The sequence below is a fragment of the Saccharothrix xinjiangensis genome (genome assembly GCF_039527585.1).
Taxonomy (GTDB): domain Bacteria; phylum Actinomycetota; class Actinomycetes; order Mycobacteriales; family Pseudonocardiaceae; genus Actinosynnema; species Actinosynnema xinjiangensis.
In genome coordinates, this window is the sequence record NZ_BAAAKE010000032.1 from 1 (window position 1) to 57,671 (window position 57,671).

Sequence of the window (57,671 nt, forward strand, 5' to 3'; positions counted from 1 at the left end):
TCCAGACCGAGATCGAGAAGTCGATCCCCTACATCCCGATCCTCACCGGCGGCACCACCAGCGAGTACAACGCCAAGAAGTTCACCGGCTGGCCCACCCGGGACGACCTGTACGCCTTCCCGGCCCTGTGGGCGCGCCCGGACGCTTCCGAGATCATCCTGAGGCTCAAGCCCACGGGCCGGTGACCGCGCTCCGGGCTGTGCCCGCCGCCGGTCGAGCACGCCACCCCCGTGGCCCTTGTCACACCCCGCGCGGGTTCCTATGCTCGGAAAGCGCTTACCTCATCCCTCGACGACGGGTGGACGATGGATATCGCTCACGGGCTCCGCATCGGCGCCCTCGGCGCTGCTGCGACGCTGCTGCTCTCCGGCTGCCTCGGCGGCCGGCCGGCGGAGGGAGGAGCCGGCGGTGACGGACCCATCCGCATCGGCGTCTCGTTACCGCTGACCGGCGACTTCTCCGAACCGGGCAAGGGCGTGCAGCGCGGCTACGAGGCGTGGGCCGAGCACGTCAACGCCAACGGCGGGCTGCTGGGCCGCGAGGTCGAGCTGATCGTCCTGGACGACCAGTCCAGCGCCGACCGGGTCGCCGCCGACTACGAGAAGCTCATCAACTCCGACGGCGTCGACCTCGTCTTCGGGCCGTTCTCCACCCGCCTGGTCATCCCGGCCGCCCAGGTGGCGCGCGACTACGGCATGCTGTTCGTGGAACCGGCGGGCGCCGCGCGCGAGGTGTTCGAGCAGGGCTTCGACAACCTGTTCTACGCCGCGCCGGCCGTCGCCCAGGACCACTACGACCACCTGGCCGAGGCGATCACCGCCATGCCCGAGGCCACCCGCCCGAAGACCGCCGCCTACGCGGTGATGGACGACCCGTTCGCCCAGGGCACCGCCAACGGCCTCAAGGACGAGCTGGCGGCCGCCGGCATCCGGACCGTGGTCGACGAGGTGTACCCGCCCAACACCACCGACTTCGGCTCCATCGCGGCCAAGATCGCCGACTCCCGCGCGGACGTCGTGGTCGGCGGCACGCAGTACCAGGACGCGGTGAACCTCATCGTGGCCCTGCGCCAGCTGGACTACCAGCCGAAGCTGGCCGCGTTCTCCACCGCGCCGACCAACCCCGAGTTCGCCGAGGCCATCGGCGCGCACACCGAGGGCATCCTGTCCCCGACCGGCTACACGCCCGAGGCGGACTACCCGTCCAACAGGGAGTTCGTGGACTTCTACACGCGCGAGACCGGCGCCCCGCCCACCGAGGACGAGGCCAACGCCTGGACCACCGGCCAGGTCGTCGCCGCCGCGGTCACCGCGGCCGGCTGCGCGGACCCCTCGCGGGAGTGCCAGCGCGAGCTGATCGACTGGTTGCACGCCAACGAGGTGCAGACCGTCGTCGGCCCCCTGCGGTGGGACTCGGCGGGTCGCCCGCAGGGCGCGCACCTGATCCAGCAGTACGTCGGCGGGAAGATCCGCATCGTGCTGCCCGCCGACGCGGCGGAAGCCGAGTTGGTCCACCCCAAGCCCGCGTGGTGAGCCCGGGTGCCCCTCGTCTTCCAGAGCCTCGTCCTCGGCGTCCTGATGGGCGGCCTCTACGCCCTGCTGGCCGCCGGTCTCACCCTCTACTTCGGCGTGATGCGCGTGGTGATGATCGCGCACTCCGCGTTCCTGGTGCTGGCCGCGTACCTGGCGTGGGCGTTCACCACCCGGACCGGGTTGGATCCGATGCTGTCGCTGCCGGTGACCGTGCCGCTGTTCTTCTTCCTGGGCGTGGCCGTGCAGCGACTGCTGGTCGCACGCCTGCGGCCGGCCACGCTCACCACGATGTCGGTGCTGCTGACCTTCGCGGTGGCGCTCGTCGTCGAGGGCGCGCTGGGGTTCGTCTTCACCGGCACCCACCGCCGCGTGCCGCTGCCCTACTCGGGCGCGCGGCTGGAGCTGTTCGGCGCCGGCGTCGCACTGGTCAAGCTGATCGCCTTCGGCCTGGCCGCGGTGACGCTGATCGGGCTGCACGTGCTGCTCAAAGTGACCAGGTTCGGCCAGGCGCTGAGGGCCACCATGCAGCACCGCGAGGCGGCCCGGCTGCTCGGCGTGGACACCGACCGGGTCGCCGGGTACGGCTTCGGGCTCGGCCTGGCCACCGCCGCGGTCGGCGGCACCGCCCTGGCGCTGGACTCCACCATCTACCCGTCGCTGCACTGGCACTGGGTCGGGCCGCTCATGGCGATCATCGTGGTCGGCGGGCTGGGCAGCGTCGCGGGCGCGGCCATCGCGGCGCTGCTGCTGGGTGTCGGGCAGAACCTGCTCCAGATCCCGCTCGGCACCACGTGGGCGCAGACGTTCTTCTACGCCGCCCTGTTCGCGACGCTGATCGTGCGCCCACACGGGTTCTTCGGAGGCCGCCTTGCGCAGCGGTTCTGAGAAGGCGCTGAAAGCGGTCGGCCTGGTTGCCCTGGCCGCCTTCCTGGTGGCGTTCCCCGGTCTGGCCGCGGACCCGTTCGTGCTGTCGGTCGGCGTGGTGATCATCAGCTACGCGGTGCTGGCCACGGCGTGGAACTTCGTCGGCGGGTTCACCGGCTACATCTCCCTGGGCCACGCCGCCTACTCCGGCCTCGGCGGGTACGCGACCGGGCTGCTGGTCCTGCGCGCGGACCTGAACCCGTGGGTCGCGCTGCTGCTCGGCGGGGTGGTGGTGGCGGTGCTCGCGGTGCCCGTCGGCATCGCCGCGCTGCGGGTGCGCGGCGCGTCGTTCGTGATCGTGTCCATCGCGGTGGTGCTGGTCCTGCTGCTGGTGTTCCAGAGCTGGGGATCGGTGACCGGCGGCTCCGACGGGCTGCGCGTGCCACGCCCGTTCGGCCCGGACGTGCTGCGACCCGAGCAGCACCAGCGGTTCTTCCACCTGCACGCCGTGCTGCTCGCGGTGGTGCTGCTGTGCTGGTGGCTGGTCGACCGCTCGCGGTTCGGCATGGGGCTCAAGGCGATCCGCGAGGACGAGGACAAGGCGCGGTCGCTCGGCGTGCCGACGGTGCGCTACAAGCTGGCGGCGTTCGTGGTCTCCGCGTTCTTCACCGCGCTGGCCGGGGGCCTCTACGCCCTGTGGTTCGGCTTCCTCGACCCCATCTTCCAGTTCTCCATCCTGGTCGGCGCCAACATGGTGCTGATGAGCCTGCTCGGCGGCGTGCGCAGCCTGTTCGGGCCGCTGGTCGGCGCGGTGGTCGTCGGCTACGCCACCGAGTTCTTCAAGGCCCGGTACGGCGACACGCAACTGCACCTGGTCGCCACGGGTGTGCTGCTCGCGGTGGTGGTGCTGTTCCTGCCCGACGGGATCATCCCCGCCCTGCGCGGGCTGGTGGACCGGCTGCGACCGGCACGGGCGTCGATCCGCGAGGTCACCCAGGAGGAACTGGCCGAGGAGGTGCGGCGGTGACCGCGGAGCGGGGACTGCGCGTCGAAGGGCTCACCAAGTCCTACGGCGGCGTGCGGGCGGTGGACGACGCGTCCGTCACCTTCCGGCACGGCCGGATCAACGCCCTGATCGGCCCGAACGGCTCGGGCAAGACGACGTTCTTCAACTGCGTCACCGGAATGGTCGAACCGGACGGGGGCACGGTCACCTACCACGGCCGCGACCTCACCGGGTGGCCCGCCCACCGGGTCGCGTACGCGGGCATCGGCCGCAGCTTCCAGCTGTGCCGCGTCTTCCCGCGCCTCACCGCCGTGGAGAACCTGCTGGTGGCGGTGCGGCCCGGGTCGGTGCTGCGCGCGTTGTCCCCGGCCCGCCGCAAGGCCGACGTGGACCGGGCGCTGGGTCTGCTGACCCGCGTCGGCATCGAGCACCTCGCCGACGTCGAGGCTCGCGACCTGTCCTACGGCCAGCAGAAGCTGCTGGAACTGGCGGGTGTGCTGATGGCCGACCCGGAGACGATCCTGCTGGACGAACCCGCCGGCGGCGTCAACCCGGCGCTGATCGACCGGATCGGCGCGCTGGTGCGCGAGCTCAACGCCGAGGGCCGGACCTTCCTGATCGTGGAGCACAACATGGACGTGGTGATGAGCCTGTCGGATCACGTGGTCGTGTTCGACCGGGGCCGCCCGATCGCCGAGGGCCCACCGGACGAGATCCGCGCCGACCCCCTCGTGCTGGCGGCCTACCTTGGCAACTGACCTGCTCGAACTCGTCGACGTCGAGGCCGGCTACGGGCGCGCGGCGCTGGTGCTGCGCGGGCTGACCGTGCGCGTGCCGCCCGCGTCGGTCGTCTGCCTCGTCGGACCCAACGGCGCGGGCAAGTCCACCGTGCTCAAGGTGGCCAGCGGGCTGCTCGCGCCGCGAGCCGGCCGCATCCTCCTGGACGGGCGCGACGTCACCGGGCACGGCCCGCAGGACCTGCTGGCGGCCGGCCTGTCGCACGTGCTGCAGGGGCACAGCGTCTTCCGCGAGATGACGGTGCGGGAGAACGTCCTGCTCGGCGCGCACACCGTGCGGGACGAGGTGCGGGTGGCCGAGCGGGTCGACTTCGTCCGGACGCTGTTCCCGGTGGTGGGCGAGCGGTGGGACGCGCTGGCGGGCGCGTTGTCGGGCGGGCAGCAGAAGCAGGTCGAGTTCGCCCGGTCGCTGATGGTCAGTCCTCGCGTGGTGCTGCTGGACGAGCCGTCGATGGGGTTGGACCCGAGGGCCACCGCGACGGTGTTCGAGCAGGTCGTGCGGATGCGCGACGCGGGCACGGCGGTGCTGCTGGTCGAGCAGAACGCCCGGCGCGCGCTGGAGGTGGCCGACCTGGGGTGCGTGCTGGACCTGGGCCGGGTGCACATCAGCGGCCCGGCGGGTGACCTGCTGGCCGATCCGCGGTTGGGGGAGCTGTACCTGGGCAGCGCGCCCCGCGGGCGGCCCGGAGGACCCTGAACCCGATTCTACCGAGCGGACCGGCGATCCCGGCCCTCCCGGGGAGGAGACAACGATGGGCAAGCGCAGCCGGCGAGCCACCTCGGTCGTCACCGCCTTGGTCACCGCCGCCTTGACGGCCGCCACGGTGGTCGCGACCCCGACCTGGGGCGCGCCCGACGAGCCCGTGGCCGGCCCGATAGCCGACCCGATCCCGCAAGACCCCGTCCGCTCCCGCCTCGGCCTCGTCCTGGCGGAAGTCGCGCGCTTGCCCGCCTCGGCCCCGACCCCGCCAACCGGTGACCACCGGCTCAACCGGCACAACCGGATCAACTTCCTCGGCGAGGTCCCCGACGGTTCCGGCCGGCGCTACGTCCCGGACCTCAACGGCCCCCTGTACCTGCTGGAGGGTGGCACACCGCACGTCTACCTCGACTTCGCCGCCCGCTTCCCGCACTTCTACTCCGGGCGGGGCATGGGCAGCGGCTTCGGCTTCGTCGCCTTCCACCCCGAGTTCGCCCGCAACGGCCGGCTCTACACCGTGCACACCGAGGGCCGGGGCGCGATCGACACCGAGACGCCGACCTACCCCAACCAGCCCAACGCCGTCGTGCAGAGCGTGGTGTCCGAGTGGACCGCCGACGACCCGTCCGCCGACGTCTTCGCCGGCTCCCGGCGCGAGCTGTTCCGCTACGGCTTCACCACCACCATCCACGCCGTGCAGCAGATCGACTTCAACCCGACCGCCCGCCCCGGCGACCCCGACCACGGCCTGCTGTACCTGGCCGTCGGCGACGGCGGCATCGGCGTCAGCTCCGACGTCCCCCAGGACCTCGGCACCCCGGCGGGCAAGATCCTGCGCATCGACCCGGCGGGCTCGAACGGCCCCGGCGGGCGGTACGGCATCCCGCCGGACAACCCGTTCGTCGGCCGGCCCGGGGCCCTGGGCGAGATCTACGCCTACGGGATGCGCGACCCGCACCGCTTCACCTGGGACCGAGGCGGCGACCACGCGCTCTACCTCGGGCACATCGGCCAGCACGCGATCGAGGCGGTCTACGAGGTCCGCGCGGGTGACAACCTCGGCTGGAGCGAGCGGGAGGGCGCGTTCACCTACCGCCGCGGCGACGAGTGCCACCTGTACCCGCTCCCGGCGGACGACGACCGGTACGGCTACACCTACCCGGTGGCGGCCTACGACCACGACCCGCCGGCGGGGTGGCCGTGCACGCAGGACAGCGGTCACGCCATCTCCGGTGGCCAGGTCTACCGCGGCCGCGCCGTGCCGTCGCTGCGCGGCAAGTACGTCTTCGGCGACCTGGTGGACGGCCGCGTCTTCTACACCGAGGTGTCCGAGATGCGGCGGGGCGGGGCCGCCGCGCCGCTGCGCGAGTTGGCGTTGTTCGACACCCGGGGCAACGAGCGGCGGATGTCCGACTTCGTCGGCGACGGGCGGGTGGACCTGCGGTTCGGCACGGACGCGGCCGGTGAGCTGTACCTGGTGACCAAGGCCGACGGCCGGCTCTGGAAGGTCGTCGGCACGCGGGAGGCCCCGCGGTCCGAGGTGGCTCCCGGCGTCGCCCCCCACCTGGTCGCGCACTACGACTTCGAGCACCCGTTCCCCGTCGACGACGCCCGCGAGCTCGACCTGGGCCGATCGCGCACCCTGCTCGGCCTCGTCAACGGCGGCGAGCGGATGCGCGTGGACGACAGCGCCTTCCGCGGTGGCGGCAAAGCGCTGGAACTGGGTCCGCGACCCGGTGCGAACGACGACTGGAAGGCCGGGGTGTGGGACCCGGGCGGCGCCGAGTCGCTGAGGGCGTTCAACGGCGTCGACGGGATCACCATCATGGGCTGGTTCAAGGCGACCGGCGCGAACCCCGTCCCGGGCCACGGCGCGGTCGGGTTGGCGGGCCTGCTGAGCGGCGACTCCGACGGGCACGCCGTCCGGGCGCTGATCGAGGCGTTCGAGGTGGACGGGGAACTGCGGCTGGTCGCCCTCGGGCGCCGGGTCGACGGCGGCGCGTCGCAGACCTACGCCGCCGACCTGGCCTGGCGGGAGGTGCTGCCGCCGAACCGCTGGGTGCACCTGGCCGCCACCTTCGACTTCACCACGGGCGCGATGGCGCTCTACCGCGACGGTCGGGCCCTGCCGGGGTCCTACACCGTGCCGGGGAACCCGTGGCAGGTCGACGGGACCGGGGCCTCGCGCACCGACCCCAGGGGCATCAAGATCGGCGGGAGCTTCCCGCAGGACACGGCGGAGCGCAACCCCTGCGCGTGCCGGGTGGACTCGCTGATGTTCCTCGACGTCGCCGCGCCCGCCGACCTGGTGGCCCAGCAGCACCGCCGGTTCACCCGCCGCTGACGCCGGTGGCCCGCGGGGCGCGCCGACCGGTCGTCAGGCGGGGTGGCCCGCGTGCAGCCGGGCGTAGGCGCCCCCGCCGCGCAGCAGTTCGTGGTGGGATCCGATCTCCCGGATCTCCCCGTCCTGCATGACGACGATGCGGTCGGCGTCGCGGGTGGTGGACAGGCGGTGGGCGACCACGAAGGTGGTCCGGCCGTGGACCAGCCTGGCCAACGCCTGGTGGACCAGGGCCTCGGACCGGGTGTCCAGGGCGGAGGTGGCCTCGTCGAGGATCAGCAGGCGGGGGTCGCGCAGCAGGGCGCGGGCGATGACCAGGCGTTGGCGCTGGCCCCCGGACAGGTGGGCGCCGCGGTCGGCGACCGGGGTGTCGAGCCCGTGGGGCAGGTCGTCGACGAAGTCCAGGGCGTTGGCGTCGCGCAGCGCCGCCCTGATCGCCGCTTCGTCGGCGTCGGGCATGCCGAAGGCGACGTTCTCGCGGACGGTGCCGTCGAACAGGATCGGCTCCTGCGGCACCACGGAGATGAAGCGCCGGTAGGTGCGCAGGTCGAGCCCGGCCATGTCGACGCCGTCGAGCAGGATCCGGCCCGAGGTGGGGCGGATGAAGCCGATGAGCAGGTTGAGCACCGTGGACTTGCCCGCTCCCGAGGGCCCGACCAGCGCGATCGTCTCGCCCGGGGTCACGGAGAGGGTGAAGTCCCGCACCGCCGGCCGGCCGATCTCGGCGTAGGCGTGGTCGACGGCCTGGAACTCCACCGCCCCGCGGACCCCCGTGACCCCGGCCTTGCCCTCGTTGTCCTCCAGGGCGGGCGCGCGCAGCACCTCGCCCGCGGAGCGGACGGACTCCAGCCCCTTGGAGATCACCGGCGCCAGGGCCATCAGCGTGGCCAGGGACGTGGTGGAGGTGGTCAGGAAGGCGCTGAGCATCACGACGTCGCCCGCCGTGATGCCCCAGGCCCCCTGATAGGCGACCAGCGCGGAGGCGGTCAGGAACAACACCCCGAGCACGTTGAGGAACACCCAGGACAGCGAGGCGACCCGGCCGTTGAGCAGGTCCAGCCGCAACCCCGACGCCAGGACCCGGCCCAGGGTGTGGTCCATCCGCCGCAGGACGTGGCGCTCCAGGCCGTGCGCGCGGGTGACGGGGATCAGCCGGGTCATCTCGTTCACCCGGGCGGCCAGGTGCTCCACGTCCTGGCGGAACACCTCGTTGTGGTCGCGCAGGCTCGACCGCAGGCGCAGCACCACCAGGGCGGCGAGCGGCACGATCAGCAGCAGCACCGGCAGGAAGTGCGGCGCCCGGAAGCCGACGATGGTCAAGCCGCCGACCAGGACGGTGAGCGCGCTCATCCCGGTGTCGGTCGTCTGCTGCGCCATCTGCTCGACGGTCTCCACGTCGCGGACGACCTTCGCCTGGAGCACGCCCGCGCTGGTCCGGTCGTGGTAACCGATGGACAGCTCCTGCAACCGGGTGCACAGGGCCGACCGCAACGCGGTGCCCGCACGGCGCACGCTGCCGTGCAGGAGGCGGACGTAGAGCAGGTGCAGCGGGTAGTTCACGACCAGGATCAGCATGATCACACCGACCGCGACCCCCATCCCGCCGAGCGGCAGGTGCAGCACCACGGTGTCGACGATGACGGCGGTGACCACCGGGAGCAGCCAGACCGGGCTGTGCTTGACGACGAAGACGGCCAGCGCCCCGCCCAGGCGCCCGCGGTGCGGGCGGAACAGGTGGCCGAGGGCGCGCAAGGGGCGCCGGTCGGGGTCGTGGTGCCCCAGCGGGGTGTCGGACGAGGTCACCGGAGGTGCTCCGTTCGTTGCTGGACTCGCCTCCGGATTGGAAAGCGCTTTCCGTCATTTTTCGGAGCGGCGTGGGCGCTGTCAAGCCGACCGCTGTCCTCGGTGCTCCGCCGGGGCCGAACCGGTGGCGCCGGCCGGCCGCGGGGATCGTGCTCGGCCGCGGCCGACCGGCGCCTCGCGTCACGTCGGGCGGTCGTCCGCCGGACCGCGCGCGCCTACCGCTCCTGGTAGGTGATGTTCGGCCGGGGCGGTGTGGCCATGCCGGCGCCGATGAAGTAGTCGACGTGGTGGGACTGGATGTAGCCCTTGAGGGTCATGGCGTTGCGGTAGGCGGGGTTGTGGGCGAGGGTGTAGAGCCTGGTGCTGCTGGGTCGGTCGGTGGTGAAGATGATGAGTTCGTTGAATGCGGCGTTGGTGTAGAGGACTTCCTCGCGCCAGTCGCCGAGGATGTCGCCCTGGAGGACGGGTGAGTTGCCCTGGGCGGCGTCGACCGCGCCGTACTGCGAGGTGGTGAGCAGGCGCGGGGTGCGGTTGGTGGGGGTGGGGTTGTTCGGGTCCCACTTCTCGAACTTGCCGTCGTTGAGCAGTTCCATGCCGGTGTCGCCGTCCCAGTGCAGGCCCAGTTGCGGCCAGGGCTGGAGCGAGGTGTCGGAGTGGGTCAGCCGGTTGGTGGCGGCGTTGTAGACGCCGGAGAACGCCCAGACTTCCATGCCGGGGTGGCGGGGGTCGATGTCGCCGGCCATGCCGCGGCCCACGTCGGCGGTGCCGGACGCGCTGTGCCGCCAGATGATGTTGCCGGTGGCGGCGTCGTAGTAGTAGTCGCGCAGGCCGCTGGGGTTGTTCTGCTGGACGCCGTAGCCCTCCAGGCCGGGGCGGTTGGGGTCGATGTCGGTGATGTGGAAGCGGTCGCCGTGCACGACACCTGCCGGGCCGAGGGTGTAGCGCAGGGTGCCGTCGCCGTTGAGGACGAAGCCGATCTCGGCGATCTCATCGCGGCCGTCGCCGTCGACGTCGACGATGCGGGTGTTGTGGCCGTCGGGGAGGTCCTGGTTGCCGCGCAGGAACTTCCATTGCAGGGTCAGGGCGCTGCCGGTGAAGCGCCAGGCGGTGAACATGAGGTTGAAGCCGCCGTCGCCGATGCGGTTCTTCATGAACGCCACGAGGCTGGGGTTGACGCCGTCGAGGTGGCCGACGCCGAAGCGGGCGTACATCGGGCCGTCGGCGAGGTAGTCGGTGGGCACGGGCGCGGTGGCGCGGGGCGCGCCGGTCAGGCCGTCGAGGACGGCGATGTGTTGCCGGGTGTTGTCGCTGTCGGTGAAGCGGACGCCGTTGCCGAAGGTGACGCCGTTGGCGATGCGGACGGCGACCTCGGCGCGGCCGTCGCCGTCGAGGTCCTGGACGGTGACGCCGTCGTTGTGCCCGACGTTGATCGTGGCGGAGCCGCCCTCGATGTTGTCCTGGTTGGTGCTGTTGGGGCCCATGTCGACCTGCCAGAGGAACCGGCCGTCGCGGCGGTAGGCCTCGATCTTCTGCGGTGAGGTCTGCCGGTCGAGCACGTAGTCGTACTCGCCGTCGCCGTCGAGGTCGCCGGCCCAGAGGAACTTCACCGCGCCGCCGGCGCGCAGCGGCACCCGGACCACGGGCTCGGTGGCGGCGTTGGCGCGCAGCGTGAACGCGCCGCTGGGCGCCTGCTCCACACCGCCCACGACCGGCCGGACGCGGTAGCTGTTGGCCTGCGACAGGTTCGCGGTCGAGTCGGTGTGGTTGGTGCCGCCGGTCAGGGCGGAGGAGTTGAGCTTGACCTCCGCGCCGCCGCCGGTGGAGCGGTAGACGTTGAACCCGATCCCGGCCGGGTCCAGGCCCAGCAGCCGCCAGGACACCAGCACCTGGCTGCCGCCCGAGCGCACGGCCACCACGCCGCGACCCAGGCTCTCCATCCGCCTGACCGCGGCGCCGCCGCTCGTGCTCACCTCCAGGTAGTCGATGTTGGCCAGCCCGGCCGCGGTGGTCGCGGAGAGCTGGACGGTGTTGTTGCCCGCGGTGAGCGGGGCGGTGAGGGTCTTGGTGGCCCAGGTGTTCCAGGCGCCGGTGTTGTCGAACGCGGCCCCGGTCTGCACCGCCGCGCCGTTGACGCCGATGGTCGCGGGCCTGCCGACGGCGTTGCCGTTGGCGTACCGGATGGACAGGGTCGCGACGCCCGCCGCGGCGGCGTCGACGGTGAACCGCGCGGTGGCGCCGGTGGCGCCGGTGGAGTCGCAGAACCCGCTCCCGGAGTAGCCGGAGTGGTTCGAGGTGATGGCGCCGTCACAGGTGGCCGGGGCGGTCTCCACCTCGTACCGGGTCGTCGCGGCGTGCACGGCGGGGGCGAACACCACCGCCGTCACCGCACCGGACAGGACGGTTGCCACGGCAACGACTACGGACGCCTTTGTCAGTCGTTTCATTGTTGTCCTTCGACGTGTCGGGGTGTTGGCCCACCTCGACGGCTCGATGTGGTCGAACAGCGGCGGCGGTGACCGGGTTCGGCGGTGCGCGGGGTCAGGTCAGGCGGTCGCCGACCAGCGCCAGGCACTGGATCGCGGCCAGGCCGTACTGGGAGCTGGCGTTGGTGGAGACGAAGCTCGCTTCGTCGACCGGTTTGAGCACGTTCGGGCCCTCCACCCGCGCGGACGTGAACTCCCGGGTGGCCGGGTAGCCGGCGTGACCGGTGTCGAACTCCTCCCACGCCCGCGCGGCCAGACCCGCGTCGCCGAGCTTGGCGGCGGCGTAGGCGGTGAGCCGGGAGTGGGCCTGGCGCAGGTTGAGGCTGCCCCAGGACTGGCCGGTCTCGGCCTGCTGCTCGGCGGCGGTGCCGTTGTAGAGGCGGCAGTACTGGAGCCACGCCCTGGTGAACGCCTCGTCCCCGGTGAGGTCGATCAGCTCGCTGCACACCTCGACCAGGCCGAACACCGCCCCGAGCGAGCCGACGTTCACCGCGGGCCGGGCGGGGGCGAACGCGCCGGTGTCGAGGTCGTACAGGCCGCTGCCCTGCGCGAACCCGTTGGGCATCGCGGCGATGGTGCGCATGCCGTTGAGCAGCTTCTCGCGGGCTCCCGGGTCGCCGCCGCGCTCCCACTCGGTCAGCCAGGCCAGTGCGAGGCCGCTCCAGTCGGTGCCGGTGCTGACGGCCAGGGCGTGCGGGTCCGGCTCGTAGGGCCCGGTGCGGATCTTGCGGAGGGGATCCAGGACCAGGAACGTCCTGTCGGCGTCGACGAGGTCGCGCATGAGGTCGCCGGTGCGCTCGTCGGCGGTGAGGAAGTAGTGGAAGCGGCGGTAGCCGGCGGTGCTGATGCGCAGCTGCTTGGCGCTGTCGGCCCAGTGCTGCACGCCGTGGCGCGTGCCGAGGTCCTGCCACTTGCCGAGGTGGTAGACGTCGACCTCGCCGGTGTGCCGCGTCATGGCCTCGGCGAAGCGGAACGCCTCGGCCTTGCCGGTGCGCAGGTAGTGGTACCACAGCCACAGGTCGGGGGAGAGCTCGGAGTTGGCCCAGGCGTAGCCGCCGACGTCGTAGCGCCACACGTGCCGGTCGGGGTCGTAGGTGTGCATGATGTCGCCGTAGTCCCAGAACCCGTACCAGGACCGCTGCTCCACCTGACCGCGGTGGTGCTCGAACAGGAAGTCCAGCCGGTCCTCGATGCGGGCCTTGGCCGGGGTGGAGCGGTCGACCGGGGACCAGTCGCCGAACACGCCGGCGGCGTGCAGGTGCGCGGGCGACGTGACGATCAACGGGGGAGTGCGCACCGCTCGGGCCATCTCCCCGACCCGGGCCGCGGCCGGTGTGGCGCCCAGTGCCCAGAACACCAGCTCGGTGGTCCGCGCGATCCCGTGCGGCGTGCCGAAACCCGGCTCGTGGTCCTCGTAGGTGATCTCCAGGCCTTCGAGCTGCTCGGGGTAGGTGTCCTGGCCCAGGCCGTCGTGGTAGAAGCGCAGGTCCATCGGCCCGGCCTCGGGCGACCACAACCACACCGTGACCTCGGCCGCCGCGCCCGCCGCGCCGCGGACGTCGAGCTGGGTGGGGTGCAGCTGCCAGAAGTCGCGCATGCCGAAGGCGAACCCGCCGCCGGGGCCGCCGACGTACCCGAGCCCGCCCGCCCGGCCGCCGGCGTCGACCGGGATCCACGCGTGCCCGGCCTTGGTCCGCTTGCGGATCTGGAAGCCGTCGGCGGTCAGCTGGCGCAGCGAGTAGTCGCCGAAGGCGGGGACGAGGTGCAGCCGGGAGCTGACGCGGGTGTCCCAGGTCGCGGTGGGCGGGGTGGCCTGCCCGGCGACCTGGGCCTGGCGGACCGCCGCGCCGGGGTCGCGGCGCAGGCCGGTGATGCCGCGCACCGCCTCCGACAGCACGCCGTCGCCCGGCCCGGCGAAGCGCACGTGCCGGTTGTGCGGCTCGTCGCGCATCGGCACCTCGAACCGGATGCCCAGGCCGCGGACGAAGTCCTTCTCCTCGTCGCCGTCGAACACGAAGGTGTGCACGGCGCGGATGCCGTCGCTGCCGGCGTAGAAGTACAGCCGCACGGTGAACGGCAGCCAGGACCGCCCGCCGTGCCGGTGCCTGCCCTCGACCTTCACCACGGCGCGGACCGGGCCCGACTGCTCGACCACCACCGCCTCCACCCGACCGGTGAACCGCTCCGACTTCACCGAGCCGCCCTCGTCGTCGCCGGGCTCCCCCTGCCGCAGGCACACCAACCGGCCGTTGCGCGCGATCTCGCGGTCACCCCGGACGAGGGTGCGGACCAGCCGGTCGCCCTTCTTCGGGATCGCACAGCGGATGACGCCCGTGCTCACCTCCACCTCGTCGCGACCGTCCCTGACCGCCACGGCCGCCACCGGCGCGGCGGGGGTCCCCGCGGCGAGCACGTACTGCTCGGCCGGCGGCACCTCCGCGCCCACGGCGTGCGCGGTCCACTTCAACGACCCGTCCGGCCAGTACGCGGTCGCCCACGACTGCACCGGCACCTGCCGCCCCGCGGCGGTGCGCAACGCGAACGACTGCCCCTCGGGCACGGTGCCCTTCGGCCACGGCACGCCCCACGTGGAGCCGGCGGCCAGCTGCCGGGGCGCGCCCCCTTCGAGCCAGCGGAGCTGGACGCCGTCCTCCAGCGCGCCGCTCGCCGTCGCCGGCCACGGGGTCGCGGCGGGGGAGGCATGCGCCGGTCCGGCGGCGCGGCCCACCTGCGCGGCGGTGCCGACCGCCGCCGCGGTGAGGATGAGGTTACGTCGGGAGATCATCGCCATGAGGGCTCCACGGTGAGCGGGGCAACGGTGAGAAGAAGGTAGTCGTGGAAACGTTTACAACGGCATAATGCCAGCATAAGCAGTATTACCTGTCAATGGTTACCGCTGATCGCCTTATACGGTTACCTGAGGATCGTGCTCCGGATGCCGTACCGGATCGAGGTTCGCCCGGTTCCCCGTGGGGAGGGGATTTGACATCGGGTCACCGGGTGGGAAACATCGTGTGTAAGCGTTTTACCAGTGAAGAGCGGCACCAGGTGGAGGCGACATGGTTCGGCGCGCGGCGCCCGACAACGGGGAGCGACGGCCGACGATCCGCGACGTGGCCGCGCACGCGGGCGTCTCCGTCGCCACGGTCTCCCGGATCCTGTCCGGCACCTACGCCAGCGCGCCCGCCACGCGCACCAGGGTGCTGAGGGCGGTGCGGGAGCTGGACTACGTGGCCAACGCCAACGCCCGCGGCCTGGCCGGCGCGAGCAGCCGCAGCGTCGCCATCATCGTCAACTCGGTCGTCTCGCCCCACTACGCCCACGTCGCCCAGGGCGTGCAGGACCAGGCCGCCGTCGAGGGCAAGCTGTGCATCGTCGGCACCACCGGCGGCGACCCCGAACGCGAACTGGCCACGGTGCAGCTCATGCGCGAGGAGCACGCCGAGTGCGTGATCCTCGTCGGCAACGTCGTGGCCGACGAGGCCTACCGCGAGCGCATGGCGGACTACGCCCGCGCCCTGGCGCTCGCCGGCTCGCAGCTGGTCCTGTGCGGACGCCCGGCGCTGGGGCCCGACGTGCCCGCCCTCGTCGTGGAGTACGACAACACCGCCGGCGCCCACGCCATCACCAGCCACCTGCTCTCGGCCGGTCACCGGCGCATCCTGTTCCTCGGCCGCCGCGACAACTACACCACCCCCGAGAGCCGCGTCGCCGGCTACCGCGAGGCCCTGGCCGACCACCGCGTCCCCCACGACCCCGACCTGGAGGTCGAGGGCACCATGGAGCGCGGCGAGGGCCACCGGATGATCCGCGAGCGGCTCGCCGCCGGACCGCGCGACTTCACCGCCGTCTTCGCCGGCAACGACCTCATCGCCGCCGGCGCCCGCCAAGCGCTGCGCGAACACGGGCTGCGCATCCCCGACGACGTCTCCCTGGTCGGCTTCGACGACCTGCCCCCGGCGGCCGACATCGACCTGACCACCGTCCACGTGCCCCACGAGGAACTCGGCCGCACCGCCGTGCGCATGGCCCTCCAACGCGCACGGGACAAATCCGGCCTGCCGGAGCGCGTCGTGCTCGGCACCCACATCGTCGTCCGCGACTCGGTCCGCCCCGTCGTGCCCCCCGACGACCCGGCCCGGTGACCCGGAGCCGATCGCCGACCCGGGCGCTCCCGCGGGTCGGCGATCGGCGGCGAAGAGGACCGGCTCACCGGTTGGCGGCGTGCTCCGCGGCCAGTTCCTCGGCGACCCGGTCGCCGCCGGCCTGGCGCCACTGCGCGACGACGTCCGGCCACGCCGACAGCGGTTTGCGGCCGAACACGACCGCCGTGATGCCGTCGCCCAGGACCTGGTTGAGCTGGGCGCTCCTGCTCGCCTCGGTGGCCGAGCGGAGCCCGGTGCCGGGGTTGCGCACGCTGCGGGGCAGCGTCGCCTTCTGCCAGTCGTGGACGGCCTTGGCCACGTCGGGGTGGCCGGGCAGGTAGAGGACGGAGGGCGCCACGCCGATGTACTTGGTCGGCAGCAGCGAGTTGTTCTCCTGGCCGTACAGGTCGGTGAGCTGGATGCCGCCGGCCTCCTTGGTGAAGTGCTCGCCCTCCACGCCGTAGTTGGCCAGCTCGTACTCCTCGGTGCCGAAGGGGGCGCTGAGGTAGTCGACGACGCGCAGCAGCAGCTTGACCCGGGCGGGGTCGGCCTTCTTCACGGTGACGTAGCCGAAGGTCCCGTTGCTCTGCCAGGGGGTGGCCTGCGGCCCGTACGGCCTGCCGAGGTCGGGGGCGAACCGGCCGTTGATCTTGTTCAGGAAGGACGGGTTCACCGAACCGAAGCCGTCGTTGATCGAGGCGACCGTGCCGTTGTGGAAGTGGCTCTGCATGTCGGTGGAGCTGGTGGTGAGGCTGTCGGGGTAGTGGGTGCCGGCCTCGACGAGCTCGCGCATGACCTCCAGGGCCTGCTGGAACTGCGGTGTGGTGGTGGTGTGGGTGAACGCGCCGTCCTCCACCGACCACGAGTTCGGCGCGCCCGTCGAGCCCGCGTGGTAGGTCACCGCGCCCAACCCGCCGAACAGCGTCTTGAACCAGCCCACGCCCCACCTGCGGTCGCCGGTCAGCTCCTTCATGGCGTCGAGGTACTGCTCGGTCGTCCAGTCCTTCGGGATGCCCGCGGCGTCCATGGCGGTGCGGTTGACGAACAGGCTGTTGGCGGGCGTCGGCCGTTCCAGCGGGATGCCGTGGAGCCTGCCGCCGATGCGGCCCATGCCCTGCCAGGCGTGGGTGGGGATGTTGGCCAGGTTGGGGAACTCCTTGACCGCGTCGCCGCCGACGAACTCCGACAGGTCGGCGCAGCGGGCCTGGACGAACTCGGCGGCGTGGGGCAGCGCCAGGTTGGTGAACATGATCATGTCCGGCAGGTCGTCGCCCGACGCCATGAGGGTGGCCATCTTCTGCCCGTACTCCGGGTCGGGCACGACGGTGACCTCCAGGTTGACGCCCAGCGCGGCGTTGATCGCCTGCCAGTACCGGTTGTCGCCGACCGGCTTGGGCGGCGCGCCGTAGGACACGACCAGCACCGTGACGTCCGAGCCGTCCCCGACCGGGTCGTGCACCGACCGCACGGTCCGGTCGGGGTAGGTCAGGTAGAGCGGCTGCACGCCCGAGCCGTCACCGGGGGCGTCGGGGGTCGGGCCCGGGAACGGCACGTGGGTCGGCCACGGGGTGAGGTCCTTGCCGGCGTTGGAGACCCCGCCGCCGGGTGCGCTCCCGCCGCACGCCGAGAGCAGGGACGGGGCGGCCAGGCCGAGCGCGCCGAGGCCGGTCAGCCGGAGCAGGGAGCGGCGGTCGATGCGGTGGTCCATAACGGGTTTCCTCTCCCGAGGCGGTGCCGGAAGGAGTGGGTCGGGTGGGGGTGGTGGGTCACGCCTTCACGGCTCCGGTGACGACGCCCTTGACGAAGTAGCGCTGCACGAACGGGTACACGCACACGATGGGCAGCGTCGCGAGCACGACGACGGCCATCTGCACCGACTGGGGCGAGGCGGTGGCCAGTTCGCCCGAGGTCTCGGCCAGCGAGGCGCCGCCGGTGACGTACTGGCGCAGGACGGTGCCGATCGGCCACCTGGTCTGGTCGTTGAAGTAGATGATCGCCTCGAAGAAGCGGTTCCAGTAGGCGACCGCGTAGAACAGGCCGATCACCGCGACGACCGCCTTGGACAGCGGCAGCACGACCTGGCGGAGGATGCCCAGCTCGCCGGCCCCGTCGATGCGCGCGGCGTCGATCAGCTCCGGCGGGATGGACTGGAAGAAGCCGCGCATCACGACCAGGTTGAACACGTTGACCAGGAACGGCAGGACCAGCGCGGCGTAGGAGTCGAACAGGCCGGTGCCCTGCACGACCAGGAACAGCGGCACCATGCCGGGCGGGAACAGGAAGGTGAACAGCACCAGCAGCAGCATGGGCTTGCCGCCGTAGACCTCCGGCCTGCTCAGCGTGTACGCCAGGCCGATGGTGCACAGCAGGCTCAGCGCCGTGCCGACGACGGTGACGCCCGTGCTGACCAGCAGCGCGCGGGTGATGATCCCGCCCCGGAGGATCTCGGCGTACGCGTCGGACGAGAAGTGCTCCGGCCAGACCACCCAGCCGCCGTTGGCGATGACGTCCTGGGGTGCGGCCAGGCTGGTCGCCAGGACCGTCCACAGGGGGAAGACCACCAGCGCGACCACCACGGTCAGCGCGACGGCCTTGGCGACGCGCACCGCGGGGGTGGGGCGGCCCATCCAGGCCGGTGAGTTCGTCCTGCTCATGCCTTGTAGACCCCCTGTTCGCCCAGTCGGTGCGCCACCTTGTTGGCGGTGTAGATCAGCACCACGCCGATCACGCCCTTGAACAGCCCGACCGCCGCGGCGTAGCCGAAGTCGCCGTTCGCGAAGCCGGTGAAGTAGACGAACGTCTCCAGCACCTCGCCGGTCTCGGGGCCCACCGACTGGCGCTGGAGGAAGAACTGCTCGAACCCGATCGACAGGAACTCACCCAGCCGCAGCACCAGCAGCAGCACGACGACCGGCCGGATCGCGGGCAGCGTGACGTGCCACAGCCGCCGCCACCAGCCCGCGCCGTCCAGCGCCGCGGCCTCGTACTGCCGCTCGTCGACCTGCGACAGCGCCGCCAGGAAGATGATCGTGGCCCAGCCGCACTCCTTCCAGACCAGCTGCGCGACCACCAGCGGCCCGTAGGCGTCGGGGTTGCCGATGATCGAGACGCCGCTGAAGCCGAGCGTCGACAGCCAGCCGTTGACCACGCCCGCGCCGCCGAGCATCTGCTGGAACAGCGCGACCACGATGACCCACGACAGGAAGTGCGGCAGGTAGACCACGCTCTGCACGAACCGCCGCAGGGTGTCGCCCACGACGCTGTTGAGCAGCAGCGCCAGCGCCAGCGGCGCGGGGAAGAAGAACACCAGCTGCAACACGGCGATGAACAGGGTGTTCCGCACGGCGTTCCAGAACGCCGGGTCGCCGAACATCCGCTCGAAGTGCGCCAGGCCCACCCACCGGCTGCCCCCGACGCCCAGGAACGGCACGTAGTCCTGGAAAGCCAGCACGTTCCCGAACAGCGCGCCGTAGTGGAACACCAGGAAGTAGGCCAGCCCCGGTAACGCGACGGCCAGCAGCACCCGGTTCGCCAGGATGCGGCGCAGGTGGCCGGGACGCGGCCGGCCCGCCCCGGGGCGGTCTCGTGGTTCGCCGGTCGGAGGACTGGTTCCACCTGTGCCACCGCGGACCCGCGTCATGCTCACGTCGAACGCCTCTCTTGCGGTGCCAGACCGAGACAGAATGTTCACGAAGATAAAACGGTTACACAACTCCGTCAACGCCTTGCGTGCCGGTCAACGCAGGGTGTAGTGGCACGTCGATGTGTTGCGCATGGCCGGCGTGAGATCGTTGTGAGCCGTAGGCCTGATGCGTACAGTAACCTTCAATGCAAACGTTTACACGATCCGGCCGCTGTCCGGCCCTCCGATAGGAGCCCACCCCGTGCCACGGCGCCCCGTCGCGGTCTTCGCCCTCGCCCCCTGGGCCTTCGCCGACGTCTTCCCACCCGACCTCATCGCCCGGTTGCGGCAGGTGGTGGACGTCGACCCGACGACCTTCACCTCGTTCGAAGGACCGGTCGCCGCCGCGGCCCTGGCCGAAGCGGACGTGCTGATCACCGGGTGGGGGTGCCCGCGCGTCGACGCCGACGTGCTGGCCGCCGCGCCCCGGCTGCGCGCCGTCGTGCACGCGGCCGGCACCGTCAAGACCTGCGTGGACCCCGTGGTGTTCGAACGCGGCCTCGTGGTGTCCTCCGCCGCCGAGGCCAACGCCGTCCCGGTGGCCGACTACACCCTGGCCGTGCTCGTCCTGGGCGCCAAGCGGGTGTTCAGCCGCGCCAGGAAGTACGCGACCGCCGTCGAGGGCGCGCCCCCCGACTGGCTGTCCGGCGCCGGGACCGGGCTCCACGGCCGCACCGTCGGGGTCATCGGCGCCTCCCGGGTCGGTCGCCTCGTGCTGCGGCGGCTCCGGTCGTTCGACGTCGAGGTCCTGCTCCACGACCCGCACGTGACCGCCGCCGAAGCCGCGTCCCTGGGCGTCGAGCCGGTGGGGGTGGACGACCTGTGCCGCCGCAGCGACGTCGTCACCGTGCACGCCCCGGCCCTGCCCGAGACCCGCCACATGCTCGACGGGCGCCGCCTGGGACTGCTGCCGGAGGGCGCGCTCGTGGTCAACACCGCCCGGGGCTCGCTGATCGACACCGAGGCGCTGGTCCGGGTGTGCGCCAGCGGCCGGATCTCGGCGGTCCTGGACGTGACCGAACCCGAGCCGCTGCCGGCCGGGCACCCGCTCTTCGCCCTGCCCAACGTCCTCATCACCCCCCACCTGGCCGGCGCGCAGGGGCGCGAACTGCGGCGCATCGGCGAGTTCGCCGTCGCCGAGGTGGACCGGCTCCTCAAGGGCGCGCCGCTGGCCGGGCGGGTGGAGCCGGAGCGCCTTCCCTACACGGCGTGACACCGCGGACGTGCCCGCACCGCCGCCGCCCGCCCGCCGGGCGGTCCCGCGTCCCACGAACGAGAGGAGCGAACCGCGTGGCCGACCTGGCGGAGGACCGAGGGCTCAGCCCGCGCACCGGGTACACCCGGGCCCACTGGGAGAGCACCGCGGACGCGCTGCTGACCGGCGCGTGGCGGTGGGCGAGCCCGCGCGGCGCGCGGCTGGACCTGCCCGGTCGGGCCTCGGGCAGCGGCGTGCGCAGCGACGGCCTGGAGGGGTTCGCCCGCACCGCGCTCGCCGCCGCCTGCCGGGTCGCGGGCGCGGGCGGCGACGACCCGCACGGCTGGTTGGCGCGCTACGCCGACGGGCTCGACGCCGGCACCCGCACGCCCGGCGCGGACGACGCCGAATCGTGGCCGGTGATCGGCGACCACCACGTGCGGGGCCAGCCGATGGTCGAGGCGGCGTCCGTCGCGCTCGCCCTGCGGGTGAGCAGGCCGTGGTTGTGGGACCGGCTGGACGAGGCCGTGCGGGACCGGGTGGAGGCGTGGCTGCGCGCCGCCCTGCACGCGCTGCCCGCCCCGAACAACTGGTACCTGTTCCCGTTCACGGTGGCCGGATTCCTGGAGTCGGTCGGCCGGGCGGACGCCGACACCGCCCGCGCCCGACAGCGCGCCCTGGACCTGCTGGAGGCGTGGTACCGGGGGCAGGGCTGGTACTCCGACGGCGACGGCCGCGCCTTCGACCACTACAACGGCTGGGCCCTGCACCTGTACCCGGTGCTCGACGCCCACCTGGCCGGCGCCCCCGGCCCGCACGGCGACCGGCTGCGCGAGCACCTCTCCGGGTTCTCGCTGCTGTTCGGCGGCGACGGCGCGCCGATCCACCACGGGCGGTCGCTGACCTACCGGTTCGCCGCCGGCGCGGCCGTCGCCCTGGGCGCGGTCACCGGCCACACGCCGCTGGCGCCCGGGGTGTCGCGGCGGCTGCTCAGCGGCTGCCTGCGCTACTTCCTCGACCGGGGCGCGGTGGACGACCGCGACCTGCTGACCCTCGGCTGGCACGGTCCGCACGCCCCGGTCGTGCAGCACTACTCCGGCCCGGCCTCGCCGTACTGGGCGTCCAAGGCGTTCCTGTGCCTGCTCGCCGGTCCCGACGACCCGCTGTGGACCGACGTCGAACGGGACGCGCCCGTCGAGGAGCGCGACCGGGTGCTGGGCCTGCCCGCGCCGGGCTTCCTGGTGCAGACCACGGCGGCCGACGGGATCGCGCGGTTGCACAACCACGGCAGCGACCACCTGCGCCCGAACCACGCGGAGACCGCCGAAGGCGACGACCCGCACTACAGCCGGTTCGCCTACTCCACCCGCACCGGCCCCACGTCGGCGGGCAACCCGGCCGACAACCACTTCGCGGTGGTGTTCCGCGGCCTGCGCGGCGCCCGCCGCCGCGTCCACCCGCTCGGCGCCGGCCACGGCGACGGCTGGGGCTGGGCCGCCTCGTGGCACCGGCCGATCTTCCCCGGCGGCTCACCCCTGCTGCCCGCGCTGCGCGTGGAGAGCGCCGTCGTCACCCGCGGGCCGCTCGAACTGCGGGTGCACCGCGTGGTGGGCGCGCCGCCCGGGGCCGGGGTCGAGCAGACCGGGTGGGCGGTGGGCCCGGACGAGGACCTGCGCTCGGCGCTGCACCCCCTGCACGGCTGGGACTCCGTCGACGAGGTGATCGCGCCGGGCGGCACCGCGTTCACGCCGTCGGCGCGCGTGCCGAGGCTGCGCGGCGCCGCCACCGGCACGTCGGTCCACGCCGCCCTGGCGGTGCTCACCGCGGAACGGGCGCCGGACCTCGCCGACGCGGTGGCCGGGGTGGGGTTCGGACCGGACGTCGTCGAGGTGCGCTGGTCCGACGGGCCGGTGACCAGGGTGTCCTTCGCGCCGCTGGAGGTGGTGCACCGGTGAGCGGGTGGCGGTTCGCGGTGAGCACGCTCGGCGCGCCCGGCGTGCCGGTGCGGGACAGCGCGCGCGTGGCGGCCGGGCACGGGTGCCACGGGTTGGAGATCCGCGCCCACGCGGACGAGGAGGTCCGCGTGGGGATGTCGCCCGCGCGCGCGGCGGAGGTGCGCGCCGAGGTCGCGGACGCCGGTCTGGAGGTCGCCTGCCTGGCGGGGTACGCGAAGGTGTGCCGGCCGGGACCGGACGTGCCGGTGGTCGACGAGCTGCGGGCCCTGGTGGAACTGGCCTCGCTGCTCGGTGCGCCTTCGATCCGGGTGTTCCCCGGCGGCGACCGCACCGGCGCCGGCGATGGGAGGGCGCTGGAGCGCATCACCGCCGTGCTGCCCGACCTGCGCGCCTCCGGGGTTCGGCTGCTGGTCGAGACCCACGACTCCCACCCGACCGGCGAGGCCGCCCGGCGGCTGGTCACCTCGTTCGGCGAGCCCGAGCGGGTGGCCGTGCTGTGGGACGCGGTGCACCCGTGGCGCGCGGGCGAACCGCCGCGGCGCACCCGCGAGGCGCTGGGGGAGCACCTGGGGTACTTCCAGGTCAAGGACGTGGCGGCGGACGACCCCACGCCGGTGCCACCGGGTGCGGGTGCGGTGCCGCTGGAGGAGTGCGGGCGGCTGCTGGCGGACTGGTCGGGCTGGGTGTCGCTGGAGTGGGAACGGGCCTGGTACCCGGACCTCGCCCCGCTGCCGGTCCCGCTGCGCGCCGCCGCCGACTGGTTCACCCGGTGGCAGCCGGGGCAGCGGCGGTGACCCGCGCGGGACGAGCCGGCGGGGCGGGCGCCGGGCCTCACCCGTGATCGCGCGGCCGAGGGACGCGGCGGCGAGTTCGGCGCGGTCCAGCTCGCAGCTCCCGGCGTCGGCGACCACGGTCGCACCCGCCCGCCGTGCCGCCGCGGCAACCCCGGCGGGAGCCTTGCCGCGCGGCGCCTGGTGGTCCAACCGGCCCTCGCCGGTGACGACCAGCCGGGGGTGCGGCCGGACAGGTCGACCGCGCGGACGGCCCGCAGCGGCGAGGTCCCGGCGTCGAGGGCGCCCCGTGCGCGTCGAGCAGGCGTGCGCCGAGGCCGGTCGGCAGGCCCGTGCCGCCGTCGGTGGTGGCGCTGCCGCCCAGCCCGCCGCGGACGGCCCAGCGCGCCCGGACCGGGCGGCCCAGCGGGTCGGTCGCGGTCACCGGGGGCGGTGAAAGCGGCGGGGTTCCGGCGCCCGCGGGAGGAAGCGCTTGCCCTCATACCGGCCCGGGTTCGGGTCGGTGGACGCCGCGCGGGCGGTAGCGCAGGACCTCGGCGAGGCCGAGCAGGTCGGCGAGCAGCCAGATGACGGCCAGCCACATCTCGGTGCCCTGCAAACCCGGCGCCGTCGCGGGAAGACCGGTGGTGGTGGGGTGCGGCGCCCGGAAGCCGAAGCCCGCGTGGTCGGTCCAGTGGCCCAGCGCGTCGGCGAGCAACCGGCGTGCGACCCCCAGGACCTCGTCGGCGCGGTACGCGGTCCCGCGGGTCAGCCAGAGCGGGTGGGCGACGTCGAGGACGTTGCAGGCGTTCTGCGTCTCGGGCCGGAAGAAGCGGGCGTCGCGGACGTGCTCCAGGACCGTGTCGACCACCCGCTCCGGGTGGGGGACGGGCAGGCCGAACTGGGCGAACGTGCCGCGCGAGGCCCGGTAGAAGCCGTTGACGACCTGGAGCAGGCCGTCCTCGGGCGCGGGGCGGCCCCAGGCGCCGGTGCGGGGGTCGGCGCGGGTGAGCAGCCACCCGAACAGGGCCTCGGTCGCACCGGTCGCGCCGAGGTCGCCACGCCGCCGGTTCCAGTGCAGGGCGGTGCCCAGGGCGTCCACCCACGCGCCGGCCGCCCAGGCGTTCGTGGTCCACGGCTGCCGCTCCAGCCCGGCGACCACCTCCGCGGCGTCCGTGCGGGAGACGACGTGGACCGGCTCGGCGAAGCCGCTGCCCAGCAGGTCCAGCGCGTAGCCGACGGACAGCACGTGGTAGGCGGCGCCCGGGTCGGACAGCCCGTCGCGGGCGGGCTCGACCGTGCCGTCGGGTCGCAGCGCGCCGACCAGCCCGGTCCCCGGGTCCTGCCAACCGCGCAGCCGGTCGACCTGGACCCGGGCGGGCAGCTGCTCGGGGGCGCGGCCGAGCAGCAGGTCGGCGACCTCGACCGCGTCGCACTGGGCGCGGACGGTCGGCGGCGACCCCGGTCGGTCGGTGAACAGGCCGAGGTCGGGGTCCCAACAGCGCTCCAGCACCCGCCGCGCCTGGGCGTGCGCGGTCTCGGCGAACGCGGTGAGCCCGGCCACGAGGTCGTCCGACCGCGGTGCGAGCGCCGGCACGCGCCACCGCAGGACCCGGGCCGGGTTGCCCCCGACGACCGCGCCGGCCGGGACGTCCCTGGTGACCACGGCGCCGGCGGCCACCACGGACCGGTCGCCGACGGTCACCCCGTCCAGCACGACGACGTGCGACCCGATCCAGACGTCGTCGCCGATGGTGATGCCGGTGGAGCGCAGGGGCTGCCGGAACACCTCGGTGTCCGGGTCGTCGGTCGTGTGGTTGAACCCGAGGACCGAGGTGTGCGCGCCGATGCGCACGGCGTCGCCCAGGCGGACGTGGCCCCGCACCACCGCGTACGGGTTGATCGTGCAGTCGCGCCCGGCGTGCAGCGACCCGGACAGGTAGGCGCCCGCGGCGACGTAGCAGCCGTGGCCGAGGTGGAACTCCTCGTTCTGCACGGACGCGAGTTCGGAGAGGAAGCAGCGTTCCCCGATCCGGTAGCCGCGGTGCTCGGCGAGGTGTCGCCGGACGTCGAGCTGGCGCCGCTTCGCCCGCTCGTCGGCCTCGTCCCAGAAGGACCAGGGGGAGTAGTCGAAGTGGTTGCCGTCGAACGGGCGGTCTTCGAGCGGAGGTCCGGTCACCATCCCATGGAATGCGCTTTCCGGATTGCCTGTCAAGCGTTTCAACCCTGCTTGACCGAATGGTCAGGGCGTTGGACAGCACCGCAGGCACCTGGTCCGGTCGATCTTCCCGCTCCGGGACCGGGGTGGGGTGGCGCTGCCGGACGGACAGGGGGTGGAGGTCGAACCCGTGCTGGTGCGCACCGCGTACAGGACGCCCTCCGAGGCGGCCGGTCGTCGGCCCGCCTGCGACCCGGGTGACGGAAGCGCGCACCTACCGCTTGTCGGGGCTGCCGCGGTGCGGGGTGTGGCCGTCGGATGGACTCGCACTGGAGTCACCACCGCCCGGCCTGCCGGTGCTGCCACGGCCACACCACCCTTGGAGCGCTTCGCGTGCGCAATCAATATTCTTGTCTCGCTCTAAAGCGTGGTGAAGAAGATGTGCCACCCGAGTGATCTCCGACGGTATCGAAAATTCATCGAGTACTTCTCCGGCGGGTTTTTCCCTGGGTTTCTGCCACGGTGGGGTATATCCGATCAGGCTGCCCGGACCCGGCTGGCTCGAGTCGGCTTCGTCGCGCCGCTGACGAATCCCGTTCGCCTGCTCGGCCGCCTCGTCGTCGCCCGCGGTCCCGATCTCCCCCGGCACCGTCGAACGTGCCGGCTGCCGACCGGGTCCGGGTGGTGACAACGGCATCTCCCGGTCGTCACCACGAAAGGACTTCATGCCCACTTCCGGATTGTCCGGATGTTGCCTGAAAGCGCGGGGTGGCTTCGCTCCCGCACCGCGTTCGGCCTGCTCCCACGACGTCGAGGTTTCCGCGTTTGCGCTCCTTGTCGCGCAAAACGCGGCACGTTTCCGCCGACCGACACCGCGGGCGCCGTCCGGCGGTGTGCGTCGATCAGGCCGGTGTGGACGATCGACCAGGTGCGATCGACCAGGTGCGATCGATCACGTCGAGGCGCTGATGCGCGCCTCATCCGATCCCTGCGGATTTCCCTCGAGTGCTCGGCTGGTCGGGCGAAATCCTCCGATATCCCGTACAGCGCCGGAAGTCCTTGCTAGACCGGCATCGCCAGGGGGAACACCGGTTGGTGAGGGGGCGTCGGTGGTGGAGTTCCGCGTGTTGGGTCCGGTGCAGGCCCTGGTCGGCGGTCGGATCGTCGATCTGGGCCCCGCCCGGCAGCGGTGTGTGTTGGCGGTGCTGCTGGTCGAGGCCAACCGGTGGGTGTCAGCCGACCTGCTGCTCGACCGCGTCTGGGGGGAACGGGTCCCGTTCAGCGGCCGGACCCCGTTGTACAGCTACCTGTCCCGGTTGCGCCGGGTGGTGCGGGCCACCGGCGAGGTCGACATCGTGCGTCGGGCAGGCGGGTACGAGTTGGTGGTCGACGAGACCGCGGTGGACGTGCACCGGTTCCACCACCTGGTCGCCGATGCCCGCGTCGCCACAGACGGCGAACGCGCTGTGGTCCTGTTCGAGCACGCCCTGTCGTTGTGGCGGGGTGAGCCGTTGGCGGACCTGGACAGCCCGTGGGTCGAGGAGATGCGCGCCGAGTTGGATCGGCGGCGTCTGGCCGCCGAACTGGACCACGCTGATCTGCGGTTGCGCCTGGGACGGCACGCCGAGGCGTTGGCCCGCCTGACCGCCCTGGTCGCCACGCACCCGTTGGACGAGCGGCTGGCCGCTCAGTACCTGCTCGCCCTGTACCGGTCCGGCCGCCAAGCCGACGCACTCGACCACTACCACCACCTGCGCACCCGGCTGGCCGACGAACTGGGCGCCGATCCCGGGCCGGCGTTACGGGAACTGCACCAGCGCATCCTCGCCGCCGAACCCGCCCTGACCACCTCGGTGGCCGAGGCGGATCGGCCGGCGGTCGTGCCCCGTCAACTGCCGGCCCCACCGGGGCTGTTCACCGGCCGCCTCGCGGAGCTGGCCGCACTCGACCACACCCTCACCGCCGCCCCGGACGACCAGGACCCGGCCGCGTCGCCACCGAGGCACGTCGACCCGGTGGGAGGCGCGGCGGTGATGATCTCGGCCATCGGCGGGGCGGGCGGCCTCGGCAAGACCTGGCTGGCACTGGCCTGGGCCCACCGCAACCTGCACCGGTTTCCCGACGGGCAGCTGTTCGTCGACCTGCACGGCTTCAGCCCTACCGGGAGCCCGGTCGAACCGGGTGACGCGGTGCGAGGATTCCTCGACGCCCTCGGCGTCGACCCAAATCGCATCCCGTCGGAGCCGGCCTCGCAGGCCGCGCTGTACCGGAGCCTGATCGCCGACAAGCGGATGCTCATCGTGCTGGACAACGCCGCCACCAGCGACCAGGTCGTCCCCCTGCTGCCGGGCAGCCCGACCTGCACCGTGCTGGTGACCGGCCGCACCAGGCTGGCCGCGTTGATCGACCGGCACGGCGCTCGCCACCTGAAACTGGACGTCCTGACCCCCGCCGAGGCGCGTGCCGTGCTCGCCGGACGCCTGGACCCCGACCGCACCGCCGCCGAGGCGGCAGCGGTGGAGGAGCTGGTCGGGTTGTGCGGGGGTCACCCGTTGGCCCTGTCGATCACTGCCCGCCACGTCGCCACCCACCCCGACGTGCCCCTGGCCGAGGTCGCCGCCGAGCTGCGCGAACTGGGCCTGGAAATGCTCGACCACGACACCGACCCCACCGCCAGCCTGCCCACCGTCCTGTCCTGGTCCCTGCGCCGGCTCACCGACGAACAACGCACCGTGTTCGCGCTGCTCGGCATCACCCCCGGCTCGGACACGACCCTGCCCGCCGTGTCCGCCCTCGCCGACCTACCCCCGGCCCGCGCGCGCAGGGTGCTGTCGGCCTTGGTCGAAACATCCCTGCTGGAACGGCGGGCGCACGGTCGGTACGTGATGCACGACCTGGTCCGCGCCTACGCCACCACCACCGCCCGCACCCTGCCCGGCGACACCCGGGATGCGGCCTTGGCCCGGGTGATGGACTTCCACCTGCACACCGCTTCCTCCGCCGACCGACTCCTGGACCCCCACCGCCAACTCGTCCACCCCGGCGCGCCCACACCCGGCGTCCACCCGCACCCGCTGTCCGACGCCGCATCGGCGCTGGCCTGGCTGGAGGCCGAGCACGCCACCCTCCTCGCCGTCCAACGCGCCGCCGCCACCCTTGGCCGTCACCACCTCGTCTGGCACCTCGCGTGGGTCCTGAGCACCTTTCACGTCCGGCGGGGGCACCGGCACGACGGGCTCGCCGCGTGGAGAGCGGCGCTGGACGCCGCCGCCCACCTGCCCGAGCCCGCCACCCGCACCCTCGCCCACCGGTTCCTCGGCCGCGCCTGCTCCCTGCTGGGCCTGCACGAGGAGGCCATCGGGCACCTGGAACAGGCACTCGCCCTGGCCGTGCGCCACCACGACAGCGCCGAACAGGCGCACATCCACCGGACGCTCGAAGTCGCCTGGGAACGACGGGGGGACGACCGGCGGGCCCTGGACCACGCCCGACACGCCCTCGAGCTCTACCGCACCCTCGACATGCCGATGGGAGAAGCCGACTCCCTCAACGCGGTGGGCTGGCTCGCCGCCCGCCTGGGCGACTACGACACCGCCCGCGACCACTGCCACGCCGCCCTGGTCCTGCACCGGTGCCACCGCAACTCCACCGGCGAGGCGGACACCCTGGACAGCCTCGGGCTCATCGCCCACCGCACCGGTGACCACCAGAAGGCCCTCGACCACTACGGGCAGGCCCTCGCCCTGTACCGCTCCCACGACAACACCTACCTGATCGCGAACACCCTGAACCACGTCGGCCACCCCCACGTCGCCCTCGGTCACCAGGACCAAGCCCGCGAGGTGTGGAGGGAAGCGCTGGAGTTGTACCGGGAACAAGGGCGCGACACCGACGCCGAGCGCGTTCAACGCCAACTCGACCACCTCGACGCGGCCCGGGAGCCGCTCGGGTCACCACCGAACGCAGCCGGGGACACGCAGAACGGGTGACGCCGCACGTGACGGCCCGCCGGCGGTCGTCAGGTCGGCCTCGGGTTTCCCGTGCAAGCGCGAGCCCAGCTCCTCATCGGTGCTCCCGCCCCTCGCGCCACAGGTGGTCCGCAGCGGCTCATCCCGCAGGAACGCCGTCGTGTCAGCCGTTGCTGGTTTGCGAGACCGTGAACTGGTGCAGCCTGGTCACCTGCCCCGCCTTGAGGGTGCAGGAAGAGGTGAACGTGCCCAGGCCGGTCGTGGTGCCGTCGGCCTTGCGAGGCGTCAGCGTGATGGCGGAGTTCCCGATGTCGATGGTCGTGAACCCCGCGTTGGGAAAGGAAGCCGCGGACGTGCGGCCGGTCGCGGTGATGTCGAACGCGCCGGATGCGGGCACGTTCCTCGTCGTCACCGGCAACCTGGGCGCCGTGTTGATGATGTGGCCGGCGTTGTTGATGCTCGTCTGCTGCGTGGACGCGCCCTCGACGAGGGCCGCACCCATCAACGCCAAGGCCGACGTGAGCGCTGCCGGCAAGGTCAGTGTCGAGGTCACCTCGGACGGGGGCGTCTCCTGACCGACCACCGCGGAGTCGGGCAGGTTCGTCTGATTGGTCCGCAAGACCACGTTCTGCGAGCCGATCAGCGGGAACGGGCAGCTGTAGTTCAGGGTCAGCGACGCCGTGGCGGCTGTTCCGGTGCCCACGCCCGTGAACACCAGCGCGCTCGCGACCACCGCGCTCACGGTCAGTCTGCCGATCAGCACACGCGATTTGGAATGTTGTCCAAGCACGTTCGTCTCCTCGTCCGGGCCGAAGCGGGAACACCATGGCAGCAGGAGCGACTTGTCGACTGCCGGTCAGTAAACCAGCTCCGCTCAACACGCGCAGCAAACACGTGGACCACGGCTGGGGTTTGGTTTGTGCCGCGAGGAACTGTGAATTCGAGCAGGGGTGGAAATCCCGCCCTGCGGCGGTGAACCTTTCGGGCATCACCGCGTTCTCCACGTGGTCGCTCACGATGCTGCGCGAGCACCTGCGCGACCGCGGCACCGCCGCCGCGACCAGCCGGGAAGCGCCGCACCGCCTCCTGCGCGACGGCGGCGTCACCGTCGCGACCACACCGGGTCCCGGTGTCGAACCCGACCGGGATGCCCTCGCCACCGCGCGCGAGCCGTACCCGGAACACGGGCTCGGAGCCCGGGGCGACGCGATCGCCGTGAGCCGGCTGATCCCCGGACGGCGGTTCGACCCCCATCGTCCCAGCCATCGCTCCACCTCTCGATCAGGGGTGTTGCGACGACCAGTTGAACCCAAGCACCCTCCCGAGCACCACAGTGGTGCTCGGCGGCCGGCGCGGACCGGTCGTGGCGGGACAACGTCGCGGCGATGCGGGGTGTGCTCGTCAACCACGACGAAGTGGAGAGTGCGCCGAACCCTGCTGGCCGGACGCCACTACACCGACGCCCCAGGGCGTCCGCCCGCGCCGGCGGCGATCCGGCAGCACCTCGCCGACCGGCAGGTAGAACCGGACACCGAGGCGGGCACGGCCGCCGCCCCGGGTACCAGAACCACCTGGGGCCGAGCACTTCGTCGTCGGTGGTTCACCGGTCCACGGCGGCCTCGCACCCGTGATTCGGACGCGCCACCGGCCGTGATCGGGAGAACTGACGCCGGCACCAGGGTGCCGGGCGAGGCGAGCGCCACATCACCGAAATCACGAGTACTCGGTGGCGGTCGACGGCTGGCGGCGCTCTTGCGGGCTGATGAGTGCGCCGTGGTGGAAGCCGAGGCGCGGGTCGGACCAGGGGCGCAGGCCGTCGACGTGGTGGTGCAGGTCGGGCATCTTGACGCGGAGGCGCACGGTGCAGGCGGGGTAGTCGTAGACGGTGATGGTGTTGAGGCCGCGGTTGGCGGTGAACAGCAGGGTCTGGTCGGCGGAGACCTGGCAGGCGTAGACGCCGTCGACGAGGGTGCCGCGGGTGACGCGGAGCGCGGCGAGGAAGTGCTTGGTGCTCGCCAGGGCCGAGCCGCGGGTGAGGACGTCGAGCACCTGGCGCGCGGCCTGGCGCCCGGCTTTGACCTGGTGGCGCAGGTCGGGTCGTTCGTCGATGATCCGGAAGGAGGAGAAGTCGGCCAGGTCGATGAGGACGACGGTGTTGCTGCCGCCGGTGCAGTAGATGAGCTCCCGGTCGGAGAGGCAGACGTCGGAGTTGATGTGGGCGGGGATGTCGCCCGCGGCCGTCCAGTGCCGCAGGACGCGGCCGGAGTCGGCGTCGATCTCGAAGACGTACTCCTTGAAGTAGGCCATGGCCCACTCGTGCCAGTCGCGGCCTTCCTGCGGGACCACGCGGAAGGACAGGGCGTAGAAGCGGTCCTCGGTGGGGTGGGTGGCGACGTGCCAGCAGGTGGCGGGCAGCTCGACCACGCGGTGCGCGCGGCGTTCCAGGTCGAAGATGCCGACCTCGCACGCCTCGCCGCGGCGGGGGTGGTCCATGCCGCCGTAGACGAGGTGGCGGCCCGACGCGGTGCGCTTGATGGCGTGGGGGAGCTTCAGGCCGTGCGCGCCGATGTTCTCGGCGGCGGTCAGCCGGTTGACGTCGAACTGCCAGAAGGACTCGCCGACGGCGGTGATGCCGGTGGTCCCGTCCAGCCAGACCGCGTGGGTGCTGCCCTTGATCGAGGAGTCGGTCGGCTCGAAGCGCAGCGTGGACACCCGCTCGGTCTCCTCGGGGCGGGCGGTGTCGTAGAAGGCGAGGTGCTGTCCGGTGTTGCCGAGGAACCCGGTGCGACGGTCGGGGCTGAGGCTGATGGCGTGCCCGCCGGAGAGCCCGTCGTAGTACTCGATCCGTGAGGTGTGCCGCCCGCTGACCGGGTCGTAGTGGAACACGCACACTCCGGCCCGCCCCTCCAGGCCGTTGAGCCCGTTGCCGTCCAGGGCGATGTGGAACGCGTAGGGGTAGCCGTCGAGTCCCGATCCGCGGCTGACTTCCTCGATCGGATTCATGCCTTGAGCGAATCACGCCTGACTCGGGCGAGCCATGTATCGATCGGGTGACGCTTCCGATCACCGCTCATCGTCGTCGCACGCGAGACCCCGTTGCGTGCCAACAGGAACCGGGCACGCAACGGAAGGGACCGCGGTTCACCGGGTAAGGACGTAGCCGTCGTCGGGGCGGTGGTCGCGGGAGCGGCGGAGGTCGGTGACGGCGAAGGTGCGTTGGACCCAGCGGTCGGCTCCGTCGTAGCGGGGGCGGAAGGGTGTGCGGCCGTGCACGGTGACGCGGTTGTCGATGACGGCCATGTCGCCGGGGGCGAGTCGGGTGGTGCGGGCGGCGGTGTCGAAGGCGTGGGCGAGTTCGGCCAAGGCGGCTTCGGCTCGCGGGGTCGTCGGGGTGATGGCGATCTGGGCGATCCGGATGTCGAGGTCGTCGACCGCCCCCGAGAGGACCGGTTGTGGTGCGCGGGTGGTGTTGTCGGTGCCGAAGGAGGGCGGCGGTCGGAGGACGAACTCGGGCGCGGACAGCACCTCTCGGGTGGCGTCGGGCAGCAGGGGCAGCGCTTCGCGCAGGCAGGCGGTGCGCAAGCCGGCGGTGCGGTCGTGGTCGGCGCGCAGGCACAGCAGCAGCACGTGGTCGGGTTCGTGGGGGTGGAAGGCGTTCTCGTTGTGGAAGGTCAGCAGCGCCGATCCGGCGTTGCCGGAGAAGTTCTCCCTGCCCGGTACGGGCACGACGTCCTGGACGAGGGCGCCGGACTTCTCGGCCAGGTAGGCGATCGGGTCGCCGAGCCCGCAGGCCACCATGGCGAGCACCGCCGCGGCGACGGTGGGCTCGCGCTGCACCGAGTCCGGCGCGGACGGTGTGGCGGGTAGTGCCGCGTCGTCGATCGGGAGCCCGTGGATCACCAACACCCCCTGGGGACCCGAGTGGCGTCGGAACCGGCGCACCTCGCGCCGCAACGGCAGAGGAGCCTCCTCCCAGGCGTCCCGAGCGCGGGCGACCCACTCCGGCGCGTCCACTCGGCACCGGTGGTCGGAGCGCAGATCACGCGCCAGGCGCTCGACCTGAGCGGTGTCGGACGGCACCAGTTCCAGTTCCGCGGTGACGGTCTCGGTGGTGGCGGGCTCGGACATCGGCTGTTCGCTCCTGGTTCCGGTGCGGTCGTCGGGTCAGTGCCGCAGGGCGGCCACGGCGTCGGCGACGTAGTGGTCGCCGAAGCGGAGCAGCGGCGCGTACTGCGCCGCTCTCCGGTGGCGCATCAGGCGCAGCTCGCCCACGGCGTTGTCCGGGCCGTCGGGCAGTTGGGCGATGGAGCGTTGCAGGCGCACCATCGAGTAGGCGAGCGTGACGTGCCGTTCGCCGTCGATCAGGTCGGCTTCGAGCAGCGCGTCGCGTGCGGCGGCGAGTTCCGGGTCGCGGGCGGCGAGTTGCTCGTAGGGCTCGGGCATCACGGCGAGCAGGTCCTTCATCGCGGCGCGGAAGACCTTGTAGCCGCGGTGCTGCCGACCGCTCAACGGGCGCACCACTTCGGGCGGTTGCATGGTGGGGCGCACGGCGGCGGTGTAGTACTCGACCGGCATCGTGCTCGCGTGGGTCATGGCCGCGGGGAAGCCGCGCACGAAGGTGGTCGCGTGGTCGAGCCGCCGCAGCGCGTCCCGGGCCGAGCCGTGGCGCAGGTGGTGCGCGGCGTCGGTCACCGCGACCGCCGCGCAGACGTTGAACAGCACGTGCACCTGGTGCCCGACGATCCACCGCGCCGTCCACCGCTCTTCCACCGAGGTCTCGTCGGTGGCCCGCGCAGCGGGGAGCGGCTCGTCGAGGGGGGCGTCCGGGGCGGTGGCGTCGGTCAGGTCCAGCACGGCGCGCGCCATGCCCGCCGTCTCGACCGCCAGATCGGTACCGGACAGCGGCGCCTCGCACAGGTCCTCCAGACCGCGCTGCACGACCGAAGCGCCGTGCAGGGCCGCCTGCCGGTCGGTCAGGTCCACCTCGCGCACGCGGAAGAACGACTGGCTGGCCGACTCGGCCGGCAGGTCCTCACCGACCACGGCCGCGCCCTGAGCGGTCAGCACCGCCACCAGCTCACCCGCGACCGCCGATGCCCGGCGCAGGGCGGCGGTGCGCTCCACAGGGCCGGCGTGTGTCGGCACCGAGGCCAACGCCGCGGCGGTCCGCCGCGCGCGAAGGCGGACAGGGAGGTCGAGGTCCGGAACGGTCCCTCCGGGTCGCGGTTCCCTGAACACGGCGACAGGGGGATATCGGGCGGCCGTTGAAGCGTCCACGACCTCGATTATCATGGCCGGTCGACTTCGCGGCACCCGCCGATCGGGTATGACGAGGCCGCGGTGCGCAAGTCGACGACCGATGCGGCATCTTGGGAAGACGGATGAATCCGCAGGCTCACGGGCAAGCCGGGCGACCATGCTCTACCGGCATGAGGCACAGACGAGTCCGCAAGCGTCCAGGATGCTGAACACCCATCATGGGGTCGACACGGATGGATCAATTCACAAGACGTTCTCGAACGTGGAGTGATCGACGGAAATTCCACGTGAGAAAGCCTCGTGCGGACACGGTGCTCTCATGCGGTTGGCCTATCGCGGTCGACCGGCATTCGGTCCTACGGTGGGGACCGTACGGCCGATGACCGCATGAGTGAGCACGGGGCAGCACGCCTGCCGCGCCACCACCCTGCTGCGGGACGGATACCGGACAACGTGGTTGTGACCGGAACGGCTTCGGTCACGTCGGAAACCGCGTCACTTGTGAATGAACCGCATTTCGTGGTGGTTCCATGACGTCGTGCGGCGCCACCGTGCGATGAACAGAATGCAGGAGGGTATTCGGCATGCGCTTTGCGCGAAGTCTGCGATCGTGGAAATCCGTCGTCGCGGCACTGGTGGGAGTGGGCGCGCTCGTCCTCACGGCGACACCCGCCCTGGCCGCGGGGGACCGGTACGTGAACCTGCACCAGTGCGTCTATTCCAACGGAACCTTCCTCTACACCAACCTGCTGCCCAACACGCCCAACACGCCGTTCAACACCGGGACGAACATCTCCGACACGCGCGACACCGTCGCCAGGTGCGGCCCCGCCGTCGCCGGGTGGTCGCTCAACACCGCCAACGTGTCGGTGCTGTCGCTGGACCGCGTCCGGGGCCGCTACCTGAACCTGCACCAGTGCGTGTACTCCAACGGCAGCTACCTCTACACCAACCTGCTGTCCAACACCCCCAACGCGCCCTTCAACACCGGCACGAACCTCTCCTACGCCAGCGACACCACGGCGAGGTGCGGCCCGGCGGTCGGTGGCTGGTCGCTCAACACCGCCAACGTGGCCGTGCTCTCCCTGGACCTGGCCTCCGACCGGTACCTGAACCTGCACCAGTGCGTCTACTCCAACGGCCGGTTCCTCTACACCAACCTGCTGTCCACCACGCCGAACACGCCGTTCAACACCGGGACGAACATCTCGTCGACGAGTGACACGGTGGCGAAGTGCGGTCCCGCGGGTGGTGGCTGGTCCCTCGACACCCCCAACGTGGCCGCGCTCTCGCTGGACCTGACCCCCGGCACACCCTGACGGACGACGACCCACCTCCGGGTCCTGAGCGAGTCCTGCGCCGACGCCGGGTCGCTGTGGCACCGCACCAGGTGCCACAGCGACCCGGCAGGTCGTTCCCGCCGGCAGGTCTGCTTCCGAGATGCGTGTCCCTGTTGGTCGGTGGTGGTGGTGTTGACTCGCCTTCGCCGGGAGCCGGTGGTGGAGTGGCGTCGCACGGCAGCCTGCGGTTTGTCCTCGATGGCCCGACGGGATCGGGCACGTCGGCGGCGCGGATCTCCAAGCCCGACGATCGACGACGATCAGCCGTGGCGGGGTTCTGACCTCCGAGTTTCCACATCCCGTTCGCGCGGCGGTGTCCGTGCCGGCCTGGAGGACGACGAGGGTCTTCCCATCGCCGAGTCGTCGCCAGGGTCGTCGTAGTGGAGCTTCGCCCCGTCGGCGGGGGAAGAAGTGGCCACTCCGACCTCAACGAGCGGTGTCGTCCTGGTGCGCGGGGGTTCTCGGCCGTGGTCGAGCGGTGGGGGGCAGGAAGCGCCAGACGAGCGCGGCGGCCGCGATGGTGACGGCTGCGGCGACGGTGACGGCGGAGGTCATGCCGTCGATGAAGGCTTCCCGGGCGTCGCCCAGGGAACGGGTCCGCAGCGGCTCGGGCAGGTGCTCGGCCCGCGTCCAGGTGTCCAGGAGCGAGGTGTCGACCGGCAGGTGCGCGGTGGAGGCGGCGGCGAGGATCGAGCCTTGGACCGCGACGCCGAGGCAGGCGCCGATCTGCCGGGTGGTGTCGTTGATCGCCGAGCCCAGCGCGGCCCGGTCCGCCGGCGTCGCGGCCATGACAGTCTCGGTGCCGGCGGTCGCGACGAGGCCCGCGCCGAATCCCGCGACGAGTTGGAACAGCAGCACGTGCGGGTAGCCGGAGTCCGCGTCTGTCGTGGACAGTGCGATGAACGCGGCGCTGACGATTCCCAGCCCGACCAGGATCGGCGGCCTCTCGCCGTGCCGGGAGAGCAGGGGCAGCGCGGCGCCCGCGCCCGCGGTGAGCGCGATGGCCAGCGGCAGGGTGCGCAGCCCGGCCTCCCACGGGCTGTACTCCAGGACCCCTTGCAGGTGCAGGGTGACGACGAACAGCGCGCCGTACAAGCCGAAGGACGTCATCGCCAGGGCGAGGGCGGCCATGCCGAGGCGTGGCCTGCGCAGCAGTGCCGGTGGCAGCATCGGGTGGCGGGCGCGGACCTGCCAGGCGGCGAACGCCGTCAGCAGCACCACGGCCACGACGTAGCCGGCGAGCACGGAGGTGTCGGTCCAGCCACGACCGGGGCTCTCGATGATGGCCCAGACCAGCGCCACCAGGCCCGCCGCGGACAGCACCACACCCAGCGCGTCCACGCGCGTCGCACGCGGCGCGTGCGATTCGGGTACCACCAGCAGCGCGGTGACGATCCCCGCCGCCGCCGCCGGCACGGTGGCCCAGAACCCGGCCCGCCAGGAGAACAGCTCCACCAGCCACCCGCCGACGATCGGTCCGGTCATCCCGCCGACGCCGGCGGCGGCCGCCCACCCGGCGATGGCCCGGCGGCGCAGCGCGGGCTCTGGGAACAGGGTGGTGATGATGGACAGGGTGGCGGGCATCAGCAGCGCCGCGCCGGCTCCCATGCCGCCGCGGGCCGCGATCACCTGCCAGGGCTGCGCGGCGAGCGCACCGCAGGCCGCGGTGGCGCCGCACAGCGCCAGTCCGGTGATGAAGGCCCGTCTGCGGCCGATCCGGTCGGTGACCGCGCCGGTGGCCAGCACCGTGCCGCCCAGGACCAGGGCGTAGCCGTCGACGACCCACTGCACCTGGGACAAGGACGGCGCCAGGTCGCGTTGCAGGTCGGGGATGGCGACGTTGAGCACCGTGAAGTCCATGCCCAGCAGGAACACCCCCGAACAGACCACGACGGCGGCGGCCCAGCGCCGTCCGGCGCCGGTGGTGGACGTGCCGGTCACGAGGCGTGCTCCCCGACTGCCGTGCGCAGGTCCTGGTGCAGCCGGGTGGTCACGGCCTCGGCGTGCGCGACGGGGAAGGTGTGCCCGCCGGGGAACAGTCGGGGGGTTGTCGGGGTGGTGGCCAGGTCGTTCCAGGCGGCGAGTTGGGCGAGGGTGGCGGCCGGGTCGTCGTGGCCGCCGTAGACCGCGAGGTCGCAGTCCAGCGGTGGTTCGTCGTGGTGGCGGTGTTGCAGGAGCAGCAGCAGGTCGCCCACCACGGGCAGGTACGCGGTCGCCAGCCGCGCCGGGTCGTCGAGGGCGTTCGCGCGGAACCCGAGGAGTTCTGCGGCGCCGAGGTGCCCGGCGGCGAGCAGTTCGCCTGCCATCGCGTGGTAGGCGCCCAGTTGGGGTGGGGGGAACCCGGACACGGCCAGCAGCGCCGGCGGGCGGCGGTGGGCGCGTTGCAGCCGGCAGGCGGTGGTGAAGGCCAGCAGGGCGCCGAGGCTGTGGCCGAACAGGGCGAACGGCCGGGGGTCGGCCTGGGCGGTGACGAGGTCGGCCAGGGCCTTGGTGAGGGCACGGGTGTCGGTGGCGCAGGGCTGGTCGACCAGCGGGCCGCGACCGGGCAGCTGCACCGCGCACAACTCGACGTCCTGCGGGAGCACCGAGCACCAGGGCAGGTAGAACTCCGGTCCCAGGCCGGCGGGTGGCAGGCAGTACGCCCGCCACCGGGCATGCGGGCGGTGGGTGAGCACGGCGATCGTGCCGACGACGGCCGTCACCGCGGTCGGGCCTGCGCGGCGGATCGCGGGGCCTGTGCGGCGGGACGTTGGTCGGGGATGTCGCCGTCGCCGGTGGCGGGGGCGTCGGTGCCGGGTGCGGATCGCCCGAGCCGGGAGTGCAGGCGTTGCGCCAGCGCGGTCACGCTGGGCGCGCCGACCATCTCCACCACGGCCACGTGGCAGCCCAGGCTCCGGTTCACCGCGGTGGTGAACTCGGCGGCCATCAGGGAGTCCACGCCGAGCTGGTCCAGCCGGCGGCCCCGGTCGACGCGATCGGGGGTGGTCTGGAGGACCCGGGCGAGGAGCTCGGTCAGGGCGTCCTCGATGAGCGCGTGGGCCTCGGTGTGGTCGGCCTTGGCCAGCGCGTCGCGCAGCCGGTCCGCGGCGGTGTCCTGCTCGGTGGACAGCACCGCGGCGGTGCGCGGGGAGGCGAAGGCGGGCAGGAACCGCGCCATCCGGTCCCAGTGGATGTCGCCGACCACGACGACCTCGGCGTCGGGTCGGTCGAGCAGGTCGTCCAGCTCTCGCAGGGCCTCGGCCACGGGCATCACGTCGAACAGCCTGCCGAGTTCCTCGGTGCGGCCGGTGCGGTGGATGTAGCCGGTGTCGCCGATGCCGCCCCACTGGACGGCCAGGCCGGGCAGCCCGGCCCGGCGGCGGTCGCGGACCAGTGCTTCCAGTGCGGCGTTGGCCGCGACGTAAGGCGCTTGGCGGACGTTGCCGACGCACGAGGCCACCGAGCTGTAGGCGACGAAGAAGTCGAGGTCGCGGTGGCGGGTGAGCCGGTCGAGCAGGTGTCCGGCGGTCAGCTTGGGCGTCAGGACGGCGCGCAGGTGGTCGTCGGTGAGGTCGGTCAGCGGCGCGTCGTGCAGGACCATGGCCGCGTGGACCACGCCGGCGAGCCGTCGACCGGAGGCGTCCAGACCGGCCAGGACGCGGTTGATCGCGGTGGGGTCGGCGGCGTCGGCGGCGTGCGCCTCGACGTGCGCGCCGAGCGCCCGCAGGTCGGCCAGGAGTTCGCCGGCCCCGGGCGCGTCGAGGCCGCGTCGGCTGATCAGGACCAGGTGGCGGGCGCCGCGGGTGGCCAGGTGCCGGGCGGTGGCGGCGCCGAACCCGCCCAGGCCCCCGGTGACCAGGTACGCCGCGTCGGCGTCGAGGTCCCCCCGGACGCGCTGCGCCGTGACGGGGACGGGTTCGTCGAAGGTGATCACGACCTTGCCGGTGTGCCGGGAGTGTTGCAGGCAGGTGAACGCCTCGCGGATGCGCCCGGCCGGGTAGACGCGGTGGGGCAGCGTCCGGTAGGTCCCGGACCGGATCGCCCCGTCCGCCTCCGCCAGGGCCGTCGCCATGTGCTCGGGCTCGGTGAAGGCGGCGGAGAGGTCCACGCCGAACAGCGACAGGTTCTCGGTGAACGGCGCCAGCGGCAGCGAGGTGTCGGCGAGGAAGTCGCGCTTGCCCAGTTCCAGGAACCGGCCGTGCGGCTTGACCACCTCCAAGCCGCGGACCAGGGCTTCGCCGGCGAGGGAGTTGAGCACCACGTCGACGCCCCGGCCGTGGGTGAGGTCACGGACCTGGTCGGCGAAGTGCAGGCTGCGGGAGTCGAGGACGTGTTCCACGCCGAGCAGGTGCAGCAGGTCGCGTTTGGCGGGGGTGCCGGCGGTGGCGATGACGTGGGCGCCGACGTGCCGGGCGTACTGGAGGGCGGCCAGGCCGACGCCGCCGGCCGCGCCGTGCACCAGCACCGTCTCCCCCGCGGACAGGCGTGCGAGGCGGTGCAGGGCGTGGTGCACGGTCAACGCCACCAGCGGCAGGGTCACGGCCTCGGCGCACGTCGTGCCCGCCGGCACCGGCAGGGTCTGCTCGACGGGCGCCGCGACGTGGGAGCCGAAGCACCCCGTCGTCACGCAGACCACCCGGTCGCCGAGGGCCCGACCGGTGACGTCCGCGCCGACGGCGACGACCTCGCCGGCGCACTCGAACCCGATCTCGGCGGTGTCCGCCCGGCGGCGCGGGGGAGCCGGCACCAGGCCGGTGGCGATCATGACGTCGCGGTAGTTCAGCGCGGCGGCCTCGACCGCGACCACCACCTCACCCCGCCCCGGCGTCGGCGGGGCTGTGGTCTGCCAACCCAGGCGGTAGCGGGGGCCGTGGTCGGACAGGGTGAGGGTGTAGGAGCCGCGCGACGGCACGAGCGGGTCGACCGGCGCGTGGAGGCGGGGGACGAACCGCCCGCCCGCGGTGAGCAGGACCTCGTCATCGTCGGACCGCGCCGAGAACTCCCGCGCGAGGTGGCCGGCCAGGGCGTCACCGGTCCCGGTCAGGGCCACCCGCCGCGTGGTCAACCGGGGGTGCTCGTTGGCCAGCGTCCGCGCCGCACCCCACAGGGCCGCCGCGCCCGCGGACAGCACGGGAGCGGTGCCCTGGCGGGCGGGAACCACCACCCACACCGTGACCTCGACGTGCTCGGGCACCTCCGCGGCGGCCAGCGCGCGCAACACCGCGCAGTGCCGCACCGCCTGCTCGGTCACCTCGGCCGACGCGAAACCTTCGGACGTGCCGGCCAGCAGCACGACGTCGACGGGGCCGCGACCCCGCGACAGCAGCGCGGTCCACCGGAGGGCGTCCTCGTCGACGACGACGTGGTGCGCCCGGGTAGCGCCGAGCGCGCTCAGCACCTCCTGCTCGGACACCGGGGGCCTTGCCGCGCCGGGCAGCCGGCCGATCAGCCACCGCCGGGTGCCCGTGGCTGCGGGATCGGGCGCGGTCACCGCGACGGGCGCGGGTCGGTCGCCCCGCGCGGCGAGGAGCACGGAGTGGTCGCCGCAGGTGTCGTCCTCGGTCTGCACGACGTCGCGGAAGCCGCAGCGCGCCAACAACCCCGGCCAGCTCTGCCTCGCGGGCATCGGACCGAGGGGGCGCAGGTCGGGGTCCTCGATCTCCCAGAAGGAGCGCAGCAGGCCGAAGGTCGCCGCCAGCCCGTCGAGGTCGTGGAACTCCAGTGCCAGCAGCTGCCCGCCCTCGGCGAGCAGTTCCCTCACCCGGTGCAGGGTGCGGGTCAGGTCGCGGGTGGCGTGCAGCACGTTGGCGGCGACCACCAGGTCGAACGAGCCGGGGGTGAAGCCCTGCTCGACGGGGTCGGTGTCGAGGTCCAGCACCCGGTGGTCGAGGAAGTCGAAGGCGGCGAAGCGCTCCGCGGCCGCGGGGAAGAACGCGGGGGAGACGTCGGTGTAGGTGTAGCGGGTGCGGTCGGCCGGCAGCAGCGGCAGCAGCGAGGCGGTCACACCGCCGGTGCCGGCACCGACCTCCAGGACCCGCAGCGGCCGGTCGGCGGGCCACTGGGCGACCAGGGCCCGCACCAGCTCGGCGGCCACCCGGTTGTGGTGGCGCAGCAGGCCGGAGCTGTCGTACATGCGGGCGGCCAGGGTGTCGGGCTCGGCGAACAGCAGGTCCAGCGGATCGCGCTCCCCGCGGAGCACGGCCGCCAGGTGCCGCCCGCACACACCGTGGGCCAGGTGTGCGGTGGCCTCCTGCGGGTGGTCGGCCAGCACGGCCCGGAACACCTCGTGCGCCCTCGGTCCCGCGCCCCACGTCCAGCGCTGCTCACCGATGGCGGTGAGCAGGCCGTGCCGCGCGGCCAGGTCGATCAGGACTGCCAGCACCCGGTGGTGCTCGGGCAGCACACCGGCTTCGGCCAGGGCGGGGATCGTGACGTCGGTGCGGTCGGGCAGCAGGTCCCGCAGGGCTGCTGCGGTGAAGTGCGACACCATCTCCCGCGTGCGCAGGCGCAGTTCGGCGAAGGTATCGGGTTGCCACCGCTCGCTCAGCGCGGCGAGGGCCGGCTTGGCGGCGGCCATCACGGCGGGCGGCGCGGGCAGCGGGCTGGGGGCGGCGGGTGTGCCGGGCAGTGGAGCCGCCCGGAGGGTTTCCACCAGCCACGTCCGGGCAGTCGGGCGGGTGCCGGCGAAGAGGCGGGCCCGGCACCCCGACAGTTCCAACGCCACGGTGCCGTCGGGATCGGTGATCACGAGGTCCCACCGGACCTCTCGGTGGTCGGCGGTGAGGAGCCGCACGTGGGCGAGCCCGGTGGCGGGCATCGCCTGCCAGCAGCGGACCGCGTCGAACCCCACGGGCAGGTATGCCACGGGATCGGCGGTGCGGCAGGCCAGGAGCAGCGCCGCCTGCAACGCGCCGTCCAGCAGGGTGGGGTGCGCCTGGTGCCGGGCGTCGGGCTCGACTGCGGTGGTGTACTCGGCCAGTACCTCGTCGTCCCCGGCGCGCAACCGCGTCACGGTCCGGAACGCCGGTCCGTAGGGCAACCCGGCTCGGGCGCAGTTCGCGTAGTGCTCCTCGGCGGTGATGGTCCGTGACAGGCGCGCGGTGACCGCCGGCACGTCCAGCGCGGGCGGCCGTCCGGCGAACGACCGGCGGACCCGGCCGCGGACGTGGTCGGTCCAGTCCCCGTGGTCCCCGGTGCGGGAGGACACCGTCAGGCCCGCGTCCCGGCCGACCGCGGTGTGCAGGTGGACCGGGTCGCCCGGATCGTCCCGGTCGCCCCACGGCAGGGACAGCGCCCGCTCGATCGCCACGCGGACCAGCTCCACCGGTCCGTCGAACAGCTCCCGACCGGCGGCCAGCGCCAGGTCCAGGTGCCCCGCGGCGGGCATCACCACGGCGTCGCCTACCCGGTGGTCGGCCAGCCAGCCCAGCCGGTCCGGGTCGAGGGCGTGGGACCACACCGGGTCCGGGCCGGGGTGCCGGTCGCCCAGCAGCGGGTTGGACCGGTGCCGGACGTCCCGCACCGGTCCCTCCAACCACCAGTCCGGGTGGCCGTTCCAGTGCCGCTCGCGCTGCCAGGGCAGGGCGGGCAGGTCCACCACCCGACCGGGGCGGGGGAAGGACGCGGTCCAGTCCACGTCCGCGCCGACGGCCACCAGCCTGGCCCGCGCGGCGTCCAGCGCCGCGGTCCCGGCCACCGCGCGGGTCGTGGTGGGCACGATCGCCACCGGCTCGGCGCACTCGGCCGTGACGCGGCGCAGGTAAGCGCCCAGGACCGGGTGTGGGCCGATCTCCACCAGCACGTCGCACCCCTGCCGCCGAACCAGCGCGGTGACCGCGTCGGCGAACAGCACCGGCCGGCGGACGTTGCGCCACCAGTACTCGGCGTCCAGCCCCGCACCGTCGACCACCTCGCCGGTGACCGCGGACACCAGGGCGATCCGGCAATCCCGGGGTTCCGCCCCGGACAGGGCGGTCACCAGGTCGTCGCGCAGCGCGTCCATCACGGGGCTGTGGAACGGGTAGTCCAACTCCAGGTCGCGGAAGAACACCCCGCGTTCCCGCGCGGCCTCGGCCAAGGCCCCCAAGGCGTCGGCCGCACCGGACACGGTGACGTCACGCGGGCTGTTCACCGCGGCGACCCACACCTTCCCGGCGCACCCCGTCTCCGCCAGCAGGAGTTCGACGCCCGGGGCGTCCAGGCCGATCGCGGCCATCCGCCCGGTGCCGGCGGCGGCGGCCTGGGCGCGGCTGCGCTCGGCGACCACCCGGCACGCGGCGGCCCGGTCCAGCGCCCCGGCGCAGTAGGCGGCGGCCACCTCGCCCACGCTGTGCCCGGTCACCGCCGCCGGCGTGACACCCCGCGCCGCCAGGGCCGCGACCAACCCCGCCTGCACCACGAACAGCAGCGGCTGCGCGACCTCGGTGAGCTCCCACCGCCCGGGGTCGGGCGTGGCGAGTTCGGCGGACACCGACCACCCCAGCAACGGGGTCAGCACCTCGTCCAAGAGGACGACCTCGGCGCGGAACGCGGCGTCCTCCGCGAGCAGCTCGCGGCCCATCCCGGCCCACTGCGAGCCGTTGCCGTCGAAGACGAAACCGATGCGCCCCCGGGCGACCGCCTCCGCGGCGGCCCCGTCGAGGACCGCGTCCCCGTCGGCCAGCGCCCGCAGCGCCGAAGCGGCCTGCCCGGGGTCGGTCGCCAGCGCCGCGATGCGCTGCCCGTGCCTGCCCCGCCGCCGGCACGAGGTGTACGCGACGTCGTAGAAGCGGGCCGGCTCGGTCCGCTCCAGCAGGTCCGCCCACCGCCGAGCCGCCTCGGTCAGCGCTTCGGCGGTGTGGGCCGTGACGAGGACCGGCAAGGCGCCGTGGGCCACGATGTCCGAAGCGGGCACCGGGGGCGCGTCCGTGAGCACCAGGTGGGCGTTGACCCCGCCGAACCCGAACCCGCTGACCCCGACCACCGCCGGTCCGTCACCCGAGGACAACGGCGACGAGCAGCTGACCGGGCACAGCCCCAGACCGGTGAAGTCGATCTCCGCGCGAGGTTCGTCGAGGTGCAGTGTCGCGGGGATCCGTCGCTCGCGCAGCACCAGCACCGCCTTGAGCAGGCCCGGTATCCCCGCGGCGGCCTCCAGGTGGCCCAGGTTGGACTTCACCGACCCGATCGGCAGCGGACCGGCGCCGTTGCGCCGCCGTCCCAGCGCCTGGCCCAGGGCCGTGCACTCGGCCGGGTCGCCGGCCTGGGTGCCGGTGCCGTGCGCCTCGACGTAGGCCACCTCCTCGGGCGCGACGCCCGCCTCCGCGTACACCCGTTCCAGCAGGTCGGCCTGTGCCCGTGGGTTGGGCAGCGCCAACCCGCCGGTGCGGCCGTCGGTGTTGGTGCCGCTCGCCCTGATCACCGCGTGCACCCGGTCGCCGTCGGCCAGCGCCGCCGCCAACGGCTTGAGCACCAGCACCCCGGCGCCCTCGGCGCGCACGAAGCCGTCCGCGCGGGCGGAGAACGGCCGGCACCGCCCGGTCGGCGACAGCATCGACGCCTGCGAGAACCCGATGAACCCCGACGGGCTCAGCAGCACGTTCACCCCGCCGGCCAACGCCAGACCGCCGCGCCCCGACCGCAGCACCTCGCACGCCCGGTGCACCGCCACCAACGCCGACGAACAGGCCGTGTCCACCGCCGCCGACTCGCCGTGCAGGTCCAACGCGTACGACACGCGGTTGGCCGCGTTGCAGGACGCCATCCCGCTCAACGAGTACGGGTTGATCGAACGCGACCGCTGCATCTGCAGGTCGCCGTAATCGTGCGAAGACACCCCGATCAGCACGGCGGTGTCGCCGCCCGCCAGGTCCGCCGCGGCGATCCCGGCGTCGTCCAACGCCTCCACCGCGCACTCCAACACCAGGCGTTGCTGGGGGTCGATCCGCGAGGCCTCCTTCGGCGAGATCCCGAAGAACCGCGCGTCGAACCCGGCGACGTCGTCCAGGAAGCCACCCGCCGCCGTGTACGACTTCCCCGGCCGCGCACCACCCCCGGACACGAACCCCGCGCTGTCGAACCGGTCCTCGGGCACCGTCCCCACCAGGTCCCGGCCGCCGTCCAGCACCTCCCACAACCCGTCCAGCGACCGCACGCCACCGGGCAGCCGACACCCCACCCCCACGATCGCCACCGCGGACGAATCCCGGACAGCGTCGAACATCGACATGCACACCTCATCGCGATGGGGACCTGAACGGAGTGAATGTAATCGGATCTCTCGCACTGAGTGCACATGAAGTCACTCGATGTAGTGACACGGTGGAGTCGTTCGCCCGGCATGGAGAAGCCGGACAGTGGTCACATCGCGGAAGAAGTCCACGGACGGTCCACCGAATCACGCATCGGCAGCCCTGACCCCGGCGAACCCGAGGTCGGCGACTGGTAGTCACTCATCCCCTCTGGCCCATGGCCTACCGGCCACCGCCTTGGCCGTGGACACCACCACCGCCACGAGCGCGTTCGCCACGTCGATGTCCGTGCCGATGGACACCGCCTAAAGGCGGGTCGCGCGTAGGAGGTTGCCGTCCGGGTCGATCAGCACCACTCGGGTCCGGCTCCGCCACCGGGAATCGCGCGTGCGGCCGGGCCTGGTCACTTGCCTGCCGGCGAGCGGATGTCGATCCGGGCCGCAGGATGAACTCGGCAGGCGGCAACCGGGGGATCAACCTCGGTGGGCGCCGTGCGGTGATCCGGTGCCGGGACACCGGATCACCGTGTGCGTGTCCTGGGCGGACCAGCCGCCGTCGAACTCAAGCGACTCGGCACGGAGTCGCCATCCGTCTTCTTCGATTCCTCTTCTGAACCGAAAGAACCGCAGGCCATGGAAGAGCCTGCGGCGATTCCCTGCGTGACCATCGCACTGATCAGGGAGGTGTCAATGCCCTCGCCGCCCTCCAAGAGGACACGGGACTTGAGAAGGTCGACCCATCGGCAGTTCGCTCACCGGCCGCCTCGGCGGATGCCGCGCACAGCCCCGATGATCTCTATGAAGGCGAGTCGGGGGTCGTCTCGGTCAGGCGGTGCGGGGGAGGTTTTCGTCGCGGTATCGGCGATGCGCGTGTCCGCACTGCGGACAGCGGTAGGGCCGGGCGATCCACTCGCCCGGCCTTTACCCGCGTGGAGGTCAGCTCTTGAACGCGTCCTTGACCTTTTCGGCTGCCTGCTTGAGGTTGCCCTTGGCCTGGTCACCCTTGCCTTCGGCTTCCAGGTCGCGGTCGTCGGTGGCGTCGCCGACCGTCTCCTTGACCTTGCCCTTGAGTTCGTCGGCCTTGGCGTCGAACTTGTCGTCGGTGCTCATACTCGCGAGTTCCCTGCCGCCGAGGTGCCGAAACCAGTCGAGCGGCAGCGATGCAGACCACATCGGCGAGCCCGCGTCCCGGGCCTCATGCCCCGTCGCCGGGCCAGTCCAGCGCACACGCCTTCCGGCCCCGGACGTCCGCTAAGCCTCCACAGGGGCAAGCGAACACCGTCGACCCACCATCAGCCCTGCTCGGCTGTCGTGGGTTCCAACACCACCACCGGAGCGGAGTCCGGCGAGAGGTAGAAGTGATCGGGGAAGTAGTCGATGTGCGCGTGCTCGCCGACCGTCCCGTCCTCGGCCAAGCCGAGGACATTGCGCGCGAGCACGCTGAACGCCGACCGCTCTCCGCTGATCGTCAACGTGGATCGGTCGACGTCGGAGGTGACCACCACCTTGCCGCTGGGCGCGGTGACGATGTCGACGGCTCCCCGTGCGAGGTCGTAGGGCGCGGGGTCGCCCGACCGGTCGAGCGCGAACCACCCGGTTCCCGCGTCGATGGCGTGGCCGAGTTCGGCCGGCGCGTCGCGGTCACCGCTCACTTTGATCTCATTGGTCCCGGGTGCGCACAGCACTCGCAACTCGGTCATGGAATGTCACCTGGCCAGGGGGTCGACAGGTCGATTGTCCGTGGGCCGGCATGCAGGGTCGGGGGTGCGCATCGGCTGTCGCCCGCGGAGCGGGAGGTGCCGGCGTCGAGCGTGGTCGCGGCGCTCGAGTCCGGGCTGGTCGAGGGCTATGAGCAGGCGGCGGTGACGTGTTCCGGGGATGTCGTCGATGAGCAGGGCCTCGGGTCGTCGCGATCAAGGGATGGCTGACCCGCGCCGATGCGCCCTAGGCTGACCGGGCCGACCGCCGCACCCGACAGGTGCGCCTGCGCCGAGGGGACTTCGCCGATGAGCCGGGACTTCGTCCAGCGGGTGTTCGAGATCGTCGACGCGCGCGACGCCGCCGGGTTCGCCGCGCTGTTCGCACCGGACGGCCGCATCGTCTTCGGCAACGGGGCGCCGATGACCGGGCCGGACGAGGTCGAGGTGGGTGTCCGGGCGTTCTTCGGCACGATCGCCGGCCTGGCCCATCGGGTCGAGCGCGAGTGGCAGGTCGGCGACGACACGGTCATCGACCTCGTGGTCACCTACCGACGGCTCGACGGCGGCGAGGTCGTCGTGCCCGCCGCGGTGATCTGGACGCGCGACGCGGATGGCCTGTTCCGGGACTACCGCGTCTACTTCGACCTCGCGCCGCTGTACGCCTGAACCGCCCGGCGATCACTGGACCGCGCCCAAGCCGCCAAGACGCCTCGCACCGTGCGGCGCGACGCGGATCATGGGGGTGAGAACCCGTGCCGGGGGGTATGCCGAGGACTGCGGCCGCGGAGGTGGATCGGCGCGAGTCGGGGAAGGGCCGGAGGCCCTCGGGAGAGGAATCGAGGTCGCCGACATGACCGAGCGGAGCGGGGACGAGAGGGCCCGAGGGTCGGAGGGTGGCGAGCCCGCGGACGACGGCACCGGTGCGAGCGCCGGTATCAGCCGCAGGGACGAGGCGAAGCCCGCCGCCGAGCAGGAGGAAGCCCCCGGCGAGCCCGATTGGTCGCTGCCGGCCTGAGGGGATGAGGCCGGGGCCGACGCCGAGGGCGTCGGGGCACCCGCGCACCGCGACCCCGGCCGGGCCGGAGCCTCGGAAGTCCGGGAACAGGTCGACGATCCGCCCCGGGCGGCGCTCCGACGACCTCCGGCCCGGGAAATCCGGTCGCACCCGGCGTGTTCGAACGGCTACTCTCCGGTTGTCCCTTGGCCGGAAGGTGCATCAGTGGATCCCCAGGTACTAGCTGCGCAGCACTGGCTCAACCAGACCTACGGCGGCGTCAACGGCTGGGTTCCCCTCGACGAGAACGGGCAGACCGGCTGGCCCGTGATGTACGGCCTGCGCCGCGGGTTGCAGCACGAACTCGGCATCTCGCCGGTGACGTCGGGCTTCGGCCCGACCACCACGGCGGCGTACAAGGCGCAGGTCGGCCAGATCAACGGCGGCACCACCAGGGAGAGCCTGCTGCGGCTGCTCGGCGCGGCCCTGTGGTGCAAGGGCTACCCCGGCTTCTACGACGGCGCCCCGATCAACTGGACGACCCTCAGCACGTCGGTCGGCTGGGTCCGCGACGACCTCGGGCTCGGCTCGGCCAACCCGCACGTCGACGTGAAGCTGATGGCCTCGCTGCTGACGATGGACGCCTACGTCCAGCTCGGCTCGGGCACCAGCGCGATCCGCGACGTCCAGCGCTGGCTGAACGCGACGTACCTCAACCGCGCCGACTTCGCGATCGTGCCGTGCGACGGCATCTACGGCCGCCAGGTGCAGACCGCCGTGCTGTACGGCCTCCAGTACGAGATCGGCATGGCCGACGGCGTCGCGAACGGCAACTTCGGTCCCGGCACCCGCGACGGCATCCGCAACCACGCCGGCGTCGCGCAGGGCTCCGTGGACGGCGCGAAGCGGTTCGTCCGGCTCTACCAGGCCGTACTGCGCTTCAACCGCTACGACGCCCCGTTCAACGGCACCTTCGACGGTGCGACGGCCGACCACACCCGCCTCTTCCAGTCGTTCATGGAGCTCCCGGTCACCGGCGGCGGGAACTACAGCACCTGGTGCGCGCTGCTGGTCTCGTCGGGTGACACCGGCATCCCGACCAGGGGTTTCGACACCAACAAGCAGCTCACCGCCGCCGAGGCGCGTGGAGCCGTGCAGGCCGGCTACACGACGGTGGGGCGCTACACCGTCGGCGCGAACAAGTTCATCACCGCCGGCGAGCTGGACGGACTGCGCGCGGCGGGCCTCAGGCTGCTGCCGATCCACCAGCGCTTCAACGACTCACCCGACGTGATGACCCGGGCGAACGGCCGCACCCACGGCATCGAGGCGATCGAGCGGTGCCTGACCCTCGGCCTGCCGACCGACAGCCTGGTCTTCTTCGCGGTCGACTTCGACGCGCTCGGCGAGGCCATCCGCGGTCCGGTCGCCGACTACTTCAAGGGCGTCGCCGACGCGTTCGAGACCTCGCTGACCGCCGACCTGAAGGTCGGCATCTACGGCACCCGGAACGTCTGCTCGATCATCATCGACGAGGAGGAGCTCGCCGAGGCCGCCTTCGTCGCGGGCATGTCCACCGGCTTCTCCGGCAACATGGGCTTCCCGATGCCGGCCCAGTGGCACTACAACCAGATCGTCGAGATCCAGACCCAGTTCCCCGGCAGCGACCGGACCATCGGGATCGACAAGGACGTCGTGTCGGTCAAGGCGAGGCCGGTCGACCTCGGCTCGGTGGTCTCGCCGCCGGTCGAGCGGGACGACTCGCCGACCGCCACCGGCTTCGACGCGTTCTTCGAGTGGCTGGTCCGCGCCGAGGTGGCCTGCGAACGAGGGCTGGTCCAGTCGAGCACCCTGTTCAACAACCTCAAGCCGTTCGCCGTGTTGATCCCCGACTACGTCGCGCACTGGTTGCAGCGACCCGCGTACTGGGGGGAAGGCGACGGCGCCCTCTGGCCGACGTACACGCCGACCGCCGACCAGGGCAGCACCGCGGTGCTCGCCAGGATGGCCGCCGAGGAGGAACTCGGGCGGCTCAGCCCGGACAAGCCCGTCTCCAACCGGGACGTCGCGCACTACGCGGCGACGATGCGCGGCTACCTGACCTGGGGAATCCCGTCGGCGGGGAACGACTACGGCTTCGGCGACCTCGGCGGCTGGCCGCTGGACCTGCTCCAGGTCTGGGGCTCGTACGCCCGGGCGCGGAAGGCGAACCCCGGGCTCGACCAGCGGCAGTACCTGACGGAGCGGATCGGCGTGGCGGGTGGCGGCGGCGGTTTCGACTGGAGCGACGTGGTGGCGGACTGCGACGCGTACCTCGTCGCCCGTTCGGTGAAGGAGAACAACCGCCTGTCGATGTCCGGCGCGCTCCGCGGCCTGCTCAAGCTCACCGACAGGCAGCGGGTGGCCAAGTTCTACGACGACCGGTTCGGGCAGTCGGAGGGCAACGTGGTCGACGCGTTCGGCAAACTGGCCGACGGCATCGACGTCGGGGGGATCAACTTCCCGATCACCAACGGCCTGCTGCTCCGGGCCGCCAACGCGGAAGCACTGCCCAACGCGGCCGAAGCGCGCATCTGCGGCGAGGTGTTCGCACGACTGATGGCCGACCAGGGGTGACGTGGTGGCTGTCCGTGCGACCGGGGACGATCACGTGATGACCAAGATCCGCACAGCGGCGGGGGTGGCGGTAGGGGTCGTCGCGGTGGCGGGGCTGGCGGTGTTCGGCTTCGCGTCACTCGGCCTGCACTCCGCGCTGCCCCACGTCGACCCGCGCCCGGGGGACACCACCTACCCCGGCGGGCTCGACTGGCAGTGGTTCTGGTGCGTGGTCCTGACCTCCTCGACGATCGCCGCCACCGCCGGTCTGCCGGTCGGCGGGGTGCGGTCCGGTCGCGGGTCGGCGGGGACCGCCGTCCTCCAGGGGATCGGCGGCGCGGCGGTGGCCGGCTGGGTCGTCGTGGTCGGCCAGGTCATGGGCGTGCCCTACTTCGGTCCCGACGACCGCTGCGCGTACCCGTCCTGCTGGCCGTCGGACGAGCAAACCGTCGCCTTCGTGGTGCCCGGGGTGCTGACCGGGCTGGTGATGATCACCATGGCGTTGCTGGTCAACCGGTTGCCGTGGTGGATCAGGGCGCTGACCCCGGTCGTGGTGTGGGTGGCCGCCCTGCTGGTCCAGTACGCCGTCTGGACCTCCTACCTGTTGCCCATCTTCGAGGGGTCGCCGCGATGACGCCCCTCGCCCTTCCGGAAGAAGGCAGCCGATGACCTCCACCGACGGCCCGCAGCGCCGCACCGTCCTGGCTGCCGCCCTCGCCGGTACCGCGGTGTTCGCGGTACCCGTGCTCCAGCCCGCCCGGGCTGCCGCCGCCACCCCGTCCGGACCGGGGCTGACCGCCCTGGAGGGGCAGCGGGCCACCCGGCTGGTCCACGCCCCCGACGGCTCGTGCTCACAGGTCCCGGCACAACTCGGCGCGCTGGTGACCGTCGGTCCCGCCGGGGCGCCGGCTGGAACCGCTGTCACCTTCACCTACGACGAGCGCTTGTACTCCGCCGCGCCCCGGGCCTTCCTGACCGGTGGCGGGCGCCTGATCCCGGTCGAGAGCCGACCGGCGGCCACCACCGCCGCTCACGGCAGGCAGCTCGACCTGCTCCTGCCCGAACTCGGTCCGGGCAGCTACGGCGTCCACGCGGGCGGACTCGTGCCTGCCCGCTTCCCGGCCGACCTGGTCGCCGATCCGCTGCCGACCGTCGTGCGGGTGTCCGAGCCCGGTCGAGCAGCCGTGGTGAGGACGCTCAGCGCGCCGGCGGCCAAGGCGGAACTGCCGTGGGGCGCCCAGCTGGGCGCCGGCTGGCAGCAGACCCGGTGGAGCGATCGGTACCACGCGTGGCACCCCGCGATCATCACCGTTCACTCGGTCGGGCCGGGTGCGATCCCGGCGGGCGCGGGCATCCGGGTCACGCTGGACCGGAGGGTGTTCGGGTCGGTGGCGATCACGGCCGCCTCCGACCCCGCGGGCCGGAAGGTCGACGGGGCGGACCGCCGCACGACGGCGGCGGGGCGCCCGGTGGCGACGTGGACCGCGCACGCGCCTGTTGCCGCGGGCGCCAGGATCACCCTCACCTGCGGCGCCGGGGTGCGCTCGCTGACCGGCCCGCTCGATGACGTCGAGGCGCCGCTGATCGAGTTCCTGCCGGGCGGGTCCGGCGGTCCGCAGCGCTCGACCGGTCAGGAGTCGATCACCCGGGTGGATGACGTGTACTCCGCGGCCACCCGGGCGCGGTACGGGCCCGGCTGACGCCCACCTCGCCACGACCGTCACCGACACGGGCACACCCCACGTCCTCCGGACGGCGGCCACCCGTCGCTGCCCACCTCTGCCACTCGGGAGGAAACCGTGCGAAGACCCGGAACACACCGATTGTGGCTCGTCTTGCTGGCCTGGGGATTGGCCGCCCCGACGGCGACCACCGCCCGGGCCGCGCCCGAACCGCCCGCCACCTCCACCGCGGCCACCTCCACCGCGGCCACCTCCACCTCCGTCACCCTCGTCACCGGCGACCGCGTCCGGTTCGACGGGCGAGAGGTCGTCTCGATCACCCCGGCGCCCGGCCGGGAGAACACCCCCTTCCGAACGTTCCACCGCGCCGGACGACTGCACGTGGTCCCCCTCGACGCCGCCGCGCCACTCGCCGCGGGCCGGCTCGACCTCCGCCTGTTCGACGTCACCGGGCTCGCCGAGGCGGGCTACGACGACGCGCGCCGCGACACCGTGCCGCTGATCGTGTCGGGCGTCCGCCCGGCAGCACCCGCTCTTTGGGTCACCGGTGACCTGCCCGCCGCGACGTTCACCGCACAGGTGGCCAAGTCCGGCGCCGCCACCGCGTTCCGCTCCCTGGTGGACGACCCGGGCGTCACCAAGGTGTGGCTGGACGGCCTGCGCCGCACCGGCCTCGACCACAGCACGGCCCGGATCGGCGCGCCCACCGCCTGGGCGGCCGGCCACACCGGCGCGGGCGTCGTGGTCGCGGTGCTGGACACCGGCGTCGACGACACCCACCCCGACCTGGCGGGCCAGGTCGCCGGCCGGGCGGACTTCACCGAGCAGGCCGGTTCCGCCGATCCCGTCGGCCACGGCACGCACGTCGCCGCGACCATCGCGTCCACCCACCCGCGGTACCGGGGTGTCGCGCCCGGCGCGCGGATCCTCGACGGCAAGGTGTGCACGCTGCGCGGTTGCGCCGAGTCCGCGGTCCTGCGGGGCGCGCAGTGGGCCGTCGACCAGGGCGCGGACGTCGTCAACCTGAGCCTCGGCGGCCCCGACACCCCCGACGTCGACCCCCTCGAAGCGGCGGTCGACCGGCTCTCCGCCGAGACCGGCGCGCTGTTCGTGGTGGCGGCGGGCAACTCCGGCGGACCCGGCACGGTCAGCTCGCCGAGCACCGCCGACGCGGCGCTCAGCGTCGGGGCGGTCGACCGGGCCGACGCGATCGCCGAGTTCTCCAGCCGCGGCCCGCGGCCCGGTGACCGCGGCGTCAAACCCGACCTCACCGCGCCCGGCGTGGGGATCGTCGCCGCCAGGTCGCGCGACGGCGTGATCGGGACCCCCGTCGACGACGCGCACGTCGCCCTCTCCGGCACGTCGATGGCCACGCCGCACGCGGCCGGCGCCGCCGCGCTGCTCGCCGAGCAGCACCCGGACTGGACGGGCGCGCAGCTCAAGGCCGCGCTCGTGGCCTCCGCGCGGCACAACCCGGCGGCGACCGCGTTCGAGCAGGGCGCCGGCCGGGTCGACGCGGCCCGCGCGATCACCACCGACGTCACCGCCGACCCGGTCAGCCTGGCGCTGGGCGTCCAGTTCTGGCCGCACGACGACGACACCCCCGTGGCGCGCACCCACACCTACCGCAACACCGGCCCGAACCCGGTCACCCTCGACCTGGCGGTCGAGGCCACCGGGCCAGACGGCGGCACCGCACCGGCCGGGCTGTTCTCGGTGCACCCCACCCGGATCACCGTCCCGCCGGGCGGCACCGCGCAGGCCACCGTCACCGGCGACACCCGGGGCGTTCCCACCCACGGCACCTACACCGGCGCGGTCGTCGCGTCGAACGGCCTGCGCACCCCGCTGTCCATCGAGCACGAGCCCGAGCGCTACGAGGTCACGACCCGGTACACCGACGACCGCGGCGCGCCGACCGACGCGGCGTCCAGCGTGCTCTCCGGGATCGACGAGGACTTCTTCGCGTTCCTGCCGCCCGTCGGCGGTGTGGCGAAGACCAGGCTGCCCCCGGGTGACTACGTCCTGGAGAACGTGGTCGTGACGGACGGGGAAAGGCTGGCCGTCCTGCCGCAGCCGCTGCTGCGGGTCACCGGGGACACCACCGTCGAGGTCGACGCCCGGCGCGCCGAGCCGGTCGCCGTGACGCCGCCGGAACCAGGCGCCGAGGAGGTCTTCGGCCAGATCGTGCTGCACCGCAGGCTCCGGGACCGCTGGGCCGACTTCGGCATCATGCTCCCGGGTGGCTTCCGCGCCGCCGTGTCGCTGGCGCCACTGGGCCCCACCCCGCCCCGCGACGAGCTGACCACCATCATCGGCGCGCAGTCCAGGGGCGCCCCGGTCCGCGACACCCCGGTGAACTACCGGCTGGTGTACGTCGAGCGCGGCGAGGTGCCGACCGGTTTCACCAGGGCACCGGGCAAGCGGCAGCTCGCCGAGGTGACGCAGCGCGCCGCGCCCGGCGGTCCCGACGTCCGGTACCCCTACATCGGCGTCCCGCTGGTGGTCGGCGGTGGTTCCGGGGCCGGCTCCGGGACGCAGTTCGGTCCGAACGGCGAGTCGATCGACTACGTCACCACCCAGGACGTGGCGTGGCGGTGGATGGTCGACCAGGTGAACGGCACCCGGTACGTCGGCAACCAGGTCCACCCCTGGCGCACCTACCACGCCGGCCGCGACTACCGGCACCGGTACTTCCGGCCGGTGCTGGGTCCCGCGTTCTCCCCGGTCGGCTCCCCGGCGAGCCGCACCGGGGACCGGGTCGACGTCTCCACGGCGCTGTGGGGCGACCGGGATGGCAACCTGGGCGTGTACTCCTTCGCCTCGTCCCGCCTGACCCTGCACCGCAACGGCGTGCAGGTCGGCGAGAGCGACTACCCGGGCAACGGGCAGTTCACCGTGCCGCCCGGTCCGGCCGACTTCCGGTTGGCGGCCGAGGTCACCGCCGAGCCCGGTGCGACGGAGCTGAGCACCGAGGTCTCCGCCGCCTGGACGTTCCGCTCGGGCACCGCCGAGGCCACCACGCCCCTGCCGCTGACCGTGGTGCGGTTCCGGCCGGACCTGGACGAGTCGGGAGGCGCGCCGGCGCACCGGCTGCTGCGGGTCCCGCTGGAGGTCCGGCGGCTCGGGGACGCCGAGGTGCGGCGGTTGACCGCGGAGGTGTCGTTCGACGACGGCGCGACCTGGTCACGGGTCCCCGTGGCCGGCCGTGCCGCCCTGATCCGCAATGGAGCCGAGGGCTTCGCGTCGCTGCGGGTCGAGGGCGCCGACCGCGACGGCAACTCGTTCCGGCAGACCGTGATCCGGGCCTACCGGGTCACCGGGTGACGGGTGTCGTCGGCAGGACCGGCGGGTCCTGCCGACGACACCACCGGGTCGAGCACGCGGCCGCCCGCCGGCTGCGGCGTGCTCGACCCGGTGACCGAGCAGCGCGGCGCTCGCCCCCAGCTGTCCCGGTCTCGCCATGTGGTCCGTACCCCGAGGTCCGGCACTGACGTGCGCGGCCCCCGGAAGGCTGACCTATCCTACGGGCCACCTCACCGGGCGGCGGTGGGAGTTGTGCGGTCACGGGGGCCAGGGCATCGGCTCCGGTGTGGTCGGCGTGGACGAAGGGGTTTGCGGTGACGCGTTCCGACGATGCCCGGCACGAGCCGACGGCGGTGGCCGACGTGTTCGCCGTCGACGCCGAGGTCGGCCCGAACCTCGCCGCGGTGGACTGGGGGAGGACCCCGCTGGGTCCGCCGGAGGGCTGGCCGCAGAGCCTGCGGACGGCGGTGAGCATCCTGCTGTCCTCCCGGTTCTCCATGTGGATGGCGTGGGGCCCGGAGCTGACGTTCTTCTGCAACGACGCCTACCGGCGCGACACGCTGGGGCGCAAGTACCCGTGGGCGCTGGGCCGTCCGGCCGGTGAGGTGTGGGCGGAGATCTGGGGCGACATCGGCCCGCGCATCGACACGGTGCTGGCCACCGGGCGGGCGACCTGGGACGAGGCGCTGCTGTTGTTCCTGGAGCGCTCCGGCTACCCGGAGGAGAGCTACCACACGTTCTCCTACAGCCCGCTGCGCGACGACGCCGGCACCGTGGTCGGGATGCTGTGCGTGGTCAGCGAGGACACCGAGCGGGTCATCGGCGAGCGCCGGATGGCGACGCTGCGCGACCTCGGCTCGGACCCCAGCGTGGTGCGCACCGAGCAGGAGACGCTCGCCTTCGCCCGCCGCCAGTTCGCCCGCAACCGCCGCGACCTGCCCTTCACGCTGACCTACCTGTTCGCCGACGACGGCTCCGCCGAGCTGGCGAGCGCGACGGGGATCGACGAGGCGTCCCCGGCCGCCCCCGCGACGCTGTCCACCGACGACTTCGGCGCGGTGTGGCCCGTGGCGGCCTTGGCCTGCGGTGAGTCCGTGCTGGTCGAGCTGGACGGACCCGCGTTCGCGGCGCTGCCGGCCGGGGACTGGCCGGCCGCGCCCACCCGTGCGCTGGTGGTGCCGTTGCAGCA

The 57,671-nt window shown here is 73.0% G+C and carries 35 protein-coding genes and 3 pseudogenes (1 of these 38 running past the window's edge); 20 read left to right on the plus strand and 18 right to left on the minus strand.

The annotated features are described in order from the left end of the window. The 7 genes and pseudogenes from ABD223_RS37770 to ABD223_RS37800 form a co-directional block, all read left to right on the plus strand. Positions 1 to 185: pseudogene (locus ABD223_RS37770) on the plus strand (ABC transporter substrate-binding protein); the annotation flags it as partial. A gap of 120 nt (positions 186 to 305) precedes the next feature. Next, entirely contained in the window at positions 306 to 1,532 is a 1,227-nt protein-coding gene (locus ABD223_RS37775) for an amino acid ABC transporter substrate-binding protein (RefSeq protein ID WP_344042055.1), read from the plus strand. A gap of 6 nt (positions 1,533 to 1,538) precedes the next feature. After that, a complete protein-coding gene (locus ABD223_RS37780; protein WP_344042057.1) occupies positions 1,539 to 2,417 on the plus strand; it encodes a branched-chain amino acid ABC transporter permease in 879 nt (292 codons plus the stop codon). Then, entirely contained in the window at positions 2,401 to 3,423 is a 1,023-nt protein-coding gene (locus ABD223_RS37785) for a branched-chain amino acid ABC transporter permease (protein WP_344042059.1), read from the plus strand. The genes ABD223_RS37780 and ABD223_RS37785 overlap by 17 nt, the downstream gene beginning before the upstream one ends. Next, positions 3,420 to 4,160, plus strand: coding sequence for an ABC transporter ATP-binding protein (locus ABD223_RS37790; protein ID WP_344042061.1), 741 nt, complete (start codon positions 3,420 to 3,422; stop codon positions 4,158 to 4,160). The genes ABD223_RS37785 and ABD223_RS37790 overlap by 4 nt, the downstream gene beginning before the upstream one ends. Next, positions 4,150 to 4,896, plus strand: coding sequence for an ABC transporter ATP-binding protein (locus ABD223_RS37795; RefSeq protein WP_344042063.1), 747 nt, complete (start codon positions 4,150 to 4,152; stop codon positions 4,894 to 4,896). The genes ABD223_RS37790 and ABD223_RS37795 overlap by 11 nt, the downstream gene beginning before the upstream one ends. A gap of 55 nt (positions 4,897 to 4,951) precedes the next feature. Next, complete coding sequence (locus tag ABD223_RS37800; protein ID WP_344042065.1) at positions 4,952 to 7,243, plus strand: PQQ-dependent sugar dehydrogenase; 2,292 nt, start codon at positions 4,952 to 4,954, stop codon at positions 7,241 to 7,243. A gap of 33 nt (positions 7,244 to 7,276) precedes the next feature. Here ABD223_RS37800 and ABD223_RS37805 read toward each other — a convergent pair whose 3' ends face one another. The 3 genes from ABD223_RS37805 to ABD223_RS37815 all read right to left on the minus strand — a co-directional run bounded on the left by ABD223_RS37805 (position 7,277) and on the right by ABD223_RS37815 (position 14,311). Next, positions 7,277 to 9,043 carry an ABC transporter ATP-binding protein gene (locus ABD223_RS37805; protein WP_344042067.1) on the minus strand — a complete coding sequence of 589 codons (1,767 nt, stop codon included), beginning with the start codon at positions 9,041 to 9,043 and terminating at the stop codon, positions 7,277 to 7,279. 215 nt (positions 9,044 to 9,258) lie between these two features. After that, complete coding sequence (locus ABD223_RS37810) at positions 9,259 to 11,451, minus strand: rhamnogalacturonan lyase family protein (RefSeq protein WP_344042069.1); 2,193 nt, start codon at positions 11,449 to 11,451, stop codon at positions 9,259 to 9,261. Between the two features lie 130 nt (positions 11,452 to 11,581). After that, a complete protein-coding gene (locus tag ABD223_RS37815) occupies positions 11,582 to 14,311 on the minus strand; it encodes an exo-rhamnogalacturonan lyase family protein (RefSeq protein WP_344042071.1) in 2,730 nt (909 codons plus the stop codon). Positions 14,312 to 14,585: 274 nt separating this feature from the next. Here ABD223_RS37815 and ABD223_RS37820 point away from each other — a divergent pair, with 274 nt between their 5' ends. Continuing rightward, complete coding sequence (locus ABD223_RS37820) at positions 14,586 to 15,671, plus strand: LacI family DNA-binding transcriptional regulator (RefSeq protein ID WP_344042073.1); 1,086 nt, start codon at positions 14,586 to 14,588, stop codon at positions 15,669 to 15,671. A 64-nt stretch (positions 15,672 to 15,735) separates the two neighbouring features. Here the strand turns inward: ABD223_RS37820 and ABD223_RS37825 are convergent, their stop codons facing one another. Genes ABD223_RS37825 through ABD223_RS37835 form a run of 3 tightly spaced genes read right to left on the minus strand, consistent with a single transcriptional unit; the run spans position 15,736 to position 19,311 of the window. Continuing rightward, positions 15,736 to 17,379 (minus strand): extracellular solute-binding protein, encoded by a 1,644-nt coding sequence (locus tag ABD223_RS37825; protein WP_344042075.1) that lies wholly within the window; start codon positions 17,377 to 17,379, stop codon positions 15,736 to 15,738. Positions 17,380 to 17,437: 58 nt separating this feature from the next. Next, positions 17,438 to 18,325, minus strand: coding sequence for a carbohydrate ABC transporter permease (locus ABD223_RS37830; protein ID WP_344042077.1), 888 nt, complete (start codon positions 18,323 to 18,325; stop codon positions 17,438 to 17,440). Next, positions 18,322 to 19,311, minus strand: coding sequence for an ABC transporter permease (locus ABD223_RS37835; RefSeq protein WP_344042194.1), 990 nt, complete (start codon positions 19,309 to 19,311; stop codon positions 18,322 to 18,324). The genes ABD223_RS37830 and ABD223_RS37835 overlap by 4 nt, the downstream gene beginning before the upstream one ends. Before the next feature lie 244 nt (positions 19,312 to 19,555). On the opposite strand from ABD223_RS37835, the gene ABD223_RS37840 reads away from it, so the two are divergent. The 3 genes from ABD223_RS37840 to ABD223_RS37850 all read left to right on the plus strand — a co-directional run bounded on the left by ABD223_RS37840 (position 19,556) and on the right by ABD223_RS37850 (position 23,297). Beyond that, on the plus strand, positions 19,556 to 20,566 hold the full coding sequence (locus ABD223_RS37840) for a hydroxyacid dehydrogenase (RefSeq protein ID WP_344042078.1): 1,011 nt from the start codon (positions 19,556 to 19,558) through the stop codon (positions 20,564 to 20,566). 77 nt (positions 20,567 to 20,643) lie between these two features. Next, positions 20,644 to 22,503: a DUF2264 domain-containing protein gene (locus ABD223_RS37845; RefSeq protein ID WP_344042080.1), complete on the plus strand. Its 1,860-nt coding sequence runs from the start codon at positions 20,644 to 20,646 to the stop codon at positions 22,501 to 22,503. Next, positions 22,500 to 23,297, plus strand: coding sequence for a sugar phosphate isomerase/epimerase family protein (locus ABD223_RS37850; RefSeq protein WP_344042082.1), 798 nt, complete (start codon positions 22,500 to 22,502; stop codon positions 23,295 to 23,297). The genes ABD223_RS37845 and ABD223_RS37850 overlap by 4 nt, the downstream gene beginning before the upstream one ends. A 114-nt stretch (positions 23,298 to 23,411) precedes the next feature. Here ABD223_RS37850 and ABD223_RS37855 read toward each other — a convergent pair. From ABD223_RS37855 to ABD223_RS37860, 3 genes and pseudogenes are all read right to left on the minus strand, one after another. Next, positions 23,412 to 23,486, minus strand: a pseudogene (locus ABD223_RS37855) (hypothetical protein); the annotation flags it as partial. A gap of 118 nt (positions 23,487 to 23,604) precedes the next feature. Next, positions 23,605 to 23,718, minus strand: a pseudogene (locus ABD223_RS43760) (hypothetical protein); the annotation flags it as partial. A 54-nt stretch (positions 23,719 to 23,772) separates the two neighbouring features. Continuing rightward, complete coding sequence (locus ABD223_RS37860; protein WP_344042084.1) at positions 23,773 to 25,452, minus strand: acyltransferase; 1,680 nt, start codon at positions 25,450 to 25,452, stop codon at positions 23,773 to 23,775. Positions 25,453 to 26,555: 1,103 nt separating this feature from the next. Here ABD223_RS37860 and ABD223_RS37865 point away from each other — a divergent pair. Then, positions 26,556 to 29,420, plus strand: a complete 2,865-nt coding sequence (locus ABD223_RS37865; protein ID WP_344042086.1) for an AfsR/SARP family transcriptional regulator — start codon at positions 26,556 to 26,558, stop codon at positions 29,418 to 29,420. Between the two features lie 142 nt (positions 29,421 to 29,562). Here ABD223_RS37865 and ABD223_RS37870 read toward each other — a convergent pair whose 3' ends face one another. The 4 genes from ABD223_RS37870 to ABD223_RS37885 all read right to left on the minus strand — a co-directional run bounded on the left by ABD223_RS37870 (position 29,563) and on the right by ABD223_RS37885 (position 34,523). Further along, a complete protein-coding gene (locus ABD223_RS37870) occupies positions 29,563 to 30,141 on the minus strand; it encodes a DUF6801 domain-containing protein (protein ID WP_344042088.1) in 579 nt (192 codons plus the stop codon). A 971-nt stretch (positions 30,142 to 31,112) separates the two neighbouring features. Next, positions 31,113 to 32,402, minus strand: a complete 1,290-nt coding sequence (locus ABD223_RS37875; protein ID WP_344042090.1) for a hypothetical protein — start codon at positions 32,400 to 32,402, stop codon at positions 31,113 to 31,115. A 138-nt stretch (positions 32,403 to 32,540) separates the two neighbouring features. After that, on the minus strand, positions 32,541 to 33,527 hold the full coding sequence (locus ABD223_RS37880; protein WP_344042092.1) for a TauD/TfdA family dioxygenase: 987 nt from the start codon (positions 33,525 to 33,527) through the stop codon (positions 32,541 to 32,543). 36 nt (positions 33,528 to 33,563) lie between these two features. After that, complete coding sequence (locus ABD223_RS37885) at positions 33,564 to 34,523, minus strand: hypothetical protein (RefSeq protein WP_344042094.1); 960 nt, start codon at positions 34,521 to 34,523, stop codon at positions 33,564 to 33,566. A 776-nt stretch (positions 34,524 to 35,299) separates the two neighbouring features. On the opposite strand from ABD223_RS37885, the gene ABD223_RS37890 reads away from it, so the two are divergent. Then, the gene (locus tag ABD223_RS37890) at positions 35,300 to 35,977 is read left to right on the plus strand and encodes a hypothetical protein (RefSeq protein WP_344042096.1); all 678 of its coding nucleotides are present in this window, start codon (positions 35,300 to 35,302) and stop codon (positions 35,975 to 35,977) included. A gap of 447 nt (positions 35,978 to 36,424) precedes the next feature. Here the strand turns inward: ABD223_RS37890 and ABD223_RS37895 are convergent, their stop codons facing one another. The 5 genes from ABD223_RS37895 to ABD223_RS37915 form a co-directional block, all read right to left on the minus strand. After that, positions 36,425 to 37,939: an MFS transporter gene (locus ABD223_RS37895; protein WP_344042098.1), complete on the minus strand. Its 1,515-nt coding sequence runs from the start codon at positions 37,937 to 37,939 to the stop codon at positions 36,425 to 36,427. Further along, positions 37,936 to 38,700 carry a thioesterase II family protein gene (locus tag ABD223_RS37900; protein WP_344042100.1) on the minus strand — a complete coding sequence of 255 codons (765 nt, stop codon included), beginning with the start codon at positions 38,698 to 38,700 and terminating at the stop codon, positions 37,936 to 37,938. Before ABD223_RS37900 ends, ABD223_RS37895 begins: the two co-directional genes overlap by 4 nt. Next, complete coding sequence (locus ABD223_RS37905) at positions 38,697 to 46,178, minus strand: SDR family NAD(P)-dependent oxidoreductase (protein ID WP_344042102.1); 7,482 nt, start codon at positions 46,176 to 46,178, stop codon at positions 38,697 to 38,699. The genes ABD223_RS37900 and ABD223_RS37905 overlap by 4 nt, the downstream gene beginning before the upstream one ends. Positions 46,179 to 47,141: 963 nt before the next feature. After that, positions 47,142 to 47,315: a CsbD family protein gene (locus ABD223_RS37910; RefSeq protein WP_344042104.1), complete on the minus strand. Its 174-nt coding sequence runs from the start codon at positions 47,313 to 47,315 to the stop codon at positions 47,142 to 47,144. Positions 47,316 to 47,497: 182 nt separating this feature from the next. Further along, on the minus strand, positions 47,498 to 47,905 hold the full coding sequence (locus ABD223_RS37915) for an Imm32 family immunity protein (protein ID WP_344042107.1): 408 nt from the start codon (positions 47,903 to 47,905) through the stop codon (positions 47,498 to 47,500). 306 nt (positions 47,906 to 48,211) lie between these two features. On the opposite strand from ABD223_RS37915, the gene ABD223_RS37920 reads away from it, so the two are divergent. The 7 genes from ABD223_RS37920 to ABD223_RS37950 form a co-directional block, all read left to right on the plus strand. Further along, positions 48,212 to 48,571, plus strand: coding sequence for a nuclear transport factor 2 family protein (locus tag ABD223_RS37920; protein WP_344042109.1), 360 nt, complete (start codon positions 48,212 to 48,214; stop codon positions 48,569 to 48,571). 184 nt (positions 48,572 to 48,755) lie between these two features. After that, complete coding sequence (locus tag ABD223_RS37925) at positions 48,756 to 48,920, plus strand: hypothetical protein (RefSeq protein WP_344042111.1); 165 nt, start codon at positions 48,756 to 48,758, stop codon at positions 48,918 to 48,920. A 204-nt stretch (positions 48,921 to 49,124) separates the two neighbouring features. Next, entirely contained in the window at positions 49,125 to 51,515 is a 2,391-nt protein-coding gene (locus tag ABD223_RS37930) for a glycoside hydrolase domain-containing protein (RefSeq protein WP_344042113.1), read from the plus strand. Positions 51,516 to 51,552: 37 nt separating this feature from the next. Next, complete coding sequence (locus ABD223_RS37935) at positions 51,553 to 52,128, plus strand: hypothetical protein (RefSeq protein ID WP_344042115.1); 576 nt, start codon at positions 51,553 to 51,555, stop codon at positions 52,126 to 52,128. A 31-nt stretch (positions 52,129 to 52,159) separates the two neighbouring features. Then, complete coding sequence (locus tag ABD223_RS37940) at positions 52,160 to 53,194, plus strand: hypothetical protein (RefSeq protein WP_344042117.1); 1,035 nt, start codon at positions 52,160 to 52,162, stop codon at positions 53,192 to 53,194. A gap of 135 nt (positions 53,195 to 53,329) precedes the next feature. Then, a complete protein-coding gene (locus tag ABD223_RS37945) occupies positions 53,330 to 56,503 on the plus strand; it encodes a S8 family serine peptidase (RefSeq protein ID WP_344042119.1) in 3,174 nt (1,057 codons plus the stop codon). A gap of 293 nt (positions 56,504 to 56,796) precedes the next feature. Beyond that, positions 56,797 to 57,671, plus strand: partial view of a SpoIIE family protein phosphatase gene (locus tag ABD223_RS37950; protein WP_344042121.1) — the 5' portion only. Its footprint extends 3,286 nt past the window's final position; 875 of the gene's 4,161 nt are visible here — the first part of the coding sequence; its start codon is at positions 56,797 to 56,799; its stop codon lies beyond the right edge, outside the window.

What these genes read in the sequence shown, in the direction of transcription:
- ABD223_RS37775 (WP_344042055.1), top strand. Translation starts at nt 306, where the DNA reads ATGGATATCGCTCACGGGCTCCGCATCGGCGCCCTCGGCGCTGCTGCG.
- ABD223_RS37800 (WP_344042065.1), top strand. Translation starts at nt 4,952, where the DNA reads ATGGGCAAGCGCAGCCGGCGAGCCACCTCGGTCGTCACCGCCTTGGTC.
- ABD223_RS37815 (WP_344042071.1), bottom strand. Translation starts at nt 14,311, where the DNA reads ATGATCTCCCGACGTAACCTCATCCTCACCGCGGCGGCGGTCGGCACC.
- ABD223_RS37820 (WP_344042073.1), top strand. Translation starts at nt 14,586, where the DNA reads ATGGTTCGGCGCGCGGCGCCCGACAACGGGGAGCGACGGCCGACGATC.
- ABD223_RS37825 (WP_344042075.1), bottom strand. Translation starts at nt 17,379, where the DNA reads ATGGACCACCGCATCGACCGCCGCTCCCTGCTCCGGCTGACCGGCCTC.
- ABD223_RS37830 (WP_344042077.1), bottom strand. Translation starts at nt 18,325, where the DNA reads ATGAGCAGGACGAACTCACCGGCCTGGATGGGCCGCCCCACCCCCGCG.
- ABD223_RS37835 (WP_344042194.1), bottom strand. Translation starts at nt 19,311, where the DNA reads ATGACGCGGGTCCGCGGTGGCACAGGTGGAACCAGTCCTCCGACCGGC.
- ABD223_RS37875 (WP_344042090.1), bottom strand. Translation starts at nt 32,402, where the DNA reads ATGAATCCGATCGAGGAAGTCAGCCGCGGATCGGGACTCGACGGCTAC.
- ABD223_RS37880 (WP_344042092.1), bottom strand. Translation starts at nt 33,527, where the DNA reads ATGTCCGAGCCCGCCACCACCGAGACCGTCACCGCGGAACTGGAACTG.
- ABD223_RS37905 (WP_344042102.1), bottom strand. Translation starts at nt 46,178, where the DNA reads ATGTTCGACGCTGTCCGGGATTCGTCCGCGGTGGCGATCGTGGGGGTG.
- ABD223_RS37910 (WP_344042104.1), bottom strand. Translation starts at nt 47,315, where the DNA reads ATGAGCACCGACGACAAGTTCGACGCCAAGGCCGACGAACTCAAGGGC.
- ABD223_RS37915 (WP_344042107.1), bottom strand. Translation starts at nt 47,905, where the DNA reads ATGACCGAGTTGCGAGTGCTGTGCGCACCCGGGACCAATGAGATCAAA.
- ABD223_RS37920 (WP_344042109.1), top strand. Translation starts at nt 48,212, where the DNA reads ATGAGCCGGGACTTCGTCCAGCGGGTGTTCGAGATCGTCGACGCGCGC.
- ABD223_RS37925 (WP_344042111.1), top strand. Translation starts at nt 48,756, where the DNA reads ATGACCGAGCGGAGCGGGGACGAGAGGGCCCGAGGGTCGGAGGGTGGC.
- ABD223_RS37935 (WP_344042115.1), top strand. Translation starts at nt 51,553, where the DNA reads ATGACCAAGATCCGCACAGCGGCGGGGGTGGCGGTAGGGGTCGTCGCG.
- ABD223_RS37940 (WP_344042117.1), top strand. Translation starts at nt 52,160, where the DNA reads ATGACCTCCACCGACGGCCCGCAGCGCCGCACCGTCCTGGCTGCCGCC.